Raw genomic sequence first — 55,381 nt, forward strand, 5'->3', positions numbered from 1 at the left:
GCACCCGTTGCGGGTGCCGGCGGCCGGTCGTCAGCAGTGGAGCTCGGTCTCAGAGGCTCCGCGCCTCGATGTCGCCGTACGCGGTGGTCGCCGTGATGGCGAGTTCGGCGTCGGCGCCCTTGGAGTTGCTCAGCGAGTTCTGCACGCGACCGTAGGTGGTGCCCGCGTCGAGCGTGGCGGATGCCCCGGGCACGACGCCGACCGACAGGTTGCCCGCCTGTGCGCTGAGCACGACCGAGCCGCGCACGGCCTCGGCGATGCGGATGTCGCCCTTCTGGGTGCTGATCTCCGCAGGGCCGTTGAGGCGGCCGACCACGACGTCACCGGCGAGGGCGGAGAGCCGCACGGTCTCGGCCTCGTCGATCTTGACCGTGCCGTTGGCGCCGGCGAACACGACGTCGCCGAGGCGTCCGACACCGCGGAACTCGGCCGCGGCCGCCTTCGCCTCGACTCGGGATCCGGCGGGCAGTTGCACCGTGACCTCGACCGAACCCGACGGGCCGAGGATCTGGTTGCCGGCGGGCGTCGCGATGCGCAGCAGGCCGTCGCGATAGTCGACCGTCGTCTCTTCGGCCATCTTCACGTCGCGGCTCTTCGACGCGTTGGCGGGGCGCACCTCGACCGCGGTGTCGGCCCGGTCCGCGGCGATGACCTGCACGCGGCCCGCCGAGATGTCGAGCACGGCGGCGATGGGGGCGGGGGTGTCGAACTTCTGCAGCATGATGATTCCTCTTCAGTCGGTGTTGCGTTCAGTTGGTGTTTCCGATGTCGGTAACGCTACGTTGCGTTCACAAATCACACAACAACTGAATTGCATTGAGAGAATGAAATACCAGATCAAACATGGTTAATCGTTGCAACGGCCGGAGATCTAACGCAATGACCGAACCTTCATTCGTTGCAATGACTGCGGAACGAAGGTCATACTGGAGGCGACCCGACCGTCGACGAGGGAGGCCGAGATGCCGGGAGGCAGGCTCACCCAGCACGAACGCCAGCAGATCTCGATCGGCCTGGCCGACGACCTCGCCTACGCGGAGATCGCAAGGCGTCTCGACCGCCCCACCTCGACGATCACGCGCGAGGTGATGCGCAACGGCGGCCCCGCCGCCTACCGAGCCGATCTCGCGCAGCGGGCCACGGAGCGCCGCACGCACCAGCGCAAGCCGACGACGCCGCGCGGCGAGCAGCCGCCCGTGCCGGCACACGGCCGCGATGCCGACGCGGTGCACGAGTACGAGGAGGCGTTCATCACGATCCTCATGCAGTCGGGCCTCCCCCGCATGGCGGCCTCGGTGCTGACGTGCCTGTACACCTCCGACGCCGGCAGCCTGACCGCGGCAGAGCTCGTGCAGCGCCTCCGGGTCAGCCCCGCATCGGTCTCCAAGGCGGTCGCGCTGCTCGAGAACGTGGGGCTCGTGCGCCGGGAGGTCGAGGGCGGCCGACGCGAGCGCTACTCCGCCGACAACGACGCGTGGTACCAGTCGATGATCGCCGCGGCGCGCTCCAACGCCGAGCTCGCCGATGCCGCCCGGCGCGGCGTCAACGTCTTCGGGCGCGACACGCCTGCCGGCAATCGGCTCCAGAACATGGCGCGCTTCGTGGACTTCGTCGCCGAGAGCATCGCCCGTGCCGCCGAGCAGGCACGGGAAATCCTCAACACGAACATCGCCGACGAACGCTGACGGATGTCGCGGCGCGCGCGTTGCGCGAGACCGAGGCATGCGACGATCGAGAGATGACCAGCCCCGACCCGATCGACCTCGACACCTGGCCGCGGCGCGAGGCGTTCGAGCACTACCGCGACCGCGTGCCGTGCACCTACGCCATCACCGTCGAGATCGACGTGACGGAGTTCGCGGCCGCGCTTCGCGCCTCGTCGCGCAAGACCTACATCGCGCAGATCTGGGCGATCGCCACCGTCGTGAACCGGTATCGCGAGTTCCGCATGGCGCTGACCGATGCCGGAGCGGCGGCGAGCTGGCCCGTCGTGCACCCCGCGTTCACGGTGTTCAATGCCGAGCGCGAGACGTTCGCCGCGGTCTGGGCGCCCTACGACCCCGACTTCGGCCGCTTCCACGAGCACGCCGCCGAGCAGCTCGCCACTGCGGCGAGCGCGAGCACCATGTTCCCGCAGGGCGGGCTGCCGCCGAACGTGTTCGACGTGTCGAGCCTGCCGTGGACGAGCTTCACCGGATTCACGCTGCAGATCGACGGCGGCACGGGCCACCTGCTGCCGATCTTCACGCTCGGACGGTACGTCGAGCGCGACGGCCGCACGCTGCTGCCGGTCGCCGTGCAGATCCATCACGCGGCCGCCGACGGGTTCCACACGGCGCGACTGCTGGGCGACCTCGAAGCGCTCATGGGCGATGCGGGCTGGGTGGGCGCGTGACATCCGCCGACCCCTCATCGCCCACCCGCCGCATCGAGCTGACCCTGCACAAGCCCTGGTTCGCCCTGTACGGCCGCGTGCGGCCGACGCTCGTGATCGGCGGCCTCGGCCAGCCCGCCCAATGGGGCACCGGCACCTGGCAGCTGCCGGCCGACGAGACCGCGGTGATCGGCGTGTACCTGTTCAACCGCATGTGGCGCTTCGGGCGCGCCGAGTTCGCGCTCGAGCCGCGCCATGCTCCGGCCCTCGTGTACCGGGCACCGGCCCTGCCGTTCCTCCGCGGCCGGATCCGCGTGCGGGTGTAGCCTGCGAACACTGTCGCGGCCGACGCCCGGCACACCGACCGTGTCGACCGAGGGAGCCAGCGTGCGAATCCGCGCCGTCGATCTCGTCGACGTGTTCGTCTACCTCGTGGTGCTCGGGCTGTTCACCCAGTTCCTGCCGAGCGTCATCACGGAGTCGTTCATCGTGTCGCTCCTGACCGCCGTGCTGTTCAAGCTCGCGCTCGAGGTCATCGCCGTGCTGAAGACGCGAATCCTCGACCGGGTCCGTGCCGCGCGCACGCCGGCGGGCAAGACGCTGAACGCCGCGCTCCTGTTCGTGCTCGGCGCCGGCAGCAAGTTCGTCATCCTGTGGCTCACCGACCTCGTGTTCGGCGACGCGGTGCAGCTCGGCGGGTTCTTCTCCGTCACGCTGCTCATCATCGTGCTGATGCTCGCGCGCGCCGGCATCCGACTGCTCGTCGACCGCTCCTGGCCGCGAGACGGCTCGGCCTGACGTCGGCTAGGGTCGCCGGTATGACCGACGAGCCGAACTCCGTGGCGGCGGCACCCGCCCGGAAGGCGTCGCACCGGCCCCCGCCCGAGCTCGTCGCCGCCGTCGTGCTCGGCTACCTCAACGGATTCGTCGAGGTGTTCGCGGGCATCGCCCTCATGTTCGCCCGCTACCTCCCCGACGTGGAGGGCGGCGAACGCGTGGTCGTCACGATCATCGGCGCCTGCACGGTGCTGCTCGGCCTCTTCGTGATCACGATCGCGGCGGGCCTCACCCGTGCACGACTCGACGCCCGCGTGCTCGTCACCGTGCTGCTCGGCATCACCATCGCACTCGACGTGATCCTCCTGCTCGCGTCGCCCGGCCTCTGGTTCGTCATCGTCGACCTCGCGCTCGCGGCCGCCGCGATCACGGTGTTGTGGACGGGTCGAACTGCGCGGTTCTTCGCACGTACCGCCGGTGCACGAACCGGATGACCTCGATCGCGCCGATGCTCACCACCGACACGGCGAGCACGAGCGCCGACGTCACGACCGACGGGTCGACGAACATCAGGAACTCCGTGACGAGCGGCACCGAGTACACGAGGATCAAGCCGACCATCATCGCCCCGATGATGAGGATCTTCCATCCGTCGATCGGCCGTGAGAGCACGATCAGCACCCAGAGCCCGATGATCGTGAGCAGCAGGGTCGAACCCGTGCGCAGTTCCTCCTCGCCGATGCCCGCCTGCGTCGCCGCCCAGCTGTAGACGAAGAGCGCGATCGCGACGACCGCACCGGCGGGGATCGCGAAGGTCAGCGACCGCCGCAGGAACCCGGGCACGTAGCGGCGCGCGTTCGGCATGAGCGCGAGGAAGAACGCGGGGATCCCGATGGTGAGTCCGTCGATCACCGAGAGCTGGCGCGGCAGGAACGGGAAGGCGAGCACGAACACCCCGAAGAGCAGCGCGAGTCCGGTGGCGTAGACGGTCTTGGTGAGGAACAGCATCGAGACGCGTTCGATGTTCGCGATCACCTGGCGCCCCTCGGCGACCACGCGCGGCAGGTGCGAGAACTTCCCGTCGAGCAGCACGATGCGCGCCACCGCCTTGGTCGCCGGCGACCCCGACTCCATCGCGATGCCGATGTCGGCCTCCTTGATCGCGAGCGCGTCGTTGACGCCGTCGCCCGTCATCGCCACCGTGTGACCGGCCTGCTTCAGCGCGATCACGATCGCCTTCTTCTGGTCGGGCGTGACGCGCCCGAAGACCAGGTGCTGCGCCAGCACAGCCGCGAGCTCGGCCTGTTCGGCGGGCAGCTGCCGGGCGTCGAAGCCCTCTGCCGCCTCGAGCCCCACGCTGCGGGCGATCGCGGCGACCGTCGCCGGGTTGTCACCCGAGATGATGCGCACGTCCACGCCCTGCTCGGCGAAGTACGCGAGGGTCTCGGCGGCATCGGGCCGGATACGCTCGCGGAAGGTCAGGAGCGCGACGGGTTCGAGGCCTGCGGGCAGCGCTTCCGTCGCCTCGTCGAGCGGCTCGTCGCTGCGGGCGAGCACGAGCGTGCGCAGGCCGGATGCCGCGAGCTCGCGCGAGTCGCCGGCGAGCCGGTTGTCGGGGAAGACCATCTCGGGTCCGCCGAGCACCCAGCTGCCCGCGACATCCGTGCCCGCCGCGAAGGCGACCGCGCTCCACTTGCGCGCCGACGAGAACGGGATGCGCGCCGCGGGATCCGTCGACGGCACGTCGGAGTACGGCTCGGCGAGGCACTTCGCCGTCGCGTTCGCATCGGGCTCGCCGCCGTACCAGGCGAGCACGCTGCGCCATCCGTCGGCACGGGCCGCGGCGGCTCCACCCCTCGCCCGGTCGCCGGCGCCCGGCCCGAGCGGGTGCTCGGCGTCGAACACGATGCTGCCCTCGGTGAGCGTGCCGGTCTTGTCGAGGCAGATGAGGTCGACGCGGGCGAGTCCCTCGACAGCCGCGAGCTCCTGCACGAGCACCTGTTGGCGGGCGAGCTTCACGGCGCCGACCGCGAACGCGATGCTCGTCATGAGCACGAGGCCGAGCGGGATCATCGCGACGAGCGAGGCGATCGTGTTGACCGCGGCCTGCCGCCAGTCGCCCGACTCGATCGCCTGCTCCCACCCGCCGAACACGAACATCTGGGCGTTGAACACGAGCAGCGCGATCGGCCCGACGATCCAGCTGACGACGCGCAGCACCTTGTCGATCGAGGAGCGGAGCTCGCTCGCGACGAGCGAGAACTTCTTCGCCTCGGCTGCGAGCCTGTTCGCGAACGAGTCGGCGCCGACGCGCACGACGATCGCCTCGCCTTCGCCCGCCATCACCACCGAACCCGAGAGCACCTCGTCGCCCGGCACCTTGTCGACCGCGTCGGACTCGCCCGTGAGCATCGACTCGTCGAGCTGCAGGTGAGCGGATGTCGCGACGCGGGCGTCCGCCGGCACCTGGTCGCCCGCCCGCAGCACGAGCACGTCGTCGAGCACGACGTCGGAGACGGCCACCTCGAGGGCGGCGCCGTCGCGGCGCACCCGTGCCCGCGGCGCGTGCAGCAGTGCCAGCTTGTCGAGCGCGGCCTTCGCCCGAAACTCCTGCACCGAGCCGATGACCGTGTTCGCGATGGCGCTGATGCCGAACAGGGCGTCCTGCCAGCGGCCGAGCAGGAGCAGCACGAGGAAGCAGGCCGCGATGATGCCGTTGAACAGCGTGAGCACGTTCGCGCGGATGATGCTCGACACGCTCCGGCTCGACTGCTGGCTGAACGCGTTCGACCTGCCGTCGGCGGCGCGCTCCGCGACCTCGGCGCTCGTGAGGCCGGCAGGGGTCTCGACGTCGGTCGCACTCATGTCGGGAGACTATCGGCGATCAGGCGGCAGCCGCAGGTCGGCCGCCCGGAGCGTCGGCGGCGCGTCAGGCGCGCGCATCCTCCAGGTGCGGGGCGCCGTGGCTCAGCACCTTCACCACGAGGTTGTGCCGGGCGAGGGTGCGGATCGTGCGCGTGACCTCGTCGCGATCGCGGCCGAGCGCGCGCTCGTTGGCCACGACGAGCACGTCGCCGGCGCGCAACGTGCCGAACAGGCGGGCCAGCCGCTGCTCCCAGGTCTCGGGCGCCTCCGCCGCGGGGTGCTTGAAGTCGAGGATCGCGACGCCGAAGTCGGCGAGGTCGTTGCGTTGCTCGACCACCGAGGGCATGTCGTCGCGAGCGACGACGAGGCCGACGAGTCGGGCGCCCTCGGGGCGCGCCTTCCACCAGTCCTGGTTGCGCTGCAGCTCTTCGAAGCACTCGGGGCAGCCGAGCGCGTGGTGCCCGGGGCCGTGGGGCGCGGGCGCCGCGTCGGGGGTCGAGGCCGCCGCCGATGCATCCGTCGTCGACTCTGTACCCAGCTCTGCCATGCCGTTCCCCTTCGGTCCGCCTCCCATTGTCGCGCCGATCGCCGACGAGTGCGAGCCGAGTGGGCGGCGGCCGCCCGGCGAGCGGGGTTCAGCGCCAGCACGGATGCCGCGGGGCCCGGGTCGGGCGTAGCCTGCCGTGCATGAGCGGCGCCGTTCGCACCTACCTGTTCGTGCTGACCGATGCCGGTGGCACGGTTCCACCCGAGATCGGAGTGGCGCGGCGACTGGCCGAACGGGGCCACCGCGTCACCGTGCTCGCGGACGACCCGTTGGAGGCCCCGGCCGTCGCGGCCGGTGCGAGGTTCCGCCCGACGACCGGGCGAGTGACGGCGCCCTTCGACGACTGGGCGATCCGCACCCCGCCGGGGATCGCGCGCGGGATGGCCGACCAGATGATCGTCGGCCCGGCGCCGGTGCAGGCCGCCGACACGATCGCGGCGATCGATGAACTCGAGCCCGACCTCGTCGTGGTCTCCTCGTTCGCCGTCGGGGCCATGATCGCGGCCGAGTCCCGCGGCGTGCCGTTCGACCTGCTGATCCCGAACACCTACGCGCTGCCCGCGAAGGGCATGCCGCCGTTCGGCGTCGGGCTCGCCCCCGGGCGCGGGGCGATGGGGGCGCTCCGCGACCGGGCCTTCGGAGCCGCGGGCCGGCGGCTCTTCGACCGCTTCGCGCTGGCACCCCTCAACGCCGTGCGCACCGACCACGGCGTCGAACCGGTCGCGACGATGTGGAACCAGATGCAGCACGCGCGCCGGCAGCTCGTGCTCACCTCCGCGGCATTCGATTTCCCCGCCGAGCCGCCCGCCAACGCGCGCTACGTCGGGCCGATCCTCGACGACCCGAGCTGGGCCGCCGACGTACCGTGGACCCCGCCCTCCGGCGACGAGCCGCTCGTGCTCGTCGCGATGTCGTCGACGTTCCAGAACCACGTGGACTGCCTGCAGCGCATCACCGACGCGCTCGGCAGCCTCCCCGTGCGCGGGGTCGTGACCACCGGGCCGGCCGTCGAGCCGAGCGCGATCCGGGCGCCCGCGAACGTGACGGTCGTGGCATCCGCCCCGCATCGCGAGGTCATGCGACACGCGAGCCTCGTCGTCACCCACGGCGGCCACGGCACGGTCATCAAGACGCTCGCCGCCGGGCTGCCGCTCGTGATCCTGCATCACGGCCGCGACCAGGCCGACAACGCCGTACGCGTCACGGAGCGCGGGGCCGGGGTCGCGATCTCACGCCGCTCCTCCTCGCCGAAGATCGCGCGGGCGGTCGCACGCGTGCTCGGCGACGAGGGCTACCGGCAGGCTGCCGCGCGGCTCGGCGAGCAGGTGGCGCAGGATGCCGCTGGCACTGCGCTGCTCGACGAACTCGAGGGCGTCCCCCTCATTCGAGACGAGACGCACGGGTAGGGCTGGTCGCCGCGCCGCCGGTGTCGTCCTTCAGGAACGCGAGCACCGCGGCGACACGGCGGTGCACGCCCGTCTCGGGCAGCCGCAGCTTCGTGAAGATCGCGTTCACGTGCTTCTCGACCGTCGAGGTCGACAGGAAGAGCGCCTGTTCGATACCCGCGTTCGTCTTGCCCGCCGCCATCTCGCGGAGCACCTCGAGTTCTCGCGGCGACAGCGTCGCGAGCGGGCTCGACGCCCCGGCCGCGCTCCGGCGCCGCACGAGCGTGTCGACGATCTGCGGGTCGATCACCGAGCCGCCGACGCGCACCTCATGGAGGGCGTGCACGAGGTCTTCGAGGTCGCCGATGCGGTCCTTCAGCAGGTAGCCGAGGCCCGCCGAACCGTCGGCGAACAGTGCGAGCGCATAGCTCTCGTCGGCGTGCTGCGAGAGCACGACCACCCCCGTCTCGGGCGACGAGGCGCGAATCGCATGCGCGGCCTCGATGCCCTCCATGTGATGGCCGGGCGGCATGCGGATGTCGGTGAGCACCGCGTGGGGTGCGAGGCGGCGAACGGCGTCGAGCAGTTCGGTGCCGTTGCCGACCGAGGCGATGACATCGACCTCGCCCGAGTCCTCGAGCAGGCGTCGCACGCCCTCGCGCACGAGGTAGTTGTCCTCGGCGATCACGACGCGCAGCACGCCCGGGTCATCCAACCGGCGCCTCCTCACGAGCGGATGCCGCGGGGCCGACGCCGTCGAGCGGCAGCTCCACGAGCACGATCGTGCCCGACGGCTCATTGGGCGAGACGTGCACCGTGCCCCGCAGCGCGGCGACCCGGTCGCGGATGTTCGCGAGCCCGCCGTGCGAGACCGATGCGCGCCCTGGCCCCGCGATGGGAGTGTCCGAGGCGGCCGGGTCGATGCCGCAGCCGTCGTCGCTGATCGCGATGCGCAGGTGCCCGTCGCTGCGCGCGAGCCCGACCGAGGCGTGCGTCGCGTTCGCGTGCTTGGCGGTGTTCGCGAGCGCCTCGCGCACGACGTAGTAGGCGGTCGTCTCGACGTCGTCGGGGAACCGCTCGGTGCGGAGCCGCTCGTTCGCCTCGACCGTCAGCGGAATCGGGAACCGGGCGACGCCCGACTCGACGGCGGCCACGAGTCCGTTGTCGCTCAGCACGGGCGGGTGGATGCCCCGGGCGAGTTCGCGCAGGTCGGTGAGGGTCTCACGGGCCTGGTCCTGCAGCTCCTCGAGCTCCGCCGCCGTGAGCTCGCCGCGCTGCAGCCGGTTGCGGGCGAGGCGGAGACCTGCGATCTGGGCCACGACGTCCTGCTGGATGCCGTCGTGCAGGTCGCGCTCGAGGCGGCGGCGCTCGTCGTCCTGCACGGCGACGAGCCGTTCACGCGAGGCCGTCAGCTCGTCGAGCTGCGCGGCGAGCTGCGCGGTCAGCAGCACGTTGGCGACGGATGCCGCAGCCTGGCCTGCGACCGTGCGCAGCATCGTGCGCTCGGCGTCGGTGTAGTCGCCCCGGTGCCGCGGCCCGAGTTCGATGCGGCCGAGCGCCTCGTCGCCGTGCACCAGCTCGCACGCCTCAGCCGGCTCGGGCTCGGGCCCCGCGGCGCCGTCTGCGACGTCTGCCGCATCGCCCGCGACCCCCATGGGGACCGCGGCGAGCGCGCCATCCGTCGATGCGACGCGGATGCGCACCCACGATGCGTCGAGCCCGTCGCGCACGGCCTCGGCGAGCCGGTTGAGCAGTTCGCTCGGCTCGCCGGCGTGCTCGAGCTGCGCGCCGAGCTCGCCGAGCATCGTCAGTTGCCGCTCCCGATCGCCGAAGATGGCACGGTGGATCCAGCGCTGCATCCACGTGCGCACCGGCAGCAGCGCCACGGCGGCCATGGTCGTGATGAGGATCGCGGGAACCACGCGGAGCCGGTCGGAGAGCAGCACCGCCGGCATCGCGACCCCGGCTGCGTACACCACCGTGATGAGCAGGTTCGACGAGCGCGCCACCATGCGCCCCCGATCACCTGGGGCGATGTCGAACGCGCCGGAGCGGAAGATGCCGTGCACCGCCGCGATCGGGAGTGCGATGAGCGTCGCGTAGACGAACACCTCGACGACCCAGCTTCCGGGCAGGAAGGTCCAGAGCACGAACGCCACCATGGCCAGGCCGACCGTCATCGCCATCACCCGCGTGCGAGCACGTACCGCGGGCGTGCCGAAGATCGCGCGAGAGCCGAGCACCGCCAGACCCAGCGCGACGGCGGGCCAGGCCTGCACGACCAGGACCTCGACCGCAGGCGCCGCCCACTCGAGCCACGGCACGACGAACGGGTTGGCGATCGCGTCGCCGCTGATGCCGATGTACGGCGACATCACCACCTGGGGCGTCGTGAGGAGGGTCAGCGGCCCGACGAGCAGCGGGGTCCAGAGGAACGCGACGGCGATGCGCTGCCATCGATGCTCGACGTCCCCGGCGGGGAAGGTCGCGAAGACGACGAGCAGCGAGGAGGTCGCGACGGCATCGGCGGTGAGGCCGATCACGTTGAAGATCGGGAACCACGGCTCGGCCATGATCTCGATGTTTCGCTGCATGAACGTCTCGTAGGCCGACCCGACGAGCAGCGCCGTCGAGGCGAGGGCGACGAGCACCGCCGTGCGCGACGACGACACGGTGAGCAGCCACATGCCGAGCACGAACAGGGGCAGGGCTCCGAGCAGCGGCCAGGCGAGGCCATGGTCGGCGTCGCCCTCGACGAAGCCCCGGACGACGACCATGTACACCAGCGCCGCGACCCCGATGGGGCCGAGCGTCGCGAGGCACACCCACCTGCGAACCACGATTCCATCGTCCTCCTCTCGTGTGCTTCGCGGGAGAGGGCCTTCCCCGAGCGCCCTTAGCAGCAGACCCCCACCCGCTGTGCGGAGGACTGCCATGCGGTGTCGGGTCATCCGCGTTCCGGCGAGCCTGCGGCTTCGAGAACGTGGGAGGCGAGCGGATGCCGCGACCGACGGCCCGCACGAACAGGGAGGACATCATGCGCAGGTTCTACTCGGGCCTGGCCTGGACGATCGCCGCGGGCGTCGTCGTGCAGGCTGCGGCCATCGCATTCGCGTTCGGCGGCGTGCTCAACCGCGTGTCGAACGGCGACGTCGTCGACAAGGCGCTGCTCGAGAGCGGCGGGGCCGGCGGCACCGGCGAGCTCGGCTTCTGGATGCACGCGATCGGCGGCCTGACGCTGCCGCTCGTGGCGACCGCCCTGCTGATCGTCTCGTTCTTCGTCCGGGCGAAGGGCGCGCGCCTCTGGGCGGCGCTCGTGCTCGCCCTCCTCGTGCTGCAGGTCGTGCTCGGGTTCTCGCTGACCGACATGCCCTACCTCGGACTCATCCACGGCGCGAACGCGCTCGCCATCGTGGCGGCCGCGGCCGTCGCGGCGATGCGGGTCAAGCGGATGCCGCGGCCGAAAGCCGCCGGCGCCGACGGTGACGCAGCAGCGACCGACGCCGAGGAGGCGACTTCGAATGCCGTCTCGGCGTGAGCTCTTCCGGTGCGCCGTCGTCGGCGTCGCGGTCACGGCCGCACTCGGCGCGGGCGCACTCGCCTGGAGCTCCACGCTGCTCGGGGAGTACTCGGTCATGACGATGGGCGGACATTCGGACGGCGCCAGCGGCGAGGGCCACGGCGGGCATGCGGGAAGCGGGTCGGGAGCGACGGGGACATCCGGAGCGGGGACGGCGGCCGAGGCGGTCAGCGTGACCTCGCTCACCGCCGACCCCGATCGCCCGGCCGATGTGCGCGTCGAACTCGTCGCCCGTGCGGGCACCGTCGACGTGCCCGGCGGTCGTTCGATCGAGGGCTACACGGTGAACGGCACGTCGCCCGGGCCCGAGATCCGCGCCCGGCAGGGCGACCTCGTCGAGGTCGAGTTCGTGAACGAGTCGGTGGCCGACGGTGCGACGCTGCACTGGCACGGCATCGACGTGCCGAACGCGGCCGACGGCGTCGCGGGCATCACGCAGGACGCCGTGCCGGTCGGCGGTCGCCACGTCTACCGGTTCGAGGCGACGGATGCCGGCACCTACTGGTACCACTCGCACCAGGTGTCGCACGTGCAGGTCGAGCGCGGCCTGCTCGGCGCGATCGTGATCGAGCCCGCCGCGGCATCCGGGGCGTCGGGCGACGTCGCGGCCACGGAGTTCACCGCCCTGCTGCACGTCTACGGCGGCCAGCACACGCTCAACGGCCGGGTCGGGGACTCGCGGGTGGCCGCCGTGCCCGGCTCGACCGTGCGGGTCCGCGTGATCAACACCGACCAGGGCACGGCCGCCGTCTGGGCGGCGACGCCGTTCCGCGTCGTCGCGATCGACGGCCACGACGTCAACGACCCGCCCGCCGTCGAGGACCGACGCGTGCTCATCCCGGCCGGCGGGCGAGCGGATGTCGCGGTGCAGGCCCCTGCCGAAGGTGACGCGGTGCGACTCCGGGTCGGCGGCGCTCGCAGCGTCGTGATCGGCGACCCCGAGGCATCCGCACCGCCCGACCCGCGTCAACCCTCGACGACGCTCGACCTGCTCGCCTACGGCACCCCGGTGCCGCTCCCGTTCGACGCGACGGACCCCGACCGCTCGTACGACTACGTCATCGCCCGCCGCTTCGGCATCATCGACGGGCGCCCCGGCAACTTCTGGACGATCAACGGCCGCATGTTCCCCGACGTGCCGATGTTCGAGGTGAGCGAGGGCGACGTCGTCGTGATGCACCTGCGCAACGACTCGGGCGACGTGCACCCGATGCACCTGCACGGCCATCACGTCGTCGTGCTCTCACGCGACGGCGTCGCGGCAACGGGCAGCCCCTGGGTCGTCGACTCGCTCGACGTGCACCCCGGCGAGTCCTACGACATCGCGTTCGTCGCCGACAACCCGGGCATCTGGAGCGACCACTGCCACACGCTCCCCCATGCGGTCGACGGGCTCGTCGCGCACGTCATGTACGACGGCGTCACGACGCCGTTCACGATCAACGGCGACGCGGGCAACCACCCCGAGTGACGGCGCCGGCGGCCCGATCGCGGTTGCCTCGATGCGACACGTCCGTGCGGGGAACGGCGTAGCATCGGCCGCGTACGACCGTTCGAACGGAGACCGCCATGACCGGCACCGGAACCATCGACGACCCGTGGCAGCTGACCACCGCACCCGGCACGAGCGCCTACACGATGTACCGCGACGAGACGGCGGACCCGCCCGTGCTGGTGTGCCAGGTCGGCTCGACGACGCTCAGATACCAGCTGCGTGCCATCGACGACCTGCACGCATGGCTGCTCGAACAGGGCGACTGGGTCGACCTCGGTGCCGCCGACGAGCAGAAGCCGGCGCAGCCCGGCACCGTCGAGGCCTGGGGCCGCGACGAGGCGAACCCGGTCGGCGGCTGGTACGGGCTCCGCAAGGGATACCGCGGTCGCTTCGGGATGTACCTGCCGCCGCTGCTCGAGGCGCTCGGCCTCGCCGAGCTCACGCACGACAAGCGCAACAACCGCGTCCGCGCGGTCTGAGCGACCCTCCGTCAGTTCAGCGACCCGCGACGAGGTCGGCGACGTGGGCGATCGGCGACGTGGTCGCACGCCCGCGCAGCTCGGCGCGGTCGGCGGCGTGGTACGCCCCGTAGATGGCCTGCACCGCGAGCCAGCGGAGCGGTTCGATCTCCCACTTGCGCGCGCGGTGCCCCACCCATGGCAATCGCGTGAGCTCGGTGTCGCGGCCGAGCACGAGGTCGCGGAGCGTGCGCCCCGCGAGGTTCGTCGCGGTCACGCCGGTGCCGACGTAGCCGCCCGCCCAGCCGAGCCCGGTGGCGCGGTCGTGGCCGACGGTGGCCGCCCAGTCGCGGGGCACGCCGAGCACCCCCGACCAGGCGTGGTCGATCGCGGCATCCGCTGCCGACGGGAAGAAGCGCGCGAGCAGCGCGCCGAGGCTCTCGATCGTCGCCTGCTGGGTGCGCCCGTCGTGATCGACGCGCGAGCCGTAGCGGTAGGGCACGCCGCGGCCGCCGAACGCGATGCGGTCGTCGGCCGTGCGCTGGGCGTACATGTAGACGTGGGCCATGTCGCCGAGGGTGTCGCGGCCGTTCCAGCCGATCTCGTCCCACACGGATGCCGCGAGCGGCTCGGTCACGATGAGTGACGAGTTCATCGGCAGCCAGGTGCGGTGCTCGCCGCGCAGGTCGGGCGTGAACCCCTCGGTGGCGCGCAGCACGTGGGCGGCGCGCACGGTGCCGTGGTCGGTGCGCGCCTCGCCCGCTCGGATCTCGGTGACCGTCGTGCCCTCGTGGATCGCCACGCCGAGGCGTTCGACCGCTGCGGCGAGGCCGAGGGCGAGCTTCGCGGGGTGCAGGCGCGCGCAATGCGGGTGCCACAGACCGCCGAGGGTGCCCGCGACGTTCACGCGCTCGGTCGCCTGCGTCGCGTCGAGGAGTTCGACGTCGGTCGCGGGCCACGACTGCTCCGCCGCGGCGACGGACTTCAGCCGGGCGAGCTGCGCCGGCGTGTAGGCGACGACGAGTTCGCCGCCCTTGTGCAGGTCGGCGTCGATGCCCTCTGCGGCCGCGACGGCGATGACCTCGTCGACCGCCTCGTTGAGGGCGAGCTGCTGCGCGATCGCAGCGTCGCGGCCGTGCGTCTTCACGTACTGCTCGCGGCCACCGGTGACCGAGTTGGTGAGCCATCCGCCGTTCCGGCCCGAGGCTCCGTAGCCGGCGAAGCGCCGCTCGAGCACGGCGACGCGCAGGTCGGGCTGGTCGCGCTTCAGGTAGTACGCCGTCCAGAGGCCGGTGTAGCCGGCGCCGACGATCGCGACGTCGACGTCGAGGTCGCCGGGGAGCGCAGGGCGCGGTGCCGGCAGGCCGAGCTGTTGCAGCCAGAACGAGACTCCGCCGTTCGCGGTCATGCGTGTTCCTCTCCGGTGAAGTCCAGGCGGCCGAGATATCGGCGTGTTTTACAACAATGTTTTGAAACGTAGCGGCGAAGCTGGCAGGCTGTCAACCGAGAGAGGGAGGGCCAGTGCCGATCGACGTCGACACCGACGAACGCCTCGCCGACATCGCCCGCGCGACCGTCGACGTCGCCAGTGAGCGCGGCACCCGCGCCGTGACCCTGCGCGCCGTCGCCGATCGCCTCGGCCGCTCGACCGCCTACATCACGAACTTCGTGCCCTCACGCGCCCACCTCATGGCGAACGCCCTCGACCACGCCCGGACGCAGTGGAACGCGAGTCGCAGCGAGCACCTCGGCGAGCTCGTCGGCGTCGAGCGCCTCGCAGCCCTCACCCGGTGGATGTGCAGCTCCTCCCCTGAGGAGAACGTGCTGCGCAGCCTGTGGATCGAGGTCATCGCCGATGTGCGCGGCGCGAACCAGCGCGCCTACGAGGTCGTGCGCCGGGTGACGGACGCCACCTACGAGAAGTTCCTCGCCGGCGCCGAGCACGTCGAGGTCGACGGCGCATCGGTCGACCTCGAGACGGCGGCGCACATCGCCGACATCCTGTACCTGTACTGCCGCGGCTACGAGGTCAAGGCCGTCGAAGACCCGGCCTCGTGGACGGATGCACGCGTGCAGGCCTCGCTCGAGGTGCTGCTGCGCATACTCGTGTTCGACGGAGACCGCGAGGCGACGGCGTAGCGGCCGGCGCCGTTCGGCCCGACCGGCCTCAGGAGGCCAGCGCGGCCCCCGGGATCGCCGCCAGCAGCTCCCGCGTGTACGGGTCCTGCGGGTCGTCGAAGATCTGCTCGGGCGTACCACTCTCGACGATGCGGCCGCGCTGCATCACGTGCACCTCGTCGGAGATCATGCGCACGACCGCGAGGTCGTGGCTGATGAAGAGGTAGCTGAGGCCGAGCCGGGCCTGGAGGCCCGCGAGGAGCTCGAGGATCTGCGCCTGCACGAGCACGTCGAGCGCCGACACCGCCTCGTCGAGCACGACGAGCTCGGGTTCGAGGGCGAGCGCACGGGCGATCGCGACGCGCTGGCGCTGGCCGCCCGAGAGCTCGTGCGGCAGGCGCGAGGACATCGCGACCGGCAGGGCGACCTGCTCGAGCAGCTCGGCGACCCGCTTGCGGCGACCGGCCGCGTTGCCGATGCGGTGCACCTTGAGCGGCTCGGCGATCGACTCCTCGACCGTGTAGCGCGGGTCGAGCGAGGCGTACGGGTTCTGGAACACGGGCTGCACCCGGCGCCGGAACGCGAAGAGCTCGCGGCGCTTCAGGGCGGTGAGGTCGGTGCCGTCGAAGGCGATGCGACCCGAGGTGATCTGCTCGAGCCCCAGCACGAGGTTCGCGGTCGTGGACTTGCCCGACCCCGACTCTCCCACGATCGAGACGGTCTTGCCGCGCGGGATCGTGAAGCTCACGCCGTCGACGGCGGTGAAGGTCGTGGGCTCCCCCGCCTTCGGCGAGCGCAGGTGGAACTCCTTGCGCAGGTCGGTCACCTCGACGAGCGGGCGCGCGTCGACGTCGCCGCCGCGGATCGGCAGCGGTTCGCGGCGCGAGGCGAGGCTCGGGGCCGCGGCGAGCAGCTGCTTCGTGTACTCGTGCTGCGGGTTCTCGAGCACCTCCTGCGAGGTGCCGGTCTCGACGATGCGACCGCGGAACATCACGACGATGCGGTCGGCGCGCTCGGCGGCGAGCGCCAGGTCGTGGGTGATGAGGAAGACCGCGGTGCCCATCTCGCCGGTGAGCTTGTCGAGCTGATCGAGGATGCGGCGCTGCACCGTGACGTCGAGGGCCGAGGTCGGCTCGTCGGCGATGAGCAGGCGCGGCTGGCACGCGAGCCCCATGGCGATGAGGGCGCGCTGGCGCATGCCGCCCGAGAACTCGTGCGGGTACTGGCGCGAGCGCTGCTCGGGGTCGGGGATGCCGACGAGGTCGAGCAGCTCCACGACACGTGCGCGCACGGCGTCGCCGGTGCCGTAGCCGTGCACCTCGAGGGCCTCGCCGATCTGCTCGCCGACCCGCATGAGGGGGTTGAGGTTCGACATCGGGTCCTGCGGCACGAGGCCGATGCCCGCGCCACGGAGCTTCACGAGCTCGTTCTCGCCGAGTTCCGTGATCTCCCGCCCCTCGAAGCGGATGCTGCCAGCGGTGATCACGCCGTTCTCGGGCAGCAGCCGGTTGATGGCGGCGGCCGTGGTCGACTTGCCCGAGCCCGACTCGCCGACGATCGCGACGGTCTCGCCGGCAGCGACGTCGATCGAGACGTCGTCGACCGCCGTGATGAGCTCCCCGCCCGAGCGGAAGGCGATCGAGAGGCCGCTGATGCGGAGCACCGGTTCATTCGTGGTCATGGTCGCGTTCACTCCTGTGTGCTGAGGGTCGAGGCGAGCGCATCGAGCACGCGCTGCCAGTTGAGTTCGGTGGGCGCCGGCTCGGCCGCGAGCAGGCGGTTGCTCGCGAAGGCCACGGCGATGCCGCGCCCCGGCACGAAGCCGACGGCGCAGCCGGTGAATCCGGGGTGCCAGAGCAGCGGCATCCGCTCGCCCTGCACGATGAGTTCGCGGCGCCGCCAGCCGAGCGCCTGCTCGGCGTCGGGCCCGGCCGCGACGACGTCGGCGGTGACCTCGGGGTTCCAGAGCTCGGGCCGTTCGTCGGCGCGGCTGAGCGCCGCGGCGACATCGAGCACGTCGTCGATGGAGCCGAAGAGTCCCGCGTGCCCGGCGACGCCGCCGAACGCGTGGAAGCAGTTGCCGTCGTTCGCATCGCCGTTGACGGGCGAGGTGCGCCAGGCGAAGCCCGCATCAGCCCACGAGACGGGGTACGGATGCCCCGTGGCGACCATCCGGCGCTCGGCCTCGTCGCCGTTCGAGCTCGTGGCCACGTCGCCCTCGACCGGCCCGTACCCGAGCGAGCGGAGGCCGAGCGGGCGTGCGACGAGGTCGCGCACCGCCGTGTCGAGCTGCGCGCCGGCGACCGCTTCGACGACCCGGCCGAGGTGCATGAATCCGAGGTCGGAGTAGTGGCGCCCGCTGCGCGGCGGGTACCGGAGCGGGAGGGCGTCGATCGCCCCGAGCGGATCGTCCCCCGGAGCGAGGTAGAGCGGCTGCCATTCCCAGAGCCCCGCGCGGTGCTGCAGGAGGTCGCGGACCGTCGTGCCGGCGTCACCGCCGAAGCTCGGCACGAAGCGCGTGACGAGGTCATCGAAGTCGAGCAGGCCCATCGACGCCAGGCGATGCAGCGCCGTGGTCGTGCCGACGACCTTGCTCACCGAGGCGAGGTCGTGCACGGTGCCGCGGTGCATCGGCGCGGCGGCCGGCTGCTCGGGTGCGGCGAGACCGGCGGCGGCCACCTGCCGTTCGCCGGCGAGGTCGATGCCGATCACGCAGCCCGCGGGGGCTGCTGCGCTCGGCGCGACGACGGCCTCTGCGAGGGCGACCAGGTTCTCGGGCGCGTTCATGCGGCCGCCTCGTTCATCCGGAGTTCGGCGAGCCGGATCATTCCGGACTCCGTCCACCACGGCGGAGCCTCAGCTCCGGCTCGCCGAACTCGGCTTGCGTGCGCGCTCCACCGTCGGGCAGCCAGCCGCGGCCCCGGTAGAACGCGATCGACGGCGCGTTCGCCGCGAAGACCCAGAGCGCGACCGACGCGGCACCGCCGTCGATGAGCGTTGCATATGCAGCATCGAGCAGGCGCGTGCCGAGGCCGAGGCCCCGGGCGTCGGGCGACACGTAGAGCGAATGCACCGCGCCGCCGTCGCCCTCCGGCTCGGGCGCGAACCGCGTGACGCCCTGCACGAGGCCGTCGTGCTCGGCGACGAGCACCCTGCCCTCGGTCGACGCGAGCACCCGGCGCCAGAGCGCCTGCGCCCGGTCGTCGGTCATCGCCTCGATCGCGGCGGCCGGCAGCACGCCGACGTAGCTCTCGCGCCAGCAGGCGAGGAACACGGCGACGATCGCGTCGCGGTCGTCGCTCGTGGCGGTTCGAAGCGTCACGGGCACGGTTCAGCGACCCGCCTCGAGCACGAGCGAGCGCAGGCCGTCGACCGGCTGCGGCAGCACGAGCGGGCCGTCGCCCGGCGTGATCGTGCCGAGGATGCGCGGGGCGCGGGCACCCGTGCCGCCGGGAACCGTCGCCGGGATGCCGTGCAGGGTGCACCAGCCGATGAGCGCGAAGGCGATGGCCTCCTTGCTGTCGGCGGGCGCACCGAGTTCGTCGGCGAGCACGACCTCGACCTCGGGGAGCGCCGCGCGGAGCCCGTCGAGGATCAGCGGATTGCGGCATCCGCCGCCCGAGGCCGCGAGGAAGCCGATGCCCGCCGCCCGCACGTCGCGGGCGACCGTCTGCACCGTGAGCTCGGTGAGGGTGCGCACGAGGTCGGCGACCTCGATCGACCGGCCGAGACGGGCCTCGGCGTCGCGCACGTAGGCGAGGTGGAAGTGCTCCTTGCCCGTGCTCTTCGGCGCCGTCAGCGCGTAGTACGGGTCGGCGAGGAGCAGCGCGAGGAGCTCCTCGTCGACGGTGCCGCTCGACGCGATGCGGGCGTCGTCGTCGTAGCCGAGGTCGTTCAGGCCCTCGTCGACCACGACCGCGTCGACGAGCGCGTTCGACGGGCCGATGTCGTAGGCGACGAGCGAGCCCTCGCCGACGACGGTCATGTTCGAGATGCCGCCGAGGTTCAGCGCGGCCGAGACGCCCGAGCGTCCGCGGAGCAGCAGCTCGTCGAGGAAGGAGACGAGCGGGGCGCCATGGCCGCCAGCGACGATGTCGCGGATGCGCACGTCGGAGACCACCGGCACGCCGAGGAGTTCGGCGATCCACGCCGGCTGGCCGATCTGGAGGGTGCCGAGCGCGTGCGCGCCGTCGACCCAGTGGTAGACCGTCTGGCCGTGCGAGGTGACCGCGTCGACACCGCCGACGGCGTCGCGCGCGGCGAGGGCGGCATCGGCGAACGCCTGGCCGATGAGCGTGTCGAGCTCGCACACCTCGGCGAGCGTCGTCTGCGCGGGCGGCAGTGCGGCGATCAGCCGCTCCCGCAGCGCGGGCGCGTACGAGGTCGTCGCGTCGTGCAGAACCTGCCCCGAGAGCACGCCGTCGCGCTCCGTGAACTCGACGACGGCGACGTCGATGCCGTCGTGCGAGGTGCCGGAGATCATGCCGAGGACGCGCATCATGCACCTTCCATCGCGGGCCGGAGCCGGCCGCCGGACGCCGCGAGGCGCGCCTCGGCCTCGGCCTGCGAGAGACCGCGGGCGAGCACCAGCACCGAGGACTTCACGTCGTAGTCGTTGCCCTCGAGCGTCGACTCCGCCTGCTCGCGCGTCACCCCGGCGATCTCGGCCACCATGCGCACCGCGCGGTCGCGGAGCTTGTGGTTCGTGGGCTTCAGATCGACCATGAAGCTGCCGTAGGTCTTGCCCTGCCGCACCATCACGATCGTCGAGAACATGTTGAGCACGAGCTTCTGCGCCGTGCCGGCCTTCAGCCGGGTCGAGCCCGTCAGGACCTCAGGGCCGACGGCCACCTCGATGGGGAACTCGGCGGCGGCGCTCAGCGCCGTGTCGACGTTGCACGAGAGGCCGACCGTGAGGGCGCCGAGCCCGCGCGCCCGCTCGATGGCCGCGATGACGTACGGCGTGCGACCGCTCGAGGCGATGCCGATCACCGTGTCGAGCGGCCCGATGTTCGCCGCGTCGACCGCGGCGGCACCGGCGTCAGCGTCGTCCTCTGCGCCCTCGGTCGGGGTGACGATGGCGGAGGCGCCGCCGGCCATGATCGCGAAGACCAGCTCGGGCGGCGTGCTGAACGTCGGCGGGCACTCCGAGGCGTCGACCACGGCGATGCGGCCGGGCGTGCCCGCACCGACGTAGACGAGACGCCCGCCACGCGACATCCGCTCGCTCGCGGCCTCGATCGCCGGAACGATCTGCGGCAGGGCGCGGTTGACGGCGCCGGGCACCGTCGCGTCGGCCTCGTTCATGGCCGCGGCGATCTCCGCGACGCTCATGCGGTCGAGCTCCGCGTAGCGCGGGTTGCTCGCCTCGGTGGCGAGGTTCGCCAGGTCGTCGTCGAGCGTGCTCATTTCTTTCCTCTGTTTCTGGGGTCGAGTGCGTCGCGGAGTCCGTCTCCGAGGAGGTTCAGTCCGACGACGAGGAGGACGACGACCGCGCCGGGCGCGATCATGGTCCACGGTGCGATGCCGATGAGGGTGCGCGCCTCGAAGATCATGGAGCCGAGCGACGGAGCCGGCGGCGGGGTGCCGAGGCCGAGGAAGCTCAGGGATGCCTCGGTCAGCACCGCCCACGAGAGCGACAGCGTCACCTGCACGATGATGATCGAGGTGATGTTGGGCAGCACGTGGCGGAACATCACCATCGCGCGGCTCTGCCCCGTGCTCGTTGCGGCCTTCACGTACTCGATCTCGCGGAGCGAGAGCACCGGTCCACGGGTCACGCGGATGAAGATCGGCACGTACACGATCGCGATGGCCACGGCGATGGTGAACCAGTTGCGATCGAACACCGAGGCGAGCGACAGTGCGAGCAGGAGCGGCGGGAACGCGAACAGCACGTTCGTCACGCCCGAGATCACGCCGTCGGAGACGCCGCGGTAGAAGCCCGCGACGAGGCCGCAGAAGGTGCCGACGAGCGTGGCGAACGCCACCGCGACGAGCGAGATGAGCGCCGAGTTGGCGACACCCGCCGCGACCCGGGAGAACACGTCGCGGCCGAACTGGTCGGTGCCGAACCAGTGCTCGGCCGACGGCGGCTGGAGCCGGGCCGGCGGGTCCTGCGCGATCGGGTCGTAGGGCAGCAGGCCGAACGCCGAGAGCAGGCTGAGCACGCCCAGCACGATGACGATGATGAGGCCGACGAGGCCGCTCCGGCTGCGGAGGAGGAGGCGAACGCGCTCCATGGTCCGTCCGCCGCCGGGAGCGAGGGTCGCGGTCTGAGTGATGTCGGTCATGCGGCACGCACCCTCGGGTCGATCATGCGGTAGAGCACATCGGTCAGCAGGTTCACGATCACGAACGAGAGCGCGATGATCAGCACGGTGCTCTGCACGAGCGCGTACTCCTTCTGCTGGATGCCGAGCAGCACCTGGCGGCCGATGCCCGGCAGCGAGAAGATCTGCTCGACGACGACGGCGCCGCCGAGCAGGTAGCCGAACTGCAGGCCGGTCATCGTGACGATCGGGACGAGCGCGTTGCCGAGCACGTGCTTGGCCTGGAGGCGGCGGGGCGGCACCCCCTTGGCCTTCGCCGTGCGGATGAAGTCGTTCGACCGAATCTCGAGCACGGCGGTGCGCGTCGTGCGCATGATCGGAGCGGCGATGCCGAAGCCGAGCACGATCGACGGCAGCAGCATCTGCTGCAGGTTCAGCCACGGGTTGTCGAGGAAGTAGGCGTAGCCCTCGCCGTTCGGGTTGAACCCGAGGCTCGACGCGAGCACTGCGAGCAGCGTCGTCGCGAGCAGGAAGGCGGGGATCGAGAGACCGGCGAGGCCGACGACCTGGCCGAAGGCGTCGCGGGGCGAGTCGGGCTTCGACGCCGACAGCATGCCGAGCGGGATGCCGATGAGGAGCGCGAGCACGATGGAGAAGATCGCCAGCTCGATGGTGACCGGCAGCGACTGCGCCGTCAGCTCGAGCACGCTCTGCTGCGCGCGGGCCGAGAAGCCGAGGTTGCCGGTGAAGATGTTGCCGAGCCAGCTGAAGAACTGCACGATGAGCGGCTGGTCGAGGCCGTAGTACGCCTCGAGCTGCTGTTGCTGGGCCGGGGTGAGTGCCGCGGCCTCGGTGCCGAGGCCCGCCGTGATCTGGTTGCCGGGGATCGCCCGCAACATGATGAAGACGAACACCGCCACGCCGAGCAGCGTCGCCAGTGCGGCGAGGATGCGCCGGAGCACCGGGTTCCTGAAGAGTCGTCGAAGCATGGTCTTCCGTGGGTTGAGCCGAACGGCGCGGCGCATGTGTGGGACGCCGCGCCGTTCGGGGTCTTAGTTGACCGTCGTGGTGCGGAGGTACTGCAGCGATCCGTTGGCCATGGGCGTGAAGCCCTGCACCTCGGATGCGGCTGCCGTGTACGAGTAGCTCGTGAAGAGCCAGATCCACGCGGCGTTGTCTTCGAGGTTCTCCGAGATCTGCGCGTAGATGTCCTTGCGCTCATCGGGGTCGGAGCTCTGCTTGCCCTCGGCGAACAGCGCGTCGAGCTCGGGCGAGCTGTACCCGGCGACCTGGTTCAGGTTGCCCGTGCTCGTGAAGTAGCGACCGTACATGCCGTCGGGGTCGGGGCGTCCGCCATTGAGGGCGACCGCGGCGTCGAAGTCGGCGGCGATCCAGCGGTCGACGAAGGCGCCCGACTCGAGCACCTCGAGCTCGAGGGTGATGTTCGCCTCGGCGAGCTGCGCCTTGAGGTTCTGCGCCTCGTTGACGCTCGTGGCGTACTCGCCCTGCGAGACGATCGTCTTGATCGTCACGCCGTCGGACTTGCCGGCCTTGTCGAGGTAGTCGGCGGCCTTGTCGAGGTCGCGCTCGGGGCAGGGGCGGGCGTCGGCGTCGGAGCGGTAGGCCGGCGACGTGATCGGGCCGGTCACCTCGCCCTCGCCGAGGGCGGCGGTGTCGAGCACCTCCTGGCGGTCGACGGCGCACTGGATCGCGAGGCGCACGTTGACGTCGGCGAGGTCGCCGCGACGGGCGTTCAGCTGCAGCGCGTGGTAGCTGAGCTGCGGGGTCTTCTCGATCGAGACGGTGCCGCTCTCTGCGGTCTGCGCGACGAGCGGGTCGTCGAACACCGCGAGCTGCACGTTGCCCGACTGCATCGCCGAGACGATCGAGGACTCGTCGGGGATGACGCGGAACTCGACCGTGTCGAGCTTGGCGGCGTCGCCCCAGTAGGCGTCGTTCTTGGCGAGCGTCAGCGACTGGCTGGCCTTGCGGTCCTCGAGCACGAAGGGCCCAGTGCCGTTCGGCGTCGTGTTCAGCTCGGCCTCGGTGTCATCGGACGAGAGCATCGCCATGTTGATGACGGCGAGGTTCGCCGGCAGGGCGGCGTCGGGCGCGCTGAGCGTGAGCACGACGGTCTGCTCGTCGGGCGCCTCGATGCCGGCGACCGACGCGAGCGAGGTGCGCGAGACGGCCGCGGTCGCCTCGGCCTGGATGGCCTCGAGCGAGAACTTCACGTCTTCGGAGCCGAAGGTCGAGCCGTCGGCGAAGGTCACGCCCTCGCGGAGCTTGAAGGTCACGGTCAGGCCGTCCTCCGACGCCTCCCACGACTCGGCGAGCCCGGGCACGACGTTCAGGTCGGCGTCGAACTCGGTGAGGGTGCCGTACAGGTTCTGCAGCACGTTGACGGCCTGGAACTGCGTGGCCTTCCAGGGGAAGAGCGTGTCGGGGTCGCTCGTGACGCCGACGACGAGCGAGCCGCCTGCTGCACCGGCATCGGTGGGCGCGGGCTTCGCCGAGCTGCAGCCGGTGATCGTCAGGGCGACGGCCGCTGCCAGGCCGACGGCTGCGAGGGCGCCGCGTGCACCGCGGTTGCCTCCGTTCATGGGGGAACTCCTCAGGGCTAGGTGCTGCCTCGTCCGGGTGGTACTGCGCTGTGTGCGCCGGCTCGAAGAGCATCGATGATCTCAGTGGGTCACAAAAGTACATCACATCAGCTAGGCGTGTAACAAAATTTCTTCTATTGTTGTCAGCACCGCCCCGTTGGGGCATCGAGTGTCGTCGACGAGGAGAGCTGATGCCCACTCACGAGCCCAGGGCCGATGAGCCCGGCCAGCGCCCCGTGCTCGTGCGCATCCGCGCCATCCTGCCCGAGCTGCGCCCGAGCGAGCAGCGCATCGCCTCGCTGTTCGTGTCGGAGCCCGCGATGATCGCCGAACTCTCGATCGCCGAGCTCGCGGCCCGCTGCGACACCTCGACGACCTCGGTCGTGCGCTTCTGCAAGCGCATGGGATACGAGCACTTCAAGGACCTCCGCATGGACGTGCTCCGCGACGTCGCACGCGAGACGTTCGAGACGGCCGGCCTTCCCGAGATCTCGGGCGACATCGACCGCGACGACACGCTCGACGACATCGTGGCGAAGGTCTCGATGGCCGAGACGCTCTCGATCGCCGACACGGCGAAGGTGCTCGACATCGTCGCCCTGCAGGCCGCGGTCGACGCGGTCGGCGCGTCTGCCCGCATCGACATCTTCGGGGTCGGGGCGAGCTCGTTCGTCGGACTCGACCTGCAGCAGAAGCTCACGCGCATCGGCCGCACCGCGCTCAACTGGTCGGACCCGCACGCGGCATGGACCTCGGCGGCGACGCTCCGCCCCGGCGCCGTCGCGATCGCGGTCTCGCACAGCGGCGGCACCGTCGACACCATCGAGTACCTCGCGATCGCCCGCGCCGCGGGCGCCACGACGATCGCGATCACCAACCACGACCACGCCCCGCTCGCCGAGCAGGCCGACATCGTGCTCACCACCGCCGCCCGCGAGACCGGGTTCCGCTCGGGTGCGCTCGGCAGCCGCATCGCGCAGCTCATGGTCGTCGACTGCGTCTTCATCGGCGTCGCGCAGGCGAGCTACGACCAGTCGATGGAGGCGATCCGCAACACCTACGCGGCAGTGCACCACCTCCGCGCGCGCCGCCCGTGACCCCGGCGATCCGAGGGCTCTTCGCCGCGTTCGCCGGCATGGGCGCGACCGCGGCGGCCATCCCCGCCGTGCTCCCGTCGGTCGAGCAGAGCGTCGGGGCATCCGTCGTCTCGGCCATCCCGGCCCTCTTCGGCGGCCTGCTCGCCGGCGTGCTCGCCTCGGGACTCGTACTGCGTCGCGTGCGTGCGCTGCACCTCGCGGCGATCGGATGCCTCGTGCAGGCCGTCGCGCTCTGCGGCGGCGCCCTCGCCGGCACCGCGCCGGCGTTCGTCGCCTTCGCCGCCCTCGCCGGCCTCGGGTTCGGGCTCACCGAGGCATCCGCGAGCGTCGCCTCGAAGGCCGCCTCGACCTCGTCGACCGCCGCCATCCTCACCGCGCTCACCGCGACGGTCGCGGTCACCGCGGCACTCACGCCGCTCCTCGTCGCGCTCGCCGCCGGCATCGAGCGGCCCTCGCTCGTGCTCCTCGTGGTCGCCGTCGCGCAGTCCGCCGCGGCCGTCGCGCTGGTCGTGGGCGCTCGCGGCACCGCAGCACCGGTGCGCGGAGCGCGGGGGCGCCGGCGCGGCCTCCGTCGTGCGAGCGTGCTGGCGCTCCTGCCCCTCGCGGTCGCACTCCCCCTCTACGTCGGCGTCGAGACCGTGTTCGCCGGGTGGTCGGCCGTGATCCCCGCCGAACTGCTGCGGGTCGACCCCGCGGCGGCGGCGATCGGCACCTCGGTGTTCTGGGGGCTCATGGCCGTCGGCCGGTTCGCCTCCTCGGCCATGCTGCGCAGCGGCGTCTCGACCCGGCGGGCGCTGCTCGGCGGCACGCTCACCGCAGCGGTAGTGCTCGGCGTCGCCGCCGTGGTGACCCCGACGGCTCCCGCCTTCGGACTCGTCGCGATCGCCGTCGCGGTCGTCGCCCTCGCCCCGACCTACGCGCTCACGGTGGGCCTCGCGCTCGACCGCCTCGACGACGACGAAGCTGCGCAGGCGACCGGGGTGCTCGTGGCCTGCGGCGCCGCGGGCGGCAGCTTCGTGCCCGCCGCGATCCTGTTCCTCACCGACGATCCCACCGCCCCCGCGACCTTCGTCGCGACCGCCGTCATCTGCCTCGTGGTCGCCGCCCTCTCGGCGATCCGCGTTCGCACCGCCAGCGCAGCAGTCACAGGAAGCCGCATCGCATGACCGTGTCAGCCACCGCCCACCGCTCCGCCGTCGACCCCGGCGACGCCCGTCTCGCCGCCGAGCTCGAGCGGGTGCTCGGCTCGACGGCACCGGCTTCCGGTTCGGCGGCCCCGGGGCGCGGCTCGACCGCCGCGGATGTCTCGGTCGCCGAGTTCGATCGCATCGTCGCGGGCGTCGACGCCTCGCACGTGCTGCTGACGCCTTCGGCGGTGGTCACGCCGCGCGACCTCGAGCAGGTCGCCGCCGTGCTCCGCTTCGCGGCGGAGACCGGGCTCGGGGTCACGGTGCGCTCGGGCGGCACGAGCCTGTCGGGCCAGGCCTCGACCGAGGGCATCCTGCTCGACACGCGCACCGCGTTCCGCCGCATCCAGCCCGAGTCGGGCGGCGACCGCGTGCGCGTGCAGCCCGGCGCGACGGTGCGGCAGGTCAACGCACGACTCCTCCGTCATGGCCGGAAGCTCGGACCCGACCCGGCCAGCGAGATCGCCGCGACGATCGGCGGCGTGATCGCGAACAACTCGAGCGGCATGGCCTGCGGCACGCACCACAACAGCTACCGCACGCTCGCCTCGCTCACCTTCGCGCTGCCGAGCGGCACGATCGTCGACACCTCGCTGCCCGATGCCGACCGACGGCTCGCCGCCGCCGAGCCCGCGCTGCACGCCGGACTCGCGCGCCTCCGCGACCTCGTGCAGGGCCGGGCCGACCTGCGCGCAGAGATCGAGCGGCAGTACCGCGGCAAGAACACGATGGGCTACGGCCTGAACTCCTTCCTCGACTTCACCGAACCGGTCGAGATCCTCGCGCACCTCATGGTGGGCAGCGAGGGCACGCTCGGCTTCGTCGCCGAGGCGGTCTTCGACACCGTGCCGATCGCATCGAGCATCGCGACGGCGCTCGTCTTCTTCCCGACGCTCGACGCGGCGACCGGCATCCTCCCGGTGCTCGTCGAGACGGGCGCCGCCACCCTCGAGCTGATGGATGCCGCGTCGCTCCGCGTGATCCAGGCCGACCCCGCGGCATCCGGCATCATCGACGACGTCGTGATCGACGGGCACGCCGCCCTGCTCGTGGAGTACCACGGCCGCGACGACGACGACCTCGCCGCGCAGCTCGCCGTCGCCGGCGCCGCCCTCGCCGCCGCCGGCGCACCCGCGCTCGACGTCACCCGCGATCCGAAGGAGCGTGCCCGCCTCTGGCACTTCCGCAAGGGCCTCTATGCGGCGATCGCCGGTGCGCGCCGGCCCGGGACCACCGCGTTGCTCGAGGACATCGCCGTGCCCGTGGAGCGACTGGCCGCGACGTGCGCGGCGCTCCAGACCCTCTTCGATCGCCACGGCTACGACGACGCGGTCATCTTCGGGCACGCGAAGGACGGCAACATCCACTTCCTCCTCACCGAGGACTTCACCGCGGCCGACGCGATCCTCCGGCAGGAGCGCTTCACCGAGGAGCTCGTCGACCTCGTGCTCGGCGCCGGCGGAACCCTGAAGGCCGAGCACGGCACCGGCCGGATCATGGCGCCCTTCGTCGAGCGCCAGTTCGGCGCCGAGCTCTACGCCGTCATGCGCGAGGTCAAGGCGCTCTGCGACCCCGCGGGCGTGCTGAACCCCGGCGTGCTGCTCACCGACTCGCCGACCGCCCACCTCGAGCACCTGAAGCTCACGCCCGAGGTCGAATCCGAGGTCGACCGCTGCGTCGAGTGCGGCTACTGCGAGCCGGTCTGCCCGAGCAAGGACGTCACGATCACCCCGCGCCAGCGCATCGCGGTGCGCAGGGCGCGGGCCGCGGCGCGAGCGGCCGGCGACACCGCGCTCGACGCCCGCCTCGCCGCAGCAGAGGACTACGCCTCGGTCGAGACGTGCGCCGCCGACGGCATGTGCCAGACCGCGTGCCCCGTGATGATCAACACCGGCGACCTCGTGCGGCGCCTGCGCGAGCCGAACGCCCCCACCCGCACGATCGCCGCGGGCCTCGCGAAGATCTGGGGGCCGGTGACGCGGGGTGCCGCCGTCGCGCTCACCGCCGCGAAGGCCGTGCCGCCGATCGCCATCGCGGCGAGCGCGGCCGGACGCGCTGTGCTCGGCACCGACGTCGTGCCGCAGTGGACGGCCGACCTGCCGCGCGGCGGGGCCAGGCGCGCCCACGCCTCGGCGGCCACAGGCGACGTGGTCTTCTTCTCGGCCTGCGTCGGCTCGATGTTCGGCCCCGAGGGTGACGGCATCGGCGCGGCATCCGCGTTCCGCCTGCTCTGCGAGCGCGCCGGAGTCGAACTCGTCACGCCCGACGGCATCGACGGGCTGTGCTGCGGCACGCCGTGGAAGTCGAAGGGCCTCGCGGCCGGCTACGCCACCGCGATCGAGAAGACCGCGCGGGCGCTCCTCGCCGCCGCCGACGGCGGGCGCCTGCCGATCGTCTGCGACAACTCCTCGTGCACCGAGGGCCTCGTGCACGCGCTCGAGAACGTCGGGGAGCTCGACGGTGCTCCCGTCTCGCTCCGCATCGTCGACGCCGTCGACTTCGCGGCCGAGCGACTGCTGCCCGCCCTCGACGTCGGCGAGCGCCTCGACTCGCTCGCGCTGCACCCGACCTGTTCGAGCACCCGGCTCGGTTCGAACGACCACTTGCGACAGCTCGCGAGCGCGGTGGCCGTCGACGCGGTGGTTCCGGATGCGTGGGGCTGCTGCGCCTTCGCGGGCGACCGCGGCATGCTGCACCCCGAGCTGACGGCGTCGGCGACCGCGGCCGAGGCGGCGGAACTGGCCGAACGCGACTTCGACGCGCACGCCTCGTGCAACCGCACGTGCGAGATCGGCATGACGCGCGCGACCGGCGAGCCGTACGTGCACATCCTCGAGCTGCTCGAACGCGCGACCCGCTGAGGCCGCCGGCCGTACCTCCGCCTCACCCGATGCGGAGCACCACGCTCCCCCGCTTGCGCCCGGTGTCGACGTAGCGATGGGCCTCGACGATCTCGTCGAGGTCGAAGGTGCGATCGATGACCGGCCGCAGTGCGCCGGATTCGGCGAGCGCCGTGAGCCGTTCCATGCCCGCCCGCCCCATCGAGGTGCCGCGGTGGTCGACCACGAGGCCGCTCCGGCGCGACTGCACGCCGGAGAGCAGCATGCCGGACAGGTCGGCGATGACGAGCAGGAGCGCCCCGCCCGGACGGAGCAGGTGGGCGACGCGGCCGAACGGCGCGTTGCCGACGCACTCCACGATCACGTCGTAGCGCGGGCGGTCGGGCAGCCCGTCGGTGCGGGCGTCCGACCGGCCGACCGCCGCGAAGTCCTCACGCGTGTAGTCGACGACCTCGCTCGCGCCGAGGGAGCGCACGAGATCGGCGTTCCGTCCGCTCGTCACGGCGGTCACGTGCGCGCCCCTGGCCGACGCGAGCTGCACGACCGCCGTGCCCACCGCCCCCGAGGCGCCGTTCACGAGCACCCGGCTGCCGGGCCCGATCGCGACCACGTCGAGGTAGCGCAGGGCGGTGTGACCGCCGAACACGATCGCGGCGGCCTCGTCGAATGAGAGGTTCGCGGGCTTCGGCGCGACGTCGCCCTCGGCGTCGATGACGACGAACTCCGCGTGGCAGCCCATGCGTGCACCGCGCATCACGATGACCTCGTCGCCGGCCGCGAATCGGGTGACGCCCTCGCCGATGCGCTCGACGACGCCGGCGGCATCCATACCGAGCACGGGCTTCCTGGGGCGGAACACGCCGATGACCGGCCCGACGGCGAGCCCGAGTCCGCGCGGCACGTCGCGGCTCCGCAACCGGTGGTCGGCGATGCTCACGGTCGACGCGTGCACGCGCACGAGGAGTTCCCCGGGCCCCGGCTCGGGCCTCGGCACCTCGGCGACCTGCACGACCTCTGGCCCGCCGAAGCGCGCTGCGACGGCGGCGCGCATCGTCGTGACGGTGGCGGATGCCGCCGGCTGGAGTGATTCGGTGGACATGTGCAGCTCCCTTACATTGTAAGACTTACGGCGTAAGATACGCGCTCGACCACACCGCGTCCAGTCCCCGAGGACGATTGCCTGACGTTGTAAGGTGAAGGCATGCCGCAACGGTCCCTCGCACGTCCCCAACTGACTCGCGAGAGCGTGCTGCAGGCCGCGCTCCTGGTGGCCGACCGCGACGGCATCGAGGCGCTCACGATGCGCGCGCTCGCCGAGCAGCTCGGCGTCGAGGCGATGTCGATCTACTACCACCTGCCGAACAAGGACGCGATCCTCGATGGGCTCGTCGAGGTCGTCTTCGCCGAGATCGAGCGCGAGGTCGGCGGGTTCGCGCCGCCCCCGGCGACGGATGCCGCGAGCTGGGCGTCGGCACTCCGCGAACGCATCCTCGGTGCGAGGCGCGTGCTGCTGCGGCATCCGTGGCTGCCGAACGTCATGAACGCGCGCGGCGCCTCGGGGCCGAACGCGATGCGCCACGTCGACGGCGTCGTCGGCATCATGCGGGCCGGCGGCATGTCGCACGACCTCATCCACCACTCACTGCACGCCGTCGGCAGCCGGATGTACGGCTACGTGCAGGAGCTCAGCGACGACGGGGCCGCCCCGGCACCGGTCGAACTCGCGCAGCTCGCCATGCTCGCCCCGCACCTCGCCGCGATGCTCGCCGACGTGGTGCACGACGATCCAGAGTCGACGCTCGGCTGGTGCGACGACCAGACCGAGTTCGAGTTCGGGCTCGACCTGCTGCTCGAGGGGCTCGAACGGCGCCGGGCGGCGCAGCCCGCCTGACCGCCCGCAGTCCCCGTGCTGAGGGCACGGGCCCTCGGAACGACAGCGCTCAGAGCGCCCCGGTCGCCGCCGTCTCGAGCACGCGAGGCGTGCCGTCGAAGACGAGCAGCCGGTCGGCGAGCTTGTCGACGAAGAACCGGTCGTGGCTGACCACGATGACCGCGCCCGGGAAGTGGGTCAGCGCCCGCTCCATGACCTGCGTCGAGGTGATGTCGAGGTGGTTCGTCGGCTCGTCGAGCACGATCACCGCGGCCCCCGAGAGCAGGCACTGCGCGATCGCGACACGCGCGCGCTGCCCGCCCGAGAGCGTGCCGATCTTCTGCTTCAGGTCGGCCTCCGAGAACTGCAGCATCGCGAGGAACCGGTTCACGCTCTTCTTCGTCGCGGTGAACGCGAGCGAGTCGGGGTAGGCGTTCACCGCATGCCCGACGGTGTCCTCCAGGTCGAGCTCGGCGTAGACCCGGTTGTACGAGACGTACCTGGCGCCCTTGGCCCAGCGCACCGTGCCGAAGTCGGCCTCGGTCTCGCCGGTCAGCACGTCGAGCAGCGTCGACTTGCCCGAGCCGTTCGAGCCGAGCACCGCGACCCGGTCGCCGCGGCGCAGGTCGAACGAGAGGCCCTCGAACAGCGGCGCACCGCCGAAGCCCTTCGCCAGCCCCGTCACGGTGAGCAGGTCGTTCGAGACCCGCAGCCCCTCGTAGATGCCGGTGATGATCTGGTCGATCGGGCGCGGGGCCTGCCGCTTCTTGATGTCGGCGAGCCGGCGTGCGACCGCGTTCGACGGGTTGCGGGCGGCCTCGCGGCGTGCGGCCGACGCGGCCTGCTCGTAGGCGAGCAGCTCCTCCTCGTGCGCGAACTGCTTCTCGAGCATCTTGAGGCGCGACTGCTTCGCGTGCACATAGGCCGAGTAGTCGCCCTCGTACTCCTGCAGGCGGTAGTTCTCGAGCTCGATGATGCGGGTGACCACCCCGTCGAGGAACTGCCGGTCGTGCGACACGACGAGCACCGCGCCCGCGAACCCCGAGAGCCAGTTCTCGATCCACTTCACGCCGTCGAGGTCGAGGAAGTTCGTCGGCTCGTCGAGCAGCAGCACGTCGGGCGACTGCACGAGGATCTGCGCGAGGGCGGCGCGGTTGCGCCAGCCGCCCGACAGCCGGCCGACCGACAGGGCGCGGCGCTCGTCATCGAAGCCGAGTCGGGTGAGCACCGTGTCGATCGTGGTCTCGTAGGTCCAGCCGCCGATGTGGTCCATACGCTCGAAGAGCTCGCCCTGCTCGGTGAGCAGCCGCGTCATCGCGTCATCCGCCATCGGCTCGGCCAGTGCCATGCCGATCTCGTCGAGGCGGGCCTGGGTCTCGTGCACCTGCGCGAAGTGCCCGCTCAGGATCTGCTGAATGCTCTGCTCGCCGTCGAGCTCGGAGAACTGCGAGAAGTACCCGATCGTGGTGCCGAGCGTGACGTCGCGTGTGCCGCCACTCGGTTCGCGCCGCCCGAGCACGACCTCGAGCAGGCTCGTCTTGCCGGTTCCGTTCTTGCCGATGAGCCCGACCCGGTCGCCCTGCTTGAGCTTCAAGAAGGCCTCCTTCAGCACGGGTCGCCCGTCGAACTCGATGCTGACGTCGTTCAGGCGGATCAGGCTCACGGGTGTCCTAGCGGTGAAGAGGTGAAGGGTTCGGCGAGACGGATGCCTCGAGCCGCGGCCAACTCTACCGACGCCGCCTGCGCGAACGGTGGCCGCGGCGCATTCCGCCCGAATGGATCCGGCGCCCGATATGGGGGTGCCGCCGGGGTGGTGCGCCGCCGGCACGAGGAGCAGACTCGCACTCGAGCCGTCGGGACGCCGGCGGGAGGCCGAAGCCGGCGTCGGCGGGAGGAACCATGGGCGACGCGCAACCACCGAGACCTGCACCCGACGAACGATTCGCGCCCGTGTTCGGCGCCGCGGCGTTCGAGGGCGATCCCCCGGGCGCCGTCAGCAGCCGGGCCGGCCACTTCCTCTCGATGGGCACCGCGGCCTTCGGATCGCCGGAGCAGACCGCCGATGTGCGCGATGACGCCGAGGCGCTCGGCGTGCCGTTCGTGGTTCCGGCGACCGAAGGCGACCTGCTCTGGAGCGACCAGTCGAACCTCGACCGGCTCACCCGCTTCGCGCTGCAGGACCACGGGGCATCCGACGCCCGCGACTGGCAGGGCGGGGCACCGCCTCGAGCCGACGACGAACTCGCGCTCTGGCACAACGTCGAGCTGACCCACTCGGTGCCGTCGCTGCTCGCCCTGCTGAATCACGCGCGCGGCAGCGAGCACGAGCTCGAGCGCGTCGCCGCTGCGGCCGCACTCCGTGCATTCAGCAACGGCGCGCTGGAGGCGGCCGACGAGGTGCTCGCCGCCGCGACCACCTCGGCCGACGAGCACGTGGCCGCGATCGCGAACACCGCGTTGCGCCGAAGCGACGGCGGCGGGACGGAACCGGCGCAGCCGACGCGCTCACCGACGGGCGGGAGCGCTCCGACGACCTTCGCCGCCGCAGAGGTGAGCCTCGCCATCCACGGCACGTGGGCGCAGGTGACCGCGGACCCCTGGTACGCGCCGGGCGAGCCGCTGCACCGTCACATCCGCGCCGTCTCGACCCCGAACCTCTACGACGAGAGCGACTACTACACGTGGAGCGGCGGGCACTCGCAGTTCGCCCGGGACGTCGGCTCGGCCGAGCTCCCGATCTGGAGGAACGCGCTCACCCTCCCGCCGTTCGACACCGTCTTCGCCCACAGCCACGGCGGCAACGTCGCACTGACCGCGGCGGCGAACGGCGAGCGCATCCGCATGCTCGTGCTCATGCACACCCCCGCCCTCCCGCGGCCGGACGAGCAGTGGGAAGCGATCCGCGCGCACGTGGGCCGCACCGTCGTGATGCGGACCCGGCTCGATCACGTCGTGCTCGCCGACGGCCTCGTCAACGGGAGTTCGCAGCGATTCGACCAGAACAGGCTTCCGCACCATCCGGTCGTGCTGCACTGGGCCAACCCCGACGCCTGGTTCTCGCACAGCTTCTTCACGGAGCTCGGGAGCTGGCTGAAGTACGACCTCGCCGGCACGGTCATCAGGCAGCACCGCTACGTCGAGCAACTCGTGTGACGGGCGCCGGTACCGTTCAGCCGTACTCGGCGAGTGCCGCCTCGACCGCCGCCACTCGGGCGGCTCGGTCGCCGCTCACCTCGATGACCCGAGTCCCTTCGCCGACCAGGTCGGGGTCGTCGCACAGTTCGAGCAGCGCGTCGTTCATCGCCTCGCGCAGCTCCGGGTCCTCGTCGTCGCCGATGCGGATCGCGTCGCGATGCGCGAGCGGCAGCACCACGAGCAGGTCGACGTGCCGCATCGCCGTCGCGCCGATTCCGAATCCGCGATCGAGCAGCGCCTCCGAGCGGCCGCCGCGCCGCAACTCGACGAGCGCGGCGAGGTAGGCGAGGAAGTCGATCGGCCCGCGCTCGGCGATGATCGGATGCCCCGTGGCATCCGCCGCCGCCAGCCTCCGTGCGCTCGAGACCAGCTGTTCGAAGAACGTCGAGGCATCCGGCTCGTCGAGCGCGTCGTCGACGAACTCGAACGGATCGCCCCACCGCTCGTAGTCGCCGTGCACGGCGAGCAGGTCGTCGATGAGCGTCGTCTTGCCGCTGGCGTGGGTACCCGAGACGACGATGCGCATGCCCGGATTCTAGGGGCACGTCGCAGCGCTGCGCCGATCACGGGGCGGGATCGGAAGGTTCTCGGCGCTCGCCGCGTTGCCAACTGCATGAGAGCGATCGCGTACGCCAAGACCGGGGACTCGTCCGTGCTGCACCTCGTCGAGCGGGAGACGCCCGAACCGGGCGACGGTGAGGTGCGTGTGCGCATCGCCGTGTCGGGCGTCAACCCGACCGACTGGAAGGCGCGGGCCGGTGCACGGCCGGGCGGGGCAACGCCGTTCCCGGAGGTCGTGCCGAACCAGGACGGCGCCGGCGTCGTCGACGCCGTCGGCCCCGGCGTGACCGGGTTCGCGGTCGGCGACCGGGTCTGGGCCTATCTCGCCGCGCACGAACGACCCTCCGGCACCGCGCAGCAGTTCGCGGTGCTCTCGGCCGAGCACGTGGCGCCCCTGCCGGATGCCGCGAGCTTCGACCTCGGCGCCTCCCTCGGCGTGCCGGCGATGACCGCGCACCGCGCGCTCACCGTCTCCGAGACGGGTCCGTCCCGCCTCGGCCCCGGCGCGCTCGCCGGCCGAACGGTGCTCGTCGCCGGTGGCGCCGGCGCCGTCGGGCACGCGGCCATCCAGCTCGCCCGCTGGTCGGGAGCGACGGTCATCACGACCGTGAGCTCGCCCGAGAAGGCCGCCCTCGCGACCGCTGCCGGAGCCCACCACGTCGTGAACTACCGCACCGACGACGCCGCGGCCGCGATCCGCGCCATCGCCCCGCACGGCGTCGACCAGATCGTCGAGGTCTCGCCCGCCCGCAATGCCGGGCTCAACGCGAAGGTCATCGCGAACCACGGGTCGATCGCCGTGTACGCGACCGACGGCGGCGCCGAGATGACGCTCGACGTGCGCCGTCACTTCGCGCTCAACGTGCGCTACCAGTTCCTGCTGCTCTACACCGTCGGCCAGGACGCCCTCTCGGCTGCCGCCGAGGACATCGGCCGTGCACTCGCCGACGGCGCGCTGCCCGTCGGCGAGGACGCCGGCCTGCCGATCACCCGCTTCCCGCTCGAGCGCACGGCCGAGGCGCACGACGCCGTCGAGGCGGGCACCGTCGGCAAGGTGCTCATCGACGTCGACCCCGAGATCGCCTGATCCGTCCCCCGGCGAGCGGCGCTCAGCCGAGCAGGTGCGACAACTGCTCGACGACGAGCACCACGGCGAGCACGACCATCGCGGCGCCTGAGATACGCGAGACGAGTCGCATGGCCGACGGCCGTGCACGCAGCACCGTCTTGGCGCCCATTCCGACCGCGGAGTAGACGAGCGCGCAGCTGCCGACGAAGATGAGGCCGAGCACCGCGAGCTGCACCGGGATCGGCCAGGCGCCGGCGGCATCCGTGAACTGCGGCAGCAGCACGACGAGCACGAGCAGTCCCTTCGGGTTCAGGCCGCTGACGCCTGCGCCCTGCACGACGCGGAGCCACGGCCGCGTCTCGGCACCACCCGACGCCCCCGCGACCGCGGCGGGCGGCTCGATCAGCACGCGAACGCCGAGATACAGCAGGTACGCCGCAGCCGTGAAGGTGAGGCCGACGAGCACCCACGGCATCGCCGCCACCGCTGCGCCGACGCCGACCGCGACCGCGACCACCGCGGCGAGGTAGCCGATGAGGATTCCGCCGAGTGCCGGCAGGATGCTGCGGTCGCGGAGGCCGGAGGCGATGACGTACGCCCAGTCGGGGCCGGGCACGAGCACCATGAACGTCATCATCGCCCAGCAGGCGAGCAGCAATTGGATGTTCACGTGTCCTCCCTTCGATCGTCACGACGAACGTAGGCGAATGGCGCGAGCAGCCGCTGCCCTATTCATCCCGGAACGCGGCACTTCGTGGAAGAATCCACCCCATGGATGCCATCGATCGGAGAATCCTTGCCGAACTGCAGCAGGACGGCCGGCTGAGCCTCACCGACCTCGCCGCAAAGGTGCAGTTGAGCATGTCGCCGACCCACCGCCGGCTCCACGCGCTCGAGGCATCCGGAGCCATCTCGGGCTACCGCGCCGTCATCGATCCCGAGGTCGTCGGGCTGGGCTTCGGCGCGCTCGTGTTCGTCACGATGGACCAGGCGAATCGGGCCACGATCCCCGCCTTCGACGCCGCCGTCGCCGAGATCCCCGAGGTGATCCAGGCGCTCCGGCTCTTCGGCGATCCCGACTACCTGCTGCGCGTCGCCGTGCCCGACCTCCCCGCGTACCAGCGCCTGTGGGACGAACGGCTCTCGGCCCTGCCGGGCGTGCGCCGGGTCGAGTCCACCCTCGTCATGAAGACGATCGTCGACGACCGGCCGCTGCCGATCTGAGCGGCGGACCCTCGACGCCGTCGGCGGGGCGGCGTACCGTGGCCGTCGAAGCGAACGCCGAACGAGGAGGTTCCCGATGGCCGAGCTCTCACCGATCCAGCCGTGCCTGTGGTTCGACGACCAGGCGCGCGAGGCGATGGACTACTACGTCGAGGTCTTCCCGAACTCGCGCATCACGCGCATCGACGAGTATCCCGACGAATCGCTCGACGAGCATTTCGCGGGCATGTCGGGCAAGGTGCTGAACGGCCAGTTCACCCTGAACGGCGTCGACTTCGTCTGCCTCGACGGCGGGCCGCTCTTCGAGTTCAACGAGTCGATCTCGTTCATCGTCTCCTGCGCCGATCAGGCCGAGATCGACTACTTCTGGTCGAAGCTCTCGCACGTGCCCGAGTCCGAGCAGTGCGGCTGGTGCAAGGATCGCTTCGGCGTCAGCTGGCAGGTCATCCCGGCGAACATGGGCGAGCTGACCCGGCGACCCGAGCAGATCCAGGTGATGATGCGGCAGAAGAAGGTCGTGATCGCCGAACTCGAGAACGCCTGACGCGACGGATGCCGCGGCTCGCCGTCATCGGTGAGGCGCGAGGTCGCCGGCGCCGGCGACCTCGGCCGACCGGGTGAGCACGATCGCGGCGGGAAACCGCCTGACGACCCGGCGGAACGCGGGTTTCGACAACGCCGCGGCCTCCCCCGCTCCGACCAGTCTCGGATCGATCGCCCGTTGCTCGCGTCCCTTCCAGGTGATCGTCGCCTCGCCCGCGGCGAGTACGTTGCGGGCCCAGTTCGTCGTCGTGCCCCACGGCAGCCCGATGAGGAAGAGACTCTCCGACACCGTGGGCACGAGCGCGATCGGGGTCGCATAGGCGGTGCCGCTCCGACGTCCGCGATGGTGGATGATCCCCCAGAGGGGCACCCATCGACGACCGGCGAGCGCCCGCGCGAACGGCTCGCTCGCTTGGACGGCCCACCGGGGCGGCCCCTTCCTGCGGCCGGAATCGCTCATGGCTCCAGCATCCGCCTCTGCTCGCCGTTCCGCACGCGGTGTCCCGGCGATCATGCTGGTCTCACCCGCGGCGCTGCACTGTCGCACGGAGCGCCCAGCCGGACGATCTAGGCTCGAAGCACCGTCACCGACCTGCAGAAGGAGCATGCCGCCATGAGCGACGCCGCGAACCTCGACGTCTTCGACCGCCGCGAGTCGGAGGTCCGCGGATACGTCCGCGCATTCCCCACGGTCTTCGATCGCGCGAGCGGCTCGACCCTCGTCGACGCCGACGGCCGCGAGTACCTCGACTTCTTCGCCGGTGCCGGCGTGCTGAACTACGGGCACAACAACCCCGCCTTCACGCGCGCCCTGATCGAGTACCTCGAACGCGACGGCATCATCCACGGGCTCGACATGGCGACCTCGGCCAAGCGCGCGTTCATCGAGGCGTTCGAGCGCCTCGTGCTCGAGCCGCGCGGGCTCGACCACAAGCTGCAGTTCACCGGCCCGACCGGTGCGAACGCGGTCGAGGCCGCGCTGAAGGTCGCGCGCCAGGCCACCGGCCGGTCGACGGTCGTCGCCTTCACGAACGCGTTCCACGGCCTGAGCCTCGGCGCCCTCGCGGCGACCGGCAACCACCACTACCGCGAGGCGGCCGGGCAGTCGCTCGACAACATCGCACGCCTGCCCTACGACGGCTACCTCGGCGCCGACGTCGACACGCTCGACCTGCTCGAGAAGATGCTCGACGACCCCGGATCGGGACTCGACCTGCCCGCCGCCGTCATCGTCGAGGCGGTGCAGGGCGAGGGCGGCATCAACGTCGCGAGCGTGCCGTGGCTGCAGCGACTCCGTGCGCTGACCGCCGAGCGCGGCATCCTGCTGATCCTCGACGAGATCCAGGCGGGCGTCGGCCGCACCGGCACCTTCTTCGCCTTCGAGGCCGCGGGCATCGTGCCCGACATCGTGACCGTCTCGAAGTCGATCTCGGGCTCGGGCCTGCCGATGTCGCTCGTGCTGCTGCGCCCCGAGGTCGACGTGTGGAAGCCGGGCGCCCACACCGGCACGTTCCGCGGCAACAACCTCGCCTTCGTCTCGGCGCGCGTCGCCCTCGAGACGTACTGGGCCGACGCCGAGTTCGGCGACGCGGTCACCGCGAAGTCGGCGCTGCTGCGCGCAGAGCTCGACGCGATCGCCGCCGAGCACCCCGAGCTCGGTCTCGCCCCGCGCGGTCGCGGCCTCATGTACGGCCTCGCGTGCGACGCCGACCGCACGCTCGCCGGCCGCATCTCGAAGGAGGCGTTCACGCGCGGCCTCGTCATCGAGACCTCGGGCGCGTTCGACGAGGTGCTGAAGTTCCTGCCCGCGTTGACGATCACCGAAGACGAACTGCGTGCCGGTCTCGCGATCGTGCGCGAGAGCCTCGACGCGGTGCTCTCGGCCTGACAGCTCCGCCTAGGATTCAACATGTATCCTAGGCCGCGATGTCCACGAACTCCCCCGCACCGAAGCCCGTCCACCCGCTCGCGCGCAAGCTCCGCTTCGCGCGCATCCTGAACGTCGTGCTCGGCGCGGTCACGGCGTTCCTGCTCGTCGTCGTGATCGCGCAGTCGGTGCCGGGCGCCGAGCAGGCCGCGACCGCCGACACGGCGCAGACACCGGCAGCGGATGCCTCGGGCTCCGGCTCCGGCGGCGGCTCCGAGATCGCGACCCGCGACCCCGACGACCCGCTCGCGATCGGCGACGTCGACGCCCCCGTGGTGCTCGTCGAGTGGGCCGACTTCCGCTGCCCCTACTGCGCGGTCGTGACGAACCAGACGCTGCCGACGATCTTCGAGGAGTACGTCGAGAAGGGCCTCGTGCGCTACGAGTTCAGGGATGTCGCGTTCTTCGGCGAGGAGTCGATCGACGCCGCCGTCGCGGCCCGCGCCGCGGGCGAGCAGGGCAGGTTCCCCGAGTACCTCGAGGCCGTCTTCGCGGCCGCACCCGAGAAGGGCCACCCCGACATGCCCCGCGAGAAGCTCATCGGCTTCGCCGCCACCGCCGGCGTGCCCGACCTCGCGAAGTTCGAACAGGACCTCGACCGCGCCGATCTCCGCGACGCCGTGCTCGCGAGCACCGACACCGCCCAGAAGCTCGGCGTCACGAGCGTGCCGTTCTTCGTCGCCGGCGATCAGGCCATCGCCGGTGCGCAGCCGATCGAGAACTTCCGGGCCCTCCTCGACGAGCAGCTGGCCGCGGCAGGCGAGTGATCGACCTCGGGCTCGCGGGCGCCCTCGTCGGCGGCGTCCTGACCCTGCTGAGCCCGTGCTCGGTGATGCTGCTGCCGGCGTTCTTCGCCTACGCGTTCACGAGCCCGAGCCGCCTCATCGCCCGGACCGGGGTGTTCTACCTCGGCCTCATCACGACCCTCGTGCCGATCGGCGTGCTCGCCGGCACCGTCGGCGCGTTCGTTAGCACGAACCGCACGACGCTCGTGACGGTGGCCGCGGTCGTGATCATCGTGCTGGGCGCGGTGCAACTCGTCGGCATCCCGCTGCCCGCGTTCACCCGCAGCGGAGCGGCGGAGGGCACCGGCGTGGCATCCGTCTACCTGCTCGGCACCGTCTACGGACTCGCCGGGGTGTGCGCGGGCCCGCTGCTCGGCTCGGTGCTCGCCCTCGCCGCGCTCGGCGGACAGCCGCTCTACGGCGGCATCGTGCTCGCCGTCTTCGCGCTCGGCATGACCGTGCCGCTCTTCGTGCTGGCCGTCGCGTGGTCCCGGTCGCCGCGGCTCCGCGGCATACTGCGCCCGCGCACCGTGCGCATCGGCCGCTGGACCAACACCTGGACCCAGATCATCGGGGGCCTCCTCGGCATCGGCATCGGCGTGCTGCTCATCGCGACCGAGGGCACCGCCTCGCTCGGCGGCGTGCTCGGCGCCTCGCAGCAGTTCGCGCTCGAGAGCTGGGTGCTCGAGCGCACGGCAGGCGTGCCCGATCTCGTCTTCGCCGGCATCGCCGTCGCGGCGCTGGCGTGCGCATGGGGCATCCATCGGTGGCGCACGGCGACGGCACGGCGAGCGGATGCCGCGGCCGCCCACTCCCCCGAGGCATCCGTCGGCGCCGGCGAAGGCGACCGCCCGTGACGGTCTCGATCCACGCGATGCCGACCGCGGATGCACCGGGGCCGCCGCAGCGCCATGATGGTGGGATGCCGACCGCCGACAGCGCAGCAGAGCGCGCCCGCGCCGCCATCCGCGCCGCCATCCTCGACGGCACGCATCGGCCCGACACCATGCTCAGCGAGAACGAGCTCGCCGCGCAGCTCGGCATGAGCCGCACGCCCGTGCGGGCCGCCCTCATGCGCCTGCAGGACGAGGGCTGGATCACGATCTACCCGAAGCGCGGGGCGCTCGTCCGCTCGCTCAGCGACCGGGAGATCGCCGACCTCGCCGACGCCCGGTTGATCCTCGAGGCCGCCGGTGTGCAGCGCGCGACCACGGCCGCCCGGCGGGCGCTCGCCGACCGGCTCGAGCCGGGCCTCGAAGCGCAGCGCGCCGCCCTCGAGGCGCGCGACCTCGATGGCTTCGTGACGCTGACGATCGCCTTCCACCGCTCGTTCGTGGAGGCGGGCGGTAATCGCACCCTCGCCGAGATCGGCGACCGGCTCACCGCGAGGCAGCGCCTGCTGCTGAGCGCGCATCGGGACTCGCTCTTCGAGCGGCCCGACCAGGTCATCGACGAGCATCGCGCCCTCGTGGAACGACTGCGCGACGACGACCCGGCGGGCTTCGCCGAGGCCCTGCGCACCCACCTCATGGAAACTCACGGGCCCGAACTGGGCCCGATCTGAGCAGTCACCCCCGGCGTCAGTCGTCTTCCCGCACCGGCACCGTGAGGCTCGCGCGCCGGTTCAGCAGCTCGGGCACGAAGCCCGCCGCCTCCTTGTACCGGTTCGCGATCTCGGCGCGTTCGGCGTACGGCACGACGAGCTCGATGTCGCCGAAGCCGCCGGGCGCCCGCTCGTAGGCCAGCTGCATGACCTGCTCCGGCCCCATCGACCGGTTGCTGAGCGTGATCGCCGTGGTGCGCGGGCGACGTTCCGACTCGTAGGCGCCGAGCGCCGCTTCGACGGAATCGATCGTGCCGAGCTGGAACGCGAGCGTGCGGGCATCGATGATCGCCTGCGACGCGCCGTTCGAGCCGATCGGGTACATCGCATGCGCGGCGTCGCCGAGCAGGGTCTGCGAACCGAAGGTCCAGCGCGGAATCGGATCGCGGTCGACCATCGGGTACTCGAGGATCTCGTCGGCGGCGCCGATGACGGCGGGCACGTCGAGCCAGCCGAAGTCCCAGTCCGCGAAGCGGCCGAGCACGACGCTCGGGTCGGCGCCGCGGTTCCAGTCGCTCGCGCCCGGCTCGGGGTCGTCGGAGCGGTACTCGGCGATGAAGTTCACCGTCTGCAGTCCGTCGTCGCCGACCGCCGACAGCGGGTAGGCCACGAACTTCTGCATCGCGTCGCCGGCCATGATCATCGTGAGCCCGTCGAGGTACGGTCGCACGCGCGCTGTGCCGCGCCAGAGGATCAGCCCGTTCCACACGGGCGCCCCCTCGTCGGGGTGGTGCTGGCGACGCAACGCGCTGTGGATGCCGTCGGCGCCGATCACGACGTCGGCCGCGACCCGCGTGCCGGCATCCGGGCCGCCGATGATCGCGACGCTCGTGCCCTCGCCGTCGCTGCGGGCGTCGCCGATCGGGCTGCCGAGGCGGATGGCGTCGGCGCCGAGTCGCTCGATCACGGCGTCGCGCAGCAGCAGCTGCAGGCGCCCCCGATGCACGGAGTACTGCGACCAGTCGTAGCCGGCGGCACGCCCGCGCGGCTCGCTCCAGACCTGCTGACCGTGCCGGTTGAAGTACGACAGCGTGCTCGTGGCCACGCCGAGCGCAGCGAGCTCGTCGCCGAGGCCGAGCTCGGTGAGCTCGCGCACGGCGTGCGGCAGCAGGTTGATGCCGACGCCGAGCGGCGTGATCTCGGACACCGACTCGTACAGCGTCACGTCATCCATGCCCGCCGCGTGCAGCGAGAGCGCCGTCGCCAGGCCGCCGATGCCGGCCCCCGCGATGAGGATGTTCATGGTGCAGATCTCCAGTCGATGGTTCGGTCGGGCTCCGTCGCGCTCAGTTCTGCGCGACGGGGTCCTCGAGCCCGCTCGCCTCTGCGGCCACGGCCTCGAGATTCCACTCGGGGCGCGGCACGGAGTCGATGAGCAGTCGCGTGTACGGATGCTGCGGATCTCCGAGCAGTTCGACCGTGCGGCCGCGCTCGACGATCGCGCCGGTCTTCATGACGACCGTCTCGTCGCAGAGGCGGCGGATGACCGCGAGGTCGTGGCTGATGAAGAGCACCGTGAGGCCGCGCTCGCGGCGGATCTCCTCGACGAGGGAGAGCACCTGCGCCTGCACCGACACGTCGAGCGCACTCGTCGCCTCGTCCATGACGAGCACGTCGGGTTCGATCGCGAGGGCCCTGGCGATCGCCACGCGCTGCCGCTGCCCGCCCGAGAGCGTGCGCGGTCGCGCCTGGGCGTGCACGTCGCCGAGGCCGACCTGCTCGAGCAGTTCGATGACGCGCGCGCGAGCATCGGTCGTGCTGAGCCGGCGGTGCAGTCGCATCGCATCCTCGATCGCCTTGCCCGCCGTGATGCGCGGGTCGAGCGACAGGTACGGGTCCTGGAAGACCATCTGCACCGAGCGGGCGTGCTCGAGCCGCTCGACACGAGAGCTCGGCACCGAGGTGCGCTCGCGTCCGGCGATGCGGATGTCGCCGGCATCCGCCTGTTCGAGCCCCACGATCATGCGAGCGAAGGTCGACTTGCCCGAGCCCGACTCGCCGACCACGCCGAGCGCACCGCCGCGCGGGATCTCGATCGAGGCGTCGATGACGGCGTGCACCGGCTCCTTGCCCCGGCGCACGTAGGTCTTCGAGATGCCGCTCGCCGAGAGCATCGCCTCGTTCGACGTCGACGCCGTCGCAGCAGCGGCCGAAGCGGATGCCTCGCCCGTCGCCGCCGGAACGGTCGCCTCCGAGTGAGTCGTCGCAGCGGCATCCGTGCCCGGATCGACCGGTGCGGCGGAGGTGCGCGCGACGACGATCGTGGGCGTGGCCGCGACGAGTCGCTTCGTGTAGGCCGCCTGCGGGTCGCGGAACACCTGACGGGCGTCGCCCTGCTCCTCGACCCGACCCGCACTCATCACGTAGACGCGATCGCAGATCGCGGCCGCGAGGTTCAGGTCGTGGGTGATGAAGAGCATGCCCATGCCGCGGCTCGCGCGCTGCTCGGCGAGCACGCCGATGATCTCGGCCTGCGTCGTGACGTCGAGCGCGGTCGTCGGCTCGTCGCAGATGAGCAGTCGCGGCGAGCTCGTGAGCGCACCGGCGATCATGACGCGCTGCAGCATTCCGCCCGAGAGCTCGTGCGGGTACTGGTGGAAGTGCTCCTCGGGGCGCGGCAGGCGCACGGCCTCCATGAGCGAGATCGCGACGGCCTTCGCCTCCGCGGCCGAGCGGCCCTCGCAGAGTCGCATCGTCTCGGTGAGGTGGTCGCCGACCGTGCGCATCGGGTTGATGCCGGCCCTCGGGTCCTGGAAGATCATCGACGCGCGGGTGCGCCGCAGCTCGAGCAGTTCGCTGCGACTCGCGTCGAGGACCGACCGGTCGAGCAGCTGCACCGATCCCCCCGTGGTCGCGCGGCTCGGCAGCAGGCCGAGCACGGAGCGGGCGGTGAGCGACTTGCCCGAGCCCGACTCGCCCACGAGGCCGACGGTCTCGCCTTCGGCGACGGTGAGGCTGATGCCGTCGAGCAGTCGCCTGCCGTTCGGCAGGTCGAGCGTGAGCTCGGCGATGTCGAGGAGTGTCATGCGGGGATCTCGCCTCCGATGCGGTCCGAGAGTTCTTCGCCGATCACGTTGACCGCGACGACGACGAGCACGATCGCGACCGCCGGCACGAGTGCGGGAAGGAAGTAGCCGCCGATGAGCCCGGACTGGGCCTCGTTCACCATCGCGCCCCAGTCGGCGGTGGGCGCCTGGACACCGAGGCCGAGGAACGAGAGGGCGGCGAGCTCGGCGAGCACGTAGCCGAAGTTCAGCGTCGATTGCGCACCGACGATCGGCATCACGTTGGGCAGCACGCGGCGGAGCGCGATGAACCCTCCGCCGAAGCCCTGCACGCGATAGGCCGCGACGTACGGACGAGAGCGCTCGGACGCGATGAGCGAGCGCGTGAGCCGCGCGACGAACGGGGCGTAGGCGATGCTCATGGCCACGACCGGGGCGACGAGGCCCTTGCCGAAGAGCGCGACGGCCATGATCGCGAGCAGCAGCGCCGGGAAGGCGAAGATCACGTCGAAGATGCGGCCGAGCACCGAGTCGATCCAGCCACCGCGCCAGCCGGCCAGGAGGCCGAGCAGGATGCCGACGACCGTCGAGAAGATGACGACCAGCAGCGGCGCCAGGAGCGCGGTGCGCGCACCGAACATCATGCGGCTCAGGGTGTCGCGCCCGAGCGCATCGGTGCCGAGCCAGTGCGCCGGGCTCGGCCCGGCCTGGATGTTCAGCAGGTCGACCTGGTTCGGCGGATACGGGGCGAGGAACGACGCGAAGATCGCGGCGAGCGTCACCACGCCGAGGAACACGGCGCTGACGAGGAACGTGGTGCTCGAGCGCCGCACGCGCGGCGCGCGCAGCACCTTCATGGCCATGGTCGGGGTGGTCATCGGGCACCAGCTCCTGCGGCGGCTCGGGGGTCGATCCACGGTTCGAGGACGTCGATGATCGCGTTCACCACGACGAACGCCGTGACGATGAGCAGCACGATCGCCTGCACGACCGGGAAGTCGAGACGGTCGACCGATGCGACGAGGAGCGACCCGATGCCGGCGAGGCCGAACGCCGCCTCGACGATCGAGCTCGCGACGAGGAGGCCGGCCACGAGCACACCGCTGACGGTGAGAATCGGACCGATCGAGTTCCGGAAGACGTGTCGTCGGATCACGGTGCCGCGCTTGAGTCCGCGGCTCGTCGCCACTTCGACGTGCTCACGACCGAGCTGCTCGACCATGGAGGATCGGGTGACCTTGCCGACCAGCACGACGAAGACGATCGCGAGCGCGATCGATGGCAGCACGAGGTGGTAGATCGTGTCGAGGAACCCGTCGCCGGACCCGAACGACGGGAACCAGCCGAGCTGCACCGCGAAGATCGCGATCAGCACGATGGAACCGACGAACGACGGGATGGCGCCGAGCACGGTGAGTCCGATGAGCACGGCACGGTCGAGCACCTTGCCTCGGTTGAGGGATGCCACGATGCCCGCCGTGAGGCCGACCACCGCGATCATCGTGCCGGCCATGACGACGAGGCCGAGGGTCACGGGCAGGCGATCGCCGATCACCTGCGAGACATCCTGCCGGTACTGGAGCGAACGGCCGAAGTCGCCCTGCAGCACGCCGGTCAGCCAGTCGAGGTACTGCTGCCACGGCGGCAGGTCGAGCCCGTACTGGGCGGTGACCTGGGCCACGGCCTCGGGGCTGGGCTTCCGGCCGCGCAGCAGGAAGCTGACGGGGTCGCCGGGCACGAGGAACCGCGAGAAGAACACGAGCAGTGATGCGAGGAAGAGCGTGAGGAGCAGGGCGCCGAGCTTGCCCGCCACCCGGCGGAGCGTGGTCATCGGGAGACCCCCGCTCCGCCGAGGTGGAACCGGCTGCGCCCGTCGGTGCTAGCGTGCGCCAATGGTCGCTGCCCAGGGGTAGTACAGGAAGGCGACCGACGGCGCGACACCCGTGATGCGCTCACCCATGAACAAGGTCACCGGCGCCTCGTACATCGGCAGCCACGGGAGCTCCTCGTTCGCGATCTGCTGTGCTTCGGCGGTCTTCTCCGAGCGCGCGGCGGGATCTTCGATCGCGAGCGCCTCGTTGACGACGGCGTCGAACTCGGGGTCGGACCATTCGCCGTAGTTGCTGAACTCGCCCGTGCGCAGCACGCTGTACATCTCGAGCGGGTCGGGGCTCGAGAGGTACCACGAGGTGTAGAACAGGTCGACCCCCTCGCGAGCGGTCGGGTCCGAGAACAGCGCCGTGTAGGCGTTCGGCGTGACGGTCTCGATGTTGACCTTGAGGCCGATCGCCTCGGCCGCCGCCGCGGTGGCCTGCGCGTAGACGTTGAAGTCGCTGCTGATGGGGGCGGTCACGTAGGTGAGCTCCTCACCGGCCACACCGGCTTCCTCGACGAGCTTCTTGGCCGCCTCGAGGTCGTAGGGGTACTCCTCGATGTCGCCGAACGCCGTCGCGATGGCGGCGTCGCTCGCGCCGTCCCAGACCGATTCGGTCGTGAGCACGTCGGTCGTGGTGCCGTAGCCCTTCAGCGCCGCGTCGACGATGCCCTGACGATCGAGCGCCATGAGCAGCGCCTGGCGCACCCGCACGTCGCCGAGCGGGCCGTCGAGGTCGGAGATGATCAGGTTGTTGACCGCGGTGTTCAGGCCGAAGAGCATGTCGCCCTGGTCGGAGTCGAGGAGCTGGGGCACGGCATCGGCGGGAATCATCCAGCCGCCGTCGACCTCACCCGACTTCAGCGCATTCGTGCGGGCGTTGGCGTCGTTCATGAAGATGAACTCGACCTCGGCCGAGCGAGCGGTGAGCTCGGGGTCCCAGTAGCCGTCGTAGCGCTCGAGCGTGATGGACTCGCCCGACTGCCACTCGCCGAAGGCGAACGGGCCGGTGCAGTTCACGCCGCCGGTCGAGTTGCCGTAGTCGGCGCCCTTCTCGGCGAGGGTCGCCGCGGACTCGATGACGCCGGCCGAGCCGCCCATGCCGAGGTTGAACTGCGAGTCGGGCCCGGTCATGGTGACCGTGACCTGCATGTCGCCGGTCTGCTCGATCGACGCCACGTTCTGGTAGTTCGAGTACCACGACGAGCCGACGGCCGGGTCGAGGTGGCGGCTCATCGACGCCACGACGTCGGCCGCGGTCAGCGGGGTGCCGTCGTGGAAGGTGACGCCGTTGCGGATCTCGTACACCCAGGTCTCGGGCGTCGGGTGCGCGAACGACTCCGCGAGGCCGGGCGAGAGGGTCCAGTCGGGGTTCAGTCGCATGAGCGACTCGCAGACGTTGGCGAGCACCATGTTGTCGGCGTAGTCGAACGCGTAGGCGTAGTCGAGCGAGTACGGCTCGGCGTAGTTCGCCCACGTGAACGACTCGAGGTCCCCCGAGGGAGCGTCGGTCTGCGCGGTGAGCTCCCACTCGGCCGGCTGGGCCTTCTCGGCTTCGGCGCCGGAGCAGCCGGTCAGGACGAGGGCGGCGCCGAGCCCGGCGGCGACGACCGACGCGACCCGGCGGCCGCGTCGGGAGGGCGTGATGGGTGTTGGGGACATGTGGCGGCTCCTCTTGGTCAGGCAGTGCGGGTGAAGGCGGACGTGCCCTCGATCCAGGTGGAGGTCACCGTCGCGCGGTGGATCTCCTCCTTGGGGAGGCTGAAGGGGTTCGGTTCGAGCACGACGAGGTTCGCGAGGTAGCCCTCGCGGATGTAGCCGGTGTCGTGGTCGCGGTGGTTCACGTAGGCGGTGCCGGAGGTGTAGGCCGCCATCGCGGTGGCGAGGTCGAGGCGCTGGTGCTCGCCGCCGAGGGGCTCGGCGTCGAGCCCGGGCGCGATGCGGTTGACGGCGATGTGGATCGCGTCCATCGGGTCGGCGCTCGACACCGGCCAGTCGCTGCCCGCCGCAAGGCGGGCACCGTTGCGGACGAGGTCGCCGAACGGGTACTGGCGAGCCTCGGCCCCGTCCTGGAGGAACGGCAGGGTCAGCTCGTCGATCTGGTCCTCGTGGGTCGCCCAGAGCGCCTGCAGGTTCGCGACCGCGTCGAGCGGCGCGAAGCGCGCGGTCTCGGACTCCTCGACGATCTGCAGGTGCGCGAGGTGGTGCCGTCCGTCGGTCGGGCCGTTGGCGGCGCGCGCCGCCTCGATCGCGTCGAGCGCCTCGCGCACGGCGCGGTCGCCCAGGGCGTGGAAGTGCACCTGCATGCCGGCGGCGTCGAGCTCGGTGACGACCTGCTTCAGGAAGGCGGGGTCGACGAACGAGAGCCCGCTGTTGTCGGTGTCGTGACCGTGGCCGTCGCGGTAGGGCGTGAGCATCGCGGCGGTCTGGTTCTCGGCGACGCCGTCGACCATGATCTTGGTCGTTCCGAGCGAGTAACGGGCGATCGTGCCGGTCTCGACGAGCTCGTCGCGACGAGCGACCATCCGCTCGGCCTGCTCGATGCCGCCGTCGCGCTCCCACCACTGGGCGCCGACCACGTGCACGCGCAGCGTGCCCTCGGCGACGGCACGGCGATACACGCCGTCGATGTCGTCGACGCCGGAGATCGAGCCCACCATGGCGTCCTGCCACCCGGTGATACCGAGTGCGACGAGCTCGTCCTGTGCACGCAGCAGGCCCGCGTAGGCGAAGTCGGCGCTGAGGACGGGTCGCACGTGCTCGAAGAGGTGTTCGGCGCCCTCGTGGAAGGTGCCGGCCGGGAAGCCGTCGGCCTCGCGCTCGATGCGACCGTCCTCCGGGTCGGGAGTCGACGCGTCGAGGCCGGCGAGCGCGATGGCCGCGGTGTTCGCCCAGGCGCTGTGGTGGTCGCGGCTCGAGAGCAGCACCGGCCGGTCGGGCACGACCGCGTCGAGCAGGGCTCGCACCGGTGCGCCGCCCGGGTACTGGTCCATCGACCACCCACCGCCGAGGATCCACGCCTCGTCGGGGTTGGCGTCGGCGTAGGCCTTCACCATCGCGACGGCATCTTCGGCGCTCTCCGACTCGGTGAGGTTGCACATGAGCAGCTCGACGCCGGCTCCGACCGGGTGCACGTGCGCGTCCTGGAAGCCGGGGCTCAGCAGCGCCCCGTCGAGTCGGATGACCTGCGTTCCCTCGCCGATGAGCGCCTGCGACTCGGCCTCGGGAACGACCGCCGTGATGCGATCGCCGGTGACGGCCACGACGTGACCCTGAATGGGTTGGCCGGTTCCGGTGAACACGGCCGCTCCGGTGAACAGCACATCGGCAGCGGACACGTCGCCCTCGCTTCCTCGTCGAACGGGTTGGTGAGGGTGACGTTAGCGACGCTCCAGCACTGCTGTCAACTGTGTTGACAACATTGTGATCGCATTCGTTATGCTGACCTCATCGAGCGCGGCTCACGTCCGAACGGACACCGGAGCGTGGCACGATGGAATTCGGACTTCGAGGATGAAGAGGGCGATTTGACAGCGACAGGTACCAACCGCGGCGGTGCCGCGCGCGCGTCGTCCGGCCGGGCTCGCCTCGACCGCGAATCGATCGTGGCCGCCGGCCTCGAACTCGCCGCGACCTCTGCGACGACGACGATCTCCGTTCGCGAGCTCGGCACTCAGCTCGGTGCCGATCCGACGGCGATCTACCGTCACTTCCGCAGCAAGGAGGCGCTCATGGAGGCGCTCCTCGACGAGCTGACGCTGCGCAGCGTGTCGTCGGTCACCGCCGAGAAGTCCGACTGGCGCGAGCGGCTCCGGCAGCTCTCCCGCTCCACCCTGACGCACTACTCGGCCCACCCGGCCATCGGCGCCGAGGCGATCGTGCTCACCACCCACGGACCCGGCGAGCTCGAGGCGATCGAGATCATGCTCGAGGCGTTCTCCGAGGCCGGCCTCACGGGCGACGACGTCGTGCGGCACTACGCGCTGCTCGCCTCGCACGTGCTCTCGAGCGCAGCCGGCATCGCGCGCGGACGCGCCGAACGCGGCGACGGCCCCGAGCCCGGGCCGTGGTTCGACGGCCCGATCCTCGCCGACCCGCGCCGGTTCCCCCTGATCACCGCCTTCAACAGCGAGCTCGCCGACCTGAAGGACGAGGAGCTCTTCCTGCTCGGCGTCGAGGCCGTCATCCAGTCGGCAGAGCTGACGGTGGCACGCACCGCGGAGTAGCCGTCAACTCCGCGCGGTGGGCGCCGGGCGAAGCGATGCGATGCCGAACCTCGGCCCCTCGCGTCGCACCGCCCCCGGCGTCGAACCGTGGTGGCGCTTGAACGCCCGTCCGAACGAGGCCTCCGAGGAGTAGCCGACCCGATTCGAGATCGACGCGATCGAGTCGGTCGTGCCCGTGAGCTCCGCATGCGCCTGCTGGAGGCGCCAGCCTGCGAGGTAGCGCATCGGCGGCTGACCGAGCAGGGCGGTGAACCGCTCGGCGAATGCCGACCGTGACATGTTCGCCTCGCGGGCGAGCTCGACCAGGCTCCAGTCGTGGTCGATGCGGGCGTGCATGCGGCCGAGCGCGCGCCCGACATGCGGGTCGCGGAGGGCGGCGAGCCATCCGGTTGCCGAGGGAGCCGTCGAGCGCAGCCACGAGCGCAGCACCTGCACGACGAGCACGTCGGCGAGGCTCGTCATGACCGCTTCTCCGCCCGGCTGGATGCTCTCCGCCTCGCGCGCGAGCAGGCGCAGCACGGTCTGGAACGCCCCCGCCTCACCGTCATCCCAGGAGTCGACCCGGATGAGCGCCGGGAGCTCCTCGATCATTCGAGCGGAGAGCGGACCGTCGACCTGCAGCGCCGCGTACGCGATCAGGGTGCGATCGCCGCCGCCCTCGATGCGCATGTGCTCGTAGGTGTCGCTCACCTGCTCGACGGGGATGTCGAAGAGCGGCGTGCTCGGGGCATCCGCCGCACTCAGCAGTCGGTGGGTCGCTCCGCGGGTGATGAGCGCCGCACTGCCCGCTTCGAGCTCGTGCTGCTCACCGTCGATCTCGAGCACGCATCGGCCGGCGAGCACGACGGGAAGCATCATGAACCCTGCGAGCTCGGGGAAGGCCACACCCCACGGCGCCGTGAGCTCGGCGCGGCAGTAGAGGGCGCCGGTGAACCGGAGCAGTTGCAGGCCGTCGCCCAGCGAATCGCCGGTGACCGGGTGGCGCGGGTTGACCATGCGTCCAGCGTGCCATGCCGAGGCGCCGAGGATCCCGAGATCTGGACGATCGGCATAATCATCCGGCATTTGAGCGATTGTGCGTCCAGCCGAAGGCATCGAGGCTGGATGCATCAGCACAATCACCACCGAAAGGACACGATCATGACCACGAACTTCGCCGTCATCGGCGCCACCGGCAAGACCGGCCGTCGAGTCGCCGACCTCCTCGAGGCGGAAGGCCGCGCCGTGCGCCGGCTCGCCCGCGGCACGAACCCGGCGTTCGACTGGGAACGCCCGGAGCACTGGGCCGCTGCCCTGCAGGGCGTCGATCGACTGTATGCGGCGTACGTCCCCGACCTCGCCGCCCCGGGCTCCGAGGCCGCGATCACCCGTTTCGCCGAGGTCGCCGACGAGGCCGGGGTGCAGCGCATCGTGCTGCTCTCAGGTCGCGGAGAGGACGGCGCGCGGCGCTGCGAGGACATCCTGCTCGCGTCGAACGTGCCGGCGACGATCGTGCGTGCGAGCTGGTTCGCGCAGAACTTCACCGAGGGCATGCTCGCCGACGCGGCATCCACCGGCGTGCTGGCGCTTCCCGCGGGAGATGTGCGGGAGCCGTTCATCGATGTCGACGACGTGGCGGCCGTCGCCGTCGAGGCACTCACGGGCATGGGGCACGAGGGCCGCGTGCACGAGGTGACCGGACCCGAATCGCTGACCTTCGCCGAGGTCGCGACGATCCTGTCCGAGACTACGGGACACGAGATCGTCTACGTGCCGATGACCTTCGACGACTTCCACGCCGCGGTCGCCGCGGCGGAGGGCGAGGCCGTCGCGACGATGCTCACCGAGCTGTGCCGTGAGACCTTCGACGGCCGCAACGTGCTCCCGACGGACGGCGTGGCCGCGGCCCTCGGCCGGTCGCCGCGTGGGGTGCGTTCGGTGCTGGAGGATGCCGCAGCGACTGCGGCGGCGCGATCATGACACTCACGGTTCGGCGCAGCTCGTACTCCTCGCGGCCGCCAGCCGCTCGTGCGCTCGGGCCGCCTACCCCGGCGCGACGATGCGGCCGAGGGCCGCGACGGCGCCGCGGAACGCCGACTCGTCGATGGCCATGTCGCCCTCCCCGGCGAGGAAGCCGGCCATCATCAGCCGGCCGGCCGTCGTCGCGGCACCGACGGTGAGCACGGCCTCGGCGCCGGCATCGACGCCCGGGAGCTGCTGCGCCTCGGGGTGACGCGCGAGCCAGCCGGCGAGCACGATGACGAGCCGGCTCTCGAGGTGCGCGACGGCGGCAGCGTAGTGGTGGGCCAGGGCGGGATCGGCGGCGATGATCTCCCCGCGCAGCCGCGCGACCTCGGTGTTGACCTGTTGCGAGCCGAGCGCCGCGGTGCCGACGAGGAACACGCCGAAGACGAGGTCGGCCGCGTGCGCGTCGAGGATCGCATCGAACTCGGGGCGCGGGTCGAGCTCGACCGCGCGGCCGAAGATCGCCTGCTCCTTCGAGGGGAAGTAGTTGAAGAACGTCGAACGCGAGACATCCGCTCGCCGGCAGATCGCGTCGATCGTCGCCGCGCCGAGGCCCTGCTCGGAGGCGATCGAGACCGCCGCGAGTTCGATCGCGTTCTCGGTCGCGCGCCGCTTGCGTGCCCGGAGGCCGGGATCGTGCGATTCGTTCGACACTCCAGCGGCCATGTCGCCCATTCTCCACCATTCGACTGAAAGGTGGATAGAGTGCAATCTTGCACTTGATCCAAAACGGGGGGCACGACCTTGACTGAACAGACCACCGAACGCAGGGCGCACACGAGCACACGGGCCGACGACGGCTACTTCGGCCCCGACAGCATGAGCTGGCGCCTCTTCGCCGACCCGGCGTCGAAGCTCGGCGGCGTCGCGGCGATCCTGCTGCAGGCCCTGAACCCCGACATGATGCGCCTCTTCGACCAGACCACCTCGCTGTACGTCGATGCCGCAGGGCGGGCCGAGCGCACGGCGCGCTACATCGACACCACGATCTTCGGCGACCGCGAGCACGCCGACTTCGCCGGGGCCTCCGTGCGCCGCATGCACGCGCACGCCGTCTGGACCGACCCGCGGACAGGCCGCGAGCTGCGCGCCGACACCCCCGACTGGCTCCTCTGGACGCACAACACGATCGTGTGGGGCGTGCTGCGCGCCGCCGATGCCTTCGGCCCGCGCCTGACGGCGGAGGAGCAGGACACCTTCGTCTTCGAGCAGCAGCTCGCGGCCGAGTTCGTGGGCATCGACCGCTCGACGGTCGCCGCCACCCGCGCCGAACTCGACGAGTACATCGACGCGCAGCGCGACTGGATGGCGCTGACGCTGCCCGCGGCCGAGATCACGCGAACGCTGCGGAAGCCCGTGCTGCGCGGCAACCCGCTCACGGTGTGGACGGGCGTCGTCATCCAGGACGGCATCCTCTCGCTCCTGCCCGATTGGGCGCTGCTGCTCTACGGCATCGAGGGCCGGCCGATGAACCTGCGCTCCGCGGCGAAGACGACCAGGGGCCTGATCGGCGCGGCCCGACGCAACGAGGGCTACGAGCAGACGATCACCGAGCTCACCACGAGGGTCGACACGCATCCGTACCGGAAGGTGCGCACGCGCGGTTGACCCGGCCGCGACCCTCGGCGCCTCGATAGGCTCGGCGCATGCCCGCCGCCATCGCCCTCTGCGTGATCCTCGCCGTGCTCGCCGTGTTCCAGCTCGCGCTCGCGCTCGGGGCGCCGCTCGGGCGCTTTGCGTGGGGCGGGCAGCATCGCGTGCTGCCCGCCCGACTGCGCATCGGCAGCGCGGTCGCGATCGTGATCTACGCGGTCATCGCGGTGCTCGCGCTCGATCGCGCGGGTGTCATCGACGTCGTCTCCGACGTGGTCGCGACCGTCGGCATGTGGGTCGTGTTC

Annotated in this window: 53 protein-coding genes (1 of these 53 cut by a window edge); 26 read left to right on the forward strand and 27 right to left on the reverse strand. The window is 71.5% G+C overall.

Features of this window, described 5'->3' with window-relative positions; translation table 11 throughout:
• Positions 1 to 49: 49 nt before the first annotated feature.
• The gene (locus tag ACFTQE_RS03715; protein ID WP_376923788.1) at positions 50 to 721 is read right to left on the reverse strand and encodes a DUF4097 family beta strand repeat-containing protein; all 672 of its coding nucleotides are present in this window, start codon (positions 719 to 721) and stop codon (positions 50 to 52) included.
• Positions 722 to 962: 241 nt separating this feature from the next.
• Here ACFTQE_RS03715 and ACFTQE_RS03720 point away from each other — a divergent pair, with 241 nt between their 5' ends.
• The 5 genes from ACFTQE_RS03720 (at position 963) to ACFTQE_RS03740 (ending at position 3,645) form a co-directional block, all read left to right on the forward strand.
• Positions 963 to 1,685 (forward strand): MarR family transcriptional regulator, encoded by a 723-nt coding sequence (locus tag ACFTQE_RS03720; protein WP_376923789.1) that lies wholly within the window; start codon positions 963 to 965, stop codon positions 1,683 to 1,685.
• A 53-nt stretch (positions 1,686 to 1,738) separates the two neighbouring features.
• Positions 1,739 to 2,395 (forward strand): CatA-like O-acetyltransferase, encoded by a 657-nt coding sequence (locus ACFTQE_RS03725; RefSeq protein WP_376923790.1) that lies wholly within the window; start codon positions 1,739 to 1,741, stop codon positions 2,393 to 2,395.
• Positions 2,392 to 2,700 (forward strand): hypothetical protein, encoded by a 309-nt coding sequence (locus ACFTQE_RS03730; RefSeq protein ID WP_376923791.1) that lies wholly within the window; start codon positions 2,392 to 2,394, stop codon positions 2,698 to 2,700. Before ACFTQE_RS03725 ends, ACFTQE_RS03730 begins: the two co-directional genes overlap by 4 nt.
• A gap of 61 nt (positions 2,701 to 2,761) precedes the next feature.
• Complete coding sequence (locus ACFTQE_RS03735; RefSeq protein ID WP_376923792.1) at positions 2,762 to 3,172, forward strand: hypothetical protein; 411 nt, start codon at positions 2,762 to 2,764, stop codon at positions 3,170 to 3,172.
• 20 nt (positions 3,173 to 3,192) lie between these two features.
• Complete coding sequence (locus ACFTQE_RS03740; protein WP_376923793.1) at positions 3,193 to 3,645, forward strand: hypothetical protein; 453 nt, start codon at positions 3,193 to 3,195, stop codon at positions 3,643 to 3,645.
• On the opposite strand, the gene ACFTQE_RS03745 is transcribed toward ACFTQE_RS03740, so the two are convergent.
• Both ACFTQE_RS03745 and ACFTQE_RS03750 read right to left on the reverse strand, forming a co-directional pair.
• Positions 3,578 to 6,016, reverse strand: a complete 2,439-nt coding sequence (locus ACFTQE_RS03745; RefSeq protein WP_376923794.1) for an HAD-IC family P-type ATPase — start codon at positions 6,014 to 6,016, stop codon at positions 3,578 to 3,580. The genes ACFTQE_RS03740 and ACFTQE_RS03745 overlap by 68 nt on opposite strands.
• 64 nt (positions 6,017 to 6,080) lie before the next feature.
• Complete coding sequence (locus tag ACFTQE_RS03750; protein ID WP_376923795.1) at positions 6,081 to 6,563, reverse strand: dehydrogenase; 483 nt, start codon at positions 6,561 to 6,563, stop codon at positions 6,081 to 6,083.
• 140 nt (positions 6,564 to 6,703) lie between these two features.
• Between ACFTQE_RS03750 and ACFTQE_RS03755 the strand changes: the two genes are divergently transcribed.
• A complete protein-coding gene (locus tag ACFTQE_RS03755; RefSeq protein ID WP_376923796.1) occupies positions 6,704 to 7,969 on the forward strand; it encodes a glycosyltransferase in 1,266 nt (421 codons plus the stop codon).
• On the opposite strand, the gene ACFTQE_RS03760 is transcribed toward ACFTQE_RS03755, so the two are convergent.
• Both ACFTQE_RS03760 and ACFTQE_RS03765 read right to left on the reverse strand, forming a co-directional pair.
• A complete protein-coding gene (locus ACFTQE_RS03760; RefSeq protein WP_376923797.1) occupies positions 7,944 to 8,663 on the reverse strand; it encodes a response regulator in 720 nt (239 codons plus the stop codon). The two genes, ACFTQE_RS03755 and ACFTQE_RS03760, sit on opposite strands and share 26 nt — an antisense overlap.
• Positions 8,656 to 10,788, reverse strand: coding sequence for a sensor histidine kinase (locus ACFTQE_RS03765; RefSeq protein WP_376923798.1), 2,133 nt, complete (start codon positions 10,786 to 10,788; stop codon positions 8,656 to 8,658). The genes ACFTQE_RS03760 and ACFTQE_RS03765 overlap by 8 nt, the downstream gene beginning before the upstream one ends.
• A gap of 197 nt (positions 10,789 to 10,985) precedes the next feature.
• Here ACFTQE_RS03765 and ACFTQE_RS03770 point away from each other — a divergent pair, with 197 nt between their 5' ends.
• The 3 genes from ACFTQE_RS03770 to ACFTQE_RS03780 all read left to right on the forward strand — a co-directional run bounded on the left by ACFTQE_RS03770 (position 10,986) and on the right by ACFTQE_RS03780 (position 13,502).
• Complete coding sequence (locus ACFTQE_RS03770; RefSeq protein ID WP_376923799.1) at positions 10,986 to 11,486, forward strand: hypothetical protein; 501 nt, start codon at positions 10,986 to 10,988, stop codon at positions 11,484 to 11,486.
• Positions 11,470 to 12,999 carry a multicopper oxidase family protein gene (locus tag ACFTQE_RS03775; RefSeq protein ID WP_376923800.1) on the forward strand — a complete coding sequence of 510 codons (1,530 nt, stop codon included), beginning with the start codon at positions 11,470 to 11,472 and terminating at the stop codon, positions 12,997 to 12,999. The genes ACFTQE_RS03770 and ACFTQE_RS03775 overlap by 17 nt, the downstream gene beginning before the upstream one ends.
• Positions 13,000 to 13,097: 98 nt before the next feature.
• Positions 13,098 to 13,502 carry a DUF6855 family protein gene (locus ACFTQE_RS03780; protein ID WP_376923801.1) on the forward strand — a complete coding sequence of 135 codons (405 nt, stop codon included), beginning with the start codon at positions 13,098 to 13,100 and terminating at the stop codon, positions 13,500 to 13,502.
• Between the two features lie 16 nt (positions 13,503 to 13,518).
• On the opposite strand, the gene ACFTQE_RS03785 is transcribed toward ACFTQE_RS03780, so the two are convergent.
• Positions 13,519 to 14,889, reverse strand: a complete 1,371-nt coding sequence (locus tag ACFTQE_RS03785) for an NAD(P)/FAD-dependent oxidoreductase (RefSeq protein WP_376923802.1) — start codon at positions 14,887 to 14,889, stop codon at positions 13,519 to 13,521.
• A gap of 113 nt (positions 14,890 to 15,002) precedes the next feature.
• On the opposite strand from ACFTQE_RS03785, the gene ACFTQE_RS03790 reads away from it, so the two are divergent.
• Complete coding sequence (locus tag ACFTQE_RS03790; RefSeq protein ID WP_376923803.1) at positions 15,003 to 15,620, forward strand: hypothetical protein; 618 nt, start codon at positions 15,003 to 15,005, stop codon at positions 15,618 to 15,620.
• Between the two features lie 28 nt (positions 15,621 to 15,648).
• On the opposite strand, the gene ACFTQE_RS03795 is transcribed toward ACFTQE_RS03790, so the two are convergent.
• The 8 genes from ACFTQE_RS03795 to ACFTQE_RS03830 form a co-directional block, all read right to left on the reverse strand.
• Complete coding sequence (locus ACFTQE_RS03795; RefSeq protein WP_376923804.1) at positions 15,649 to 17,280, reverse strand: ABC transporter ATP-binding protein; 1,632 nt, start codon at positions 17,278 to 17,280, stop codon at positions 15,649 to 15,651.
• Between the two features lie 8 nt (positions 17,281 to 17,288).
• The gene (locus tag ACFTQE_RS03800) at positions 17,289 to 18,386 is read right to left on the reverse strand and encodes a serine hydrolase domain-containing protein (RefSeq protein ID WP_376923805.1); all 1,098 of its coding nucleotides are present in this window, start codon (positions 18,384 to 18,386) and stop codon (positions 17,289 to 17,291) included.
• A 37-nt stretch (positions 18,387 to 18,423) separates the two neighbouring features.
• Positions 18,424 to 18,921 carry a GNAT family N-acetyltransferase gene (locus ACFTQE_RS03805; protein ID WP_376923806.1) on the reverse strand — a complete coding sequence of 166 codons (498 nt, stop codon included), beginning with the start codon at positions 18,919 to 18,921 and terminating at the stop codon, positions 18,424 to 18,426.
• 9 nt (positions 18,922 to 18,930) lie between these two features.
• Complete coding sequence (locus ACFTQE_RS03810) at positions 18,931 to 20,100, reverse strand: anhydro-N-acetylmuramic acid kinase (protein WP_376923807.1); 1,170 nt, start codon at positions 20,098 to 20,100, stop codon at positions 18,931 to 18,933.
• Entirely contained in the window at positions 20,097 to 21,008 is a 912-nt protein-coding gene (gene murQ, locus ACFTQE_RS03815) for an N-acetylmuramic acid 6-phosphate etherase (RefSeq protein ID WP_376923808.1), read from the reverse strand. The genes ACFTQE_RS03810 and murQ overlap by 4 nt, the downstream gene beginning before the upstream one ends.
• Positions 21,005 to 21,892 carry an ABC transporter permease gene (locus ACFTQE_RS03820; RefSeq protein WP_376923809.1) on the reverse strand — a complete coding sequence of 296 codons (888 nt, stop codon included), beginning with the start codon at positions 21,890 to 21,892 and terminating at the stop codon, positions 21,005 to 21,007. Before ACFTQE_RS03820 ends, murQ begins: the two co-directional genes overlap by 4 nt.
• Positions 21,889 to 22,860, reverse strand: a complete 972-nt coding sequence (locus tag ACFTQE_RS03825) for an ABC transporter permease (protein WP_375838109.1) — start codon at positions 22,858 to 22,860, stop codon at positions 21,889 to 21,891. The genes ACFTQE_RS03820 and ACFTQE_RS03825 overlap by 4 nt, the downstream gene beginning before the upstream one ends.
• Positions 22,861 to 22,923: 63 nt before the next feature.
• Positions 22,924 to 24,474, reverse strand: coding sequence for an ABC transporter substrate-binding protein (locus ACFTQE_RS03830; RefSeq protein ID WP_376923810.1), 1,551 nt, complete (start codon positions 24,472 to 24,474; stop codon positions 22,924 to 22,926).
• Between the two features lie 191 nt (positions 24,475 to 24,665).
• Between ACFTQE_RS03830 and ACFTQE_RS03835 the strand changes: the two genes are divergently transcribed.
• Genes ACFTQE_RS03835 through ACFTQE_RS03845 form a run of 3 tightly spaced genes read left to right on the forward strand, consistent with a single transcriptional unit; the run spans position 24,666 to position 29,619 of the window.
• Entirely contained in the window at positions 24,666 to 25,571 is a 906-nt protein-coding gene (locus ACFTQE_RS03835) for a MurR/RpiR family transcriptional regulator (protein ID WP_376923811.1), read from the forward strand.
• The gene (locus ACFTQE_RS03840) at positions 25,568 to 26,737 is read left to right on the forward strand and encodes an MFS transporter (RefSeq protein ID WP_376923812.1); all 1,170 of its coding nucleotides are present in this window, start codon (positions 25,568 to 25,570) and stop codon (positions 26,735 to 26,737) included. Before ACFTQE_RS03835 ends, ACFTQE_RS03840 begins: the two co-directional genes overlap by 4 nt.
• Positions 26,734 to 29,619: an FAD-binding and (Fe-S)-binding domain-containing protein gene (locus ACFTQE_RS03845; RefSeq protein WP_376923813.1), complete on the forward strand. Its 2,886-nt coding sequence runs from the start codon at positions 26,734 to 26,736 to the stop codon at positions 29,617 to 29,619. The genes ACFTQE_RS03840 and ACFTQE_RS03845 overlap by 4 nt, the downstream gene beginning before the upstream one ends.
• Before the next feature lie 22 nt (positions 29,620 to 29,641).
• Here the strand turns inward: ACFTQE_RS03845 and ACFTQE_RS03850 are convergent, their stop codons facing one another.
• Positions 29,642 to 30,697, reverse strand: coding sequence for an NAD(P)-dependent alcohol dehydrogenase (locus ACFTQE_RS03850; RefSeq protein ID WP_376923814.1), 1,056 nt, complete (start codon positions 30,695 to 30,697; stop codon positions 29,642 to 29,644).
• Positions 30,698 to 30,799: 102 nt separating this feature from the next.
• Between ACFTQE_RS03850 and ACFTQE_RS03855 the strand changes: the two genes are divergently transcribed.
• Positions 30,800 to 31,489: a TetR/AcrR family transcriptional regulator gene (locus ACFTQE_RS03855; RefSeq protein WP_376923815.1), complete on the forward strand. Its 690-nt coding sequence runs from the start codon at positions 30,800 to 30,802 to the stop codon at positions 31,487 to 31,489.
• Positions 31,490 to 31,538: 49 nt separating this feature from the next.
• On the opposite strand, the gene ACFTQE_RS03860 is transcribed toward ACFTQE_RS03855, so the two are convergent.
• Entirely contained in the window at positions 31,539 to 33,131 is a 1,593-nt protein-coding gene (locus tag ACFTQE_RS03860; RefSeq protein WP_376923816.1) for an ABC-F family ATP-binding cassette domain-containing protein, read from the reverse strand.
• 236 nt (positions 33,132 to 33,367) lie between these two features.
• Between ACFTQE_RS03860 and ACFTQE_RS03865 the strand changes: the two genes are divergently transcribed.
• A complete protein-coding gene (locus tag ACFTQE_RS03865) occupies positions 33,368 to 34,621 on the forward strand; it encodes a hypothetical protein (protein ID WP_376923817.1) in 1,254 nt (417 codons plus the stop codon).
• Positions 34,622 to 34,637: 16 nt separating this feature from the next.
• Here the strand turns inward: ACFTQE_RS03865 and ACFTQE_RS03870 are convergent, their stop codons facing one another.
• Complete coding sequence (locus tag ACFTQE_RS03870) at positions 34,638 to 35,189, reverse strand: AAA family ATPase (protein WP_376923818.1); 552 nt, start codon at positions 35,187 to 35,189, stop codon at positions 34,638 to 34,640.
• Between the two features lie 87 nt (positions 35,190 to 35,276).
• Here ACFTQE_RS03870 and ACFTQE_RS03875 point away from each other — a divergent pair, with 87 nt between their 5' ends.
• Positions 35,277 to 36,311: an NADPH:quinone reductase gene (locus tag ACFTQE_RS03875; protein ID WP_376923819.1), complete on the forward strand. Its 1,035-nt coding sequence runs from the start codon at positions 35,277 to 35,279 to the stop codon at positions 36,309 to 36,311.
• Between the two features lie 22 nt (positions 36,312 to 36,333).
• On the opposite strand, the gene ACFTQE_RS03880 is transcribed toward ACFTQE_RS03875, so the two are convergent.
• Positions 36,334 to 36,963 (reverse strand): LysE family translocator, encoded by a 630-nt coding sequence (locus ACFTQE_RS03880; RefSeq protein WP_376923820.1) that lies wholly within the window; start codon positions 36,961 to 36,963, stop codon positions 36,334 to 36,336.
• Between the two features lie 101 nt (positions 36,964 to 37,064).
• On the opposite strand from ACFTQE_RS03880, the gene ACFTQE_RS03885 reads away from it, so the two are divergent.
• Both ACFTQE_RS03885 and ACFTQE_RS03890 read left to right on the forward strand, forming a co-directional pair.
• Entirely contained in the window at positions 37,065 to 37,517 is a 453-nt protein-coding gene (locus ACFTQE_RS03885) for an Lrp/AsnC family transcriptional regulator (RefSeq protein WP_375838097.1), read from the forward strand.
• A 76-nt stretch (positions 37,518 to 37,593) separates the two neighbouring features.
• Positions 37,594 to 38,061 (forward strand): VOC family protein, encoded by a 468-nt coding sequence (locus tag ACFTQE_RS03890; RefSeq protein ID WP_376923821.1) that lies wholly within the window; start codon positions 37,594 to 37,596, stop codon positions 38,059 to 38,061.
• Between the two features lie 24 nt (positions 38,062 to 38,085).
• Here ACFTQE_RS03890 and ACFTQE_RS03895 read toward each other — a convergent pair whose 3' ends face one another.
• Complete coding sequence (locus tag ACFTQE_RS03895) at positions 38,086 to 38,520, reverse strand: nitroreductase family deazaflavin-dependent oxidoreductase (protein WP_376923822.1); 435 nt, start codon at positions 38,518 to 38,520, stop codon at positions 38,086 to 38,088.
• 153 nt (positions 38,521 to 38,673) lie between these two features.
• Between ACFTQE_RS03895 and ectB the strand changes: the two genes are divergently transcribed.
• Genes ectB through ACFTQE_RS03915 form a run of 4 tightly spaced genes read left to right on the forward strand, consistent with a single transcriptional unit; the run spans position 38,674 to position 42,336 of the window.
• The gene (ectB, locus tag ACFTQE_RS03900; protein ID WP_376923823.1) at positions 38,674 to 39,948 is read left to right on the forward strand and encodes a diaminobutyrate--2-oxoglutarate transaminase; all 1,275 of its coding nucleotides are present in this window, start codon (positions 38,674 to 38,676) and stop codon (positions 39,946 to 39,948) included.
• Between the two features lie 38 nt (positions 39,949 to 39,986).
• Positions 39,987 to 40,754, forward strand: a complete 768-nt coding sequence (locus tag ACFTQE_RS03905; protein ID WP_376923824.1) for a DsbA family protein — start codon at positions 39,987 to 39,989, stop codon at positions 40,752 to 40,754.
• Positions 40,751 to 41,629, forward strand: coding sequence for a cytochrome c biogenesis CcdA family protein (locus ACFTQE_RS03910; protein WP_376923825.1), 879 nt, complete (start codon positions 40,751 to 40,753; stop codon positions 41,627 to 41,629). The genes ACFTQE_RS03905 and ACFTQE_RS03910 overlap by 4 nt, the downstream gene beginning before the upstream one ends.
• Entirely contained in the window at positions 41,626 to 42,336 is a 711-nt protein-coding gene (locus ACFTQE_RS03915; RefSeq protein ID WP_376923826.1) for a GntR family transcriptional regulator, read from the forward strand. Before ACFTQE_RS03910 ends, ACFTQE_RS03915 begins: the two co-directional genes overlap by 4 nt.
• A gap of 16 nt (positions 42,337 to 42,352) precedes the next feature.
• Here ACFTQE_RS03915 and ACFTQE_RS03920 read toward each other — a convergent pair whose 3' ends face one another.
• The 6 genes from ACFTQE_RS03920 to ACFTQE_RS03945 are packed head-to-tail and all read right to left on the reverse strand — an operon-like array spanning position 42,353 to position 50,591.
• The gene (locus ACFTQE_RS03920; protein WP_376923827.1) at positions 42,353 to 43,618 is read right to left on the reverse strand and encodes a flavin-dependent oxidoreductase; all 1,266 of its coding nucleotides are present in this window, start codon (positions 43,616 to 43,618) and stop codon (positions 42,353 to 42,355) included.
• A 43-nt stretch (positions 43,619 to 43,661) separates the two neighbouring features.
• Entirely contained in the window at positions 43,662 to 45,401 is a 1,740-nt protein-coding gene (locus ACFTQE_RS03925) for a dipeptide ABC transporter ATP-binding protein (protein WP_376923828.1), read from the reverse strand.
• Entirely contained in the window at positions 45,398 to 46,258 is an 861-nt protein-coding gene (locus ACFTQE_RS03930; RefSeq protein WP_376923829.1) for an ABC transporter permease, read from the reverse strand. The genes ACFTQE_RS03925 and ACFTQE_RS03930 overlap by 4 nt, the downstream gene beginning before the upstream one ends.
• Complete coding sequence (locus tag ACFTQE_RS03935; RefSeq protein ID WP_376923830.1) at positions 46,255 to 47,211, reverse strand: ABC transporter permease; 957 nt, start codon at positions 47,209 to 47,211, stop codon at positions 46,255 to 46,257. The genes ACFTQE_RS03930 and ACFTQE_RS03935 overlap by 4 nt, the downstream gene beginning before the upstream one ends.
• 48 nt (positions 47,212 to 47,259) lie before the next feature.
• On the reverse strand, positions 47,260 to 48,915 hold the full coding sequence (locus ACFTQE_RS03940) for an ABC transporter substrate-binding protein (protein ID WP_376923831.1): 1,656 nt from the start codon (positions 48,913 to 48,915) through the stop codon (positions 47,260 to 47,262).
• Positions 48,916 to 48,932: 17 nt separating this feature from the next.
• Positions 48,933 to 50,591, reverse strand: a complete 1,659-nt coding sequence (locus tag ACFTQE_RS03945; RefSeq protein WP_376923832.1) for an amidohydrolase — start codon at positions 50,589 to 50,591, stop codon at positions 48,933 to 48,935.
• A 189-nt stretch (positions 50,592 to 50,780) separates the two neighbouring features.
• Between ACFTQE_RS03945 and ACFTQE_RS03950 the strand changes: the two genes are divergently transcribed.
• Entirely contained in the window at positions 50,781 to 51,479 is a 699-nt protein-coding gene (locus tag ACFTQE_RS03950) for a TetR/AcrR family transcriptional regulator (RefSeq protein WP_376923833.1), read from the forward strand.
• Positions 51,480 to 51,482: 3 nt separating this feature from the next.
• On the opposite strand, the gene ACFTQE_RS03955 is transcribed toward ACFTQE_RS03950, so the two are convergent.
• The gene (locus ACFTQE_RS03955) at positions 51,483 to 52,475 is read right to left on the reverse strand and encodes a cupin domain-containing protein (RefSeq protein ID WP_376923834.1); all 993 of its coding nucleotides are present in this window, start codon (positions 52,473 to 52,475) and stop codon (positions 51,483 to 51,485) included.
• A 144-nt stretch (positions 52,476 to 52,619) separates the two neighbouring features.
• On the opposite strand from ACFTQE_RS03955, the gene ACFTQE_RS03960 reads away from it, so the two are divergent.
• Positions 52,620 to 53,438, forward strand: a complete 819-nt coding sequence (locus ACFTQE_RS03960) for an NmrA family NAD(P)-binding protein (RefSeq protein ID WP_376923835.1) — start codon at positions 52,620 to 52,622, stop codon at positions 53,436 to 53,438.
• 63 nt (positions 53,439 to 53,501) lie between these two features.
• Here ACFTQE_RS03960 and ACFTQE_RS03965 read toward each other — a convergent pair whose 3' ends face one another.
• Positions 53,502 to 54,149 (reverse strand): TetR family transcriptional regulator, encoded by a 648-nt coding sequence (locus ACFTQE_RS03965; RefSeq protein ID WP_376923836.1) that lies wholly within the window; start codon positions 54,147 to 54,149, stop codon positions 53,502 to 53,504.
• Between the two features lie 78 nt (positions 54,150 to 54,227).
• Here ACFTQE_RS03965 and ACFTQE_RS03970 point away from each other — a divergent pair, with 78 nt between their 5' ends.
• Positions 54,228 to 55,091 (forward strand): oxygenase MpaB family protein, encoded by an 864-nt coding sequence (locus ACFTQE_RS03970; RefSeq protein ID WP_376923837.1) that lies wholly within the window; start codon positions 54,228 to 54,230, stop codon positions 55,089 to 55,091.
• 38 nt (positions 55,092 to 55,129) lie between these two features.
• Positions 55,130 to 55,381: the 5' portion of a hypothetical protein gene (locus ACFTQE_RS03975; protein ID WP_376923838.1), read on the forward strand. Its footprint extends 120 nt past the window's final position; 252 of the gene's 372 nt are visible here — the first part of the coding sequence; the start codon lies at positions 55,130 to 55,132; its stop codon lies beyond the right edge, outside the window.

Source organism: Agromyces sp. NPDC056965, assembly GCF_042673425.1.
GTDB lineage: Bacteria > Actinomycetota > Actinomycetes > Actinomycetales > Microbacteriaceae > Agromyces.

Excerpts from the sequence above, each read along its gene's own strand:
- ACFTQE_RS03715 (WP_376923788.1), bottom strand. The coding sequence starts at position 721 with ATGCTGCAGAAGTTCGACACCCCCGCCCCCATCGCCGCCGTGCTCGAC.
- ACFTQE_RS03720 (WP_376923789.1), top strand. The coding sequence starts at position 963 with ATGCCGGGAGGCAGGCTCACCCAGCACGAACGCCAGCAGATCTCGATC.
- ACFTQE_RS03725 (WP_376923790.1), top strand. The coding sequence starts at position 1,739 with ATGACCAGCCCCGACCCGATCGACCTCGACACCTGGCCGCGGCGCGAG.
- ACFTQE_RS03740 (WP_376923793.1), top strand. The coding sequence starts at position 3,193 with ATGACCGACGAGCCGAACTCCGTGGCGGCGGCACCCGCCCGGAAGGCG.
- ACFTQE_RS03745 (WP_376923794.1), bottom strand. The coding sequence starts at position 6,016 with ATGAGTGCGACCGACGTCGAGACCCCTGCCGGCCTCACGAGCGCCGAG.
- ACFTQE_RS03750 (WP_376923795.1), bottom strand. The coding sequence starts at position 6,563 with ATGGCAGAGCTGGGTACAGAGTCGACGACGGATGCATCGGCGGCGGCC.
- ACFTQE_RS03755 (WP_376923796.1), top strand. The coding sequence starts at position 6,704 with ATGAGCGGCGCCGTTCGCACCTACCTGTTCGTGCTGACCGATGCCGGT.
- ACFTQE_RS03770 (WP_376923799.1), top strand. The coding sequence starts at position 10,986 with ATGCGCAGGTTCTACTCGGGCCTGGCCTGGACGATCGCCGCGGGCGTC.
- ACFTQE_RS03775 (WP_376923800.1), top strand. The coding sequence starts at position 11,470 with ATGCCGTCTCGGCGTGAGCTCTTCCGGTGCGCCGTCGTCGGCGTCGCG.
- ACFTQE_RS03780 (WP_376923801.1), top strand. The coding sequence starts at position 13,098 with ATGACCGGCACCGGAACCATCGACGACCCGTGGCAGCTGACCACCGCA.
- ACFTQE_RS03785 (WP_376923802.1), bottom strand. The coding sequence starts at position 14,889 with ATGACCGCGAACGGCGGAGTCTCGTTCTGGCTGCAACAGCTCGGCCTG.
- ACFTQE_RS03795 (WP_376923804.1), bottom strand. The coding sequence starts at position 17,280 with ATGACCACGAATGAACCGGTGCTCCGCATCAGCGGCCTCTCGATCGCC.
- ACFTQE_RS03800 (WP_376923805.1), bottom strand. The coding sequence starts at position 18,386 with ATGAACGCGCCCGAGAACCTGGTCGCCCTCGCAGAGGCCGTCGTCGCG.
- ACFTQE_RS03810 (WP_376923807.1), bottom strand. The coding sequence starts at position 20,100 with ATGATGCGCGTCCTCGGCATGATCTCCGGCACCTCGCACGACGGCATC.
- murQ (WP_376923808.1), bottom strand. The coding sequence starts at position 21,008 with ATGAGCACGCTCGACGACGACCTGGCGAACCTCGCCACCGAGGCGAGC.
- ACFTQE_RS03820 (WP_376923809.1), bottom strand. The coding sequence starts at position 21,892 with ATGACCGACATCACTCAGACCGCGACCCTCGCTCCCGGCGGCGGACGG.
- ACFTQE_RS03825 (WP_375838109.1), bottom strand. The coding sequence starts at position 22,860 with ATGCTTCGACGACTCTTCAGGAACCCGGTGCTCCGGCGCATCCTCGCC.
- ACFTQE_RS03830 (WP_376923810.1), bottom strand. The coding sequence starts at position 24,474 with ATGAACGGAGGCAACCGCGGTGCACGCGGCGCCCTCGCAGCCGTCGGC.
- ACFTQE_RS03835 (WP_376923811.1), top strand. The coding sequence starts at position 24,666 with ATGCCCACTCACGAGCCCAGGGCCGATGAGCCCGGCCAGCGCCCCGTG.
- ACFTQE_RS03845 (WP_376923813.1), top strand. The coding sequence starts at position 26,734 with ATGACCGTGTCAGCCACCGCCCACCGCTCCGCCGTCGACCCCGGCGAC.
- ACFTQE_RS03850 (WP_376923814.1), bottom strand. The coding sequence starts at position 30,697 with ATGTCCACCGAATCACTCCAGCCGGCGGCATCCGCCACCGTCACGACG.
- ACFTQE_RS03855 (WP_376923815.1), top strand. The coding sequence starts at position 30,800 with ATGCCGCAACGGTCCCTCGCACGTCCCCAACTGACTCGCGAGAGCGTG.
- ACFTQE_RS03865 (WP_376923817.1), top strand. The coding sequence starts at position 33,368 with ATGGGCGACGCGCAACCACCGAGACCTGCACCCGACGAACGATTCGCG.
- ACFTQE_RS03870 (WP_376923818.1), bottom strand. The coding sequence starts at position 35,189 with ATGCGCATCGTCGTCTCGGGTACCCACGCCAGCGGCAAGACGACGCTC.
- ACFTQE_RS03875 (WP_376923819.1), top strand. The coding sequence starts at position 35,277 with ATGAGAGCGATCGCGTACGCCAAGACCGGGGACTCGTCCGTGCTGCAC.
- ACFTQE_RS03885 (WP_375838097.1), top strand. The coding sequence starts at position 37,065 with ATGGATGCCATCGATCGGAGAATCCTTGCCGAACTGCAGCAGGACGGC.
- ACFTQE_RS03890 (WP_376923821.1), top strand. The coding sequence starts at position 37,594 with ATGGCCGAGCTCTCACCGATCCAGCCGTGCCTGTGGTTCGACGACCAG.
- ACFTQE_RS03895 (WP_376923822.1), bottom strand. The coding sequence starts at position 38,520 with ATGAGCGATTCCGGCCGCAGGAAGGGGCCGCCCCGGTGGGCCGTCCAA.
- ectB (WP_376923823.1), top strand. The coding sequence starts at position 38,674 with ATGAGCGACGCCGCGAACCTCGACGTCTTCGACCGCCGCGAGTCGGAG.
- ACFTQE_RS03905 (WP_376923824.1), top strand. The coding sequence starts at position 39,987 with ATGTCCACGAACTCCCCCGCACCGAAGCCCGTCCACCCGCTCGCGCGC.
- ACFTQE_RS03920 (WP_376923827.1), bottom strand. The coding sequence starts at position 43,618 with ATGAACATCCTCATCGCGGGGGCCGGCATCGGCGGCCTGGCGACGGCG.
- ACFTQE_RS03925 (WP_376923828.1), bottom strand. The coding sequence starts at position 45,401 with ATGACACTCCTCGACATCGCCGAGCTCACGCTCGACCTGCCGAACGGC.
- ACFTQE_RS03930 (WP_376923829.1), bottom strand. The coding sequence starts at position 46,258 with ATGACCACCCCGACCATGGCCATGAAGGTGCTGCGCGCGCCGCGCGTG.
- ACFTQE_RS03935 (WP_376923830.1), bottom strand. The coding sequence starts at position 47,211 with ATGACCACGCTCCGCCGGGTGGCGGGCAAGCTCGGCGCCCTGCTCCTC.
- ACFTQE_RS03940 (WP_376923831.1), bottom strand. The coding sequence starts at position 48,915 with ATGTCCCCAACACCCATCACGCCCTCCCGACGCGGCCGCCGGGTCGCG.
- ACFTQE_RS03955 (WP_376923834.1), bottom strand. The coding sequence starts at position 52,475 with ATGGTCAACCCGCGCCACCCGGTCACCGGCGATTCGCTGGGCGACGGC.
- ACFTQE_RS03960 (WP_376923835.1), top strand. The coding sequence starts at position 52,620 with ATGACCACGAACTTCGCCGTCATCGGCGCCACCGGCAAGACCGGCCGT.
- ACFTQE_RS03965 (WP_376923836.1), bottom strand. The coding sequence starts at position 54,149 with ATGGCCGCTGGAGTGTCGAACGAATCGCACGATCCCGGCCTCCGGGCA.